Consider the following 57,671-nt stretch of genomic DNA (forward strand, 5'->3'; position numbering starts at 1 on the left):
GCGCGGCGCGCTGGCTCGGGGTCGACCTCGAGCCGGCCGCCAATGCGGCCGGTGGGCCGCGCATCAGCACGGCGGGCAGCAAGGTCTCGGCCTGGGTGATTCCGACCAACGAGGAGTTGATGATCGCGCGCCATACGAGAGCAGTCGTGCGCAAGGAAGCAGTGAGGGCGGCGGCATGAAAACGGTCAGCCTGGAGGACTCGGTCGCCATGATACCGGACGGGGCCAGCCTCATGATCGGCGGCTTCATGGGCGTCGGCACGCCGCAGCGGGTGGTCGACGAACTGGCGCGCCAGGGCAAGCGCGAGCTGACCGTGATCGCGAACGACACCGCCACCCCAGGCCGTGGCATTGGCAAGCTGGTCACGGCCGGGGCCGTGCGCAAGGCGATCGTCAGCCATATCGGACTCAACCCGGAAACCCAGCAAAAGATGATCGCCGGCGCCATCGAGGTCGAACTGGTGCCGCAGGGCACCCTGATCGAGCGCCTGCGCGCCGCCGGCTACGGGCTGGGCGGCGTCCTGACGCCGACCGGCGTCGGCACCGCGGTCGAAGAGGGCAAGCGCAAGATCGAGGTCGACGGCGCACCCTACCTGCTGGAGACGGCGCTCGGGGCCGATTTCGCCCTGGTCGAATCCTTCCTTGCCGATTACGAGGGCAACCTGGTCTACGCCCTGACCGCCCGCAATTTCAATCCCGTGATCGCGATGGCCGCCAACACCGTGATCGTCGATGCCGCCCATATCGTGCCGGTGGGGATGATTTCGCCCGACCATGTCGTGACGCCGGCGGTGCTGGTCGATTACCTCGTGGCCCACGCGTGAATGATGGAAGGTCGAACCATGGACGCGCCAACCCTGATCGCCAAACGCATCGCCCAGGAATTGCGCCCGGGGATGCTGGCGAACCTCGGCGTCGGCATTCCGACCCTGGTCGCCAACTACGTCCCGCGCGATATGCACATCTACTTTCAGTCCGAGAACGGCCTGGTCGGCACCGGGCCGATTCCACAGGAGGGCCTGGCCCAGGCCTATCTGACCGACGCCGCCGGCCAGCCGGTCACGGCCCTGCCTGGCGCCGCGACCTTCGACAGCGCGCTCTCGTTCGGCCTGATCCGCGGCGGGCACCTCGACCTCACGGTGCTGGGCGGCCTGCAGGTGGACCAGGGGGGCTTGCTGGCCAACTGGATGATTCCCGGGAAGATGGTGCCCGGCATGGGCGGCGCCATGGACCTGGTGACGGGCGCCAGGCGCGTCATCGTCGCCATGCAGCATACCGCCAAGGGCAAGCCGAAGATCGTGCGGCAATGCTCGCTGCCGCTGACGTCGACGCGCGCGATCGACCTCCTGGTGACCGAACTGGCCGTCATCGGCTTCGAAGGCGGACGCGCCACCTTGCTGGAAACGGCGCCCGGCGTCGGGGTGGAACAGGTGCTGGCCGCCACCGAGGCCGAGCTGATGGTGCCGGGCCAGGTGCCGCAGATGCGGATCGAGGGCATGAACTCAATCGAAGGAGCTTCGCCATGACGAATGAACGCCACCGCCCGATATTGGAGGGCAAGAAGGCCCTGGTCTCCGGGATCGCCAACGAGCATTCGATCGCTTACGGATGCGCCAAGGCATTCCGCGAGCTCGGCGCGGAACTCGCCATCACCTATACCGGCGAAAAGACCAGGACCTATGTCGAACCGCTCGCGCGCGAGCTCGGCGCGCCGGTCTTCATGCCGCTCGACGTGACCAGGCCGGAAGACATCCAGGCCGTGTTCGGCGAGATCGAACGGCAATGGGGCAAGCTCGACCTGTTCGTGCACTCGATCGCCTGGGCGCCGAAGGAAGACCTGCAGGGCGGCCTGCTCGACAGCAGCGCCGAGGGCTTCGGCCAGGCGATGGACATCTCGTGTCACTCCTTCGTACGCATGGCGCGCCAGGCGGCGCGCCTGATGAAGGACGGCGGCAGCATGTTCACGATGAGCTACTACGGCGCCAACAAGGTGGTCGCCAACTACAACCTGATGGGGCCGGTCAAAGCCGCGCTGGAAGCGTGCGCGCGCTATCTGGCCTATGAACTCGGGCCCAGGCATATCCGGGTGCACGCGATGTCGCCGGGGCCGCTCAAGACGCGTGCGGGCTCGGGCCTGAAGGACTTTGACCTGCTGCTCGCGCAGGCGGCCGAGCGCGCGCCGCTCGGGGAGCTGGTCGACATCATGGACGTCGGTTTCGCCTGCGCCTTCCTGGCCACGCCGTATGCCAGGCGGCTGTCCGGCGAAACCATGTATGTCGATGGCGGCGTGCACATCATGGCCTGAAAGGAGCTGCGATGGCTGACTTAGTGATGGGAAACGTGGAGGCGGGCACCAGCGACGAGGATATCAAGGCCTTCCTGGTCAAGTATGGGTTTCCGCCGTTCGACGAGATCGAACACCTGCCCGGCAACGGTTCGCGCCCCGCGGTGCTGTTGACGTTCCGGGATGCGCCGCCGGAAGCGCTGCGCGGCCTGCTGCCGCGCGTCCAGGACATGTTCTGGAACAACCGGAAGATCCACGTGCATATCGTCAACGAACGCTATAACCAGCAGTAACGAGGACCGGCGATGGGTTTGCTCGACAGGATCAGGCGCGAGGGCGATAACGCCACGGCGCAGGACAGGGAAAGCGTCAACGCGGCGATCGAACGCCTGCTGGCGCTGCATCCGCAGCTGGACCTGGCGCGCCACTGCCGCAAGCATCTCGCGCCCGCGGTGGCGGCCTCGTACGCCTATGTGCGCGCGCTGGTCGATGCCGTGCCGGCGGCGCGCGAGGCCAGCGCCGTCGCCTGGGATGGCGACCCCTATGTCCACGCCTGGTTCGCCGGACCCGACGACGTCGCATTGCGGATCAGCCGCTCGACCGACTTGCGGGCCTATTTCGCCGACAACGGCGACGCGCCGGAAGCGTATGCGGTGCTGGGGATGGAGCTGGTCGAACGCCACGTCCTGGGCGCCAGGCTAGAGGGTGAAACGATGCGCCGCGACGTGCCGCAGACCACGCTGAGTTTCGGCGACCACCAGGTCAGGATGTGCGGCCGCGTTGATGCCGAACTCAGGGATGAGATCGTGCGGCGCCTGCTGGACGAACTCGCGCTGGCGGGACTGGCGCGCACCGCCGCGGACAAGTCGCGCCGCGCCGCGCTCGAGCGCGAGCGTGCGCTGCTCAAGACGCGGCTGCAACTGCTCGAACGCCAGGGTCGCGGCATCCGCTCGGTGATCGGCGGCGACGTCGCGAGCGACCTTGGCGAGCTGGCGCGGCTGAAAGAGCGGGTCGAGGAAAACGCGCGCGACTTGGCCGGGCTGGGGCTGCGCGAAGACGCGCTGGAGCGCGAACTCGAGCAGGTGCGCGCGGTGTTCGCCCAGCCTGCACGGCATCTGTCGGTGTCGACCAGACGCTTGACCCTGGACCGGATGAACGTCGTGGTCGAGCCGGGCACGCCGACGGGCGCGCCAATGAGCGACCTCGAATTCCGGATCGCGCGCCTGCCGACGCTGCCACCGCGGGTGCGCGCATTCGCGCTGGTGCGCTTTGCGCGGACCAGCCTGCTACCGGAAAAAAGCGTGTTCGAGGAAGCCGAGCAACTGCTGGCGTCCGGACTCTGGTCCTGATGCCGGTTCACCAGGCAGCCTACAAGGAGCAGACATCATGGCTGGGGGCAAGGAAATACGCGACAAGATCAAGAGCGTGGAAAGCACCAGGAAGATCACCAAGGCGATGGAGATGGTCGCCACGTCCAAGATGCGCAAGGCGCAGGAACGGATGCGCGCCGCGCGTCCCTATGTGCGCAAGATCCGCAACATCACGGGTCATCTGGCCGAGGCGAGCCCCGAATACAGCCATCCTTTTCTCATCACGCACAGCGAGGGCAAGCGGGTCGGCTTCATCGTGGTCACGACCGACAAGGGCCTGTGCGGCGCCATGAACACCAATATCCTGCGCACCGTGACGCAGGCCATGCGCGAACACCAGGAACGCGGCATCGGCAGCGACCTGGTCGTCATCGGCAACCGGGGACTGTCCTTCATGAACCGCATCGGCGCCAGGGTGGTCGCGCATGCCGTGCAACTGGGCGACACCCCGCACCTCGAACGGCTGCTGGGCCCGGCCAAGGTGCTGCTCGACGCCTACCAGAACGCGCAGGTCGACGCGATTCACCTGTGCTACACGAAGTTCATCAATTCGATGAGCCAGCAAGCGGTCATCGAGCAGCTGGTGCCGCTGGTTCCGGAAAACGTGCGGGCCGAACGGGGCACGCATGGCTGGTACTACCTGTACGAGCCCGAACCGGCCCAGGTGATCGACGACCTGCTGATCCGTTATGTCGAGGCGCTGATCTACCAGGCCGTGGCCGAAAGCTTCGCGTCCGAGAATTCGGCGCGCAGGATGGCGATGAAGGCGGCCAGCGACAACGCGGCCAGCATCATCGACGACCTCAAGCTGGTCTACAACAAGACGCGCCAGGCGGCGATCACGAAGGAACTGTCCGAGATCGTCTCCGGCGCGGCGGCGGTCTGAGCGAGAACATCATGGCAACTCCTACGATCCACGTCAGCGTCGTCTCGGCCGAGGAAGGGGTGTTCGAGGGCGACGCGGAGTTCGTCGCGCTGCCCGGCGAAAGCGGCGAGCTCGGCATCTATCCCACGCATACGCCCCTGATGACACGGATCCGGCCGGGGGCGGTGCGCATCAAGGTGCCGGGGCAGGAGGACGAAGAACTGGTGTTCGTCGCCGGCGGCATCCTGGAAGTGCAGCCGTACGAGGTCACGGTGCTGGCGGACACCGCCATCCGCGGACGCGACCTGGACGAAGCCAGCGCGAACGAGGCGCGCAGGCAGGCCGAAGAGGCGCTGCGCAACCGGGACACCAAGATCGACTACGCCAAGGCGCAGTCGGAACTGGCGATCGCGATTGCGCAAATCCAGACCCTGTCGCGGCAAAAGAAACGGCGCTGAGATGCAGGACGACCCACCTGGCAGGGCGGGGCTGCCGGCCCTGGCACAACTGCGCGACGGCCGCACGGCCTTGCTGCGCGAGATCCGGACGCAGGACGAAGACGAACTGCGCGACGCCTTCCATCGGCTGTCGGCGGATTCGCGCTACGCGCGCTTCATGATGCCGGTGCGCGAGCCGTCGCCCGCCATGCTGGCGGCGGCGACGCGCCCACACCCGGACCATGACCTGGCGCTGGTCGCCATCAGCGGGGAGGGCGGGCCGGACCAGGACATCATCGCGGGCGCGCGCTATGTCGGCGCGCAGGGCGTTGATAGCTGCGAGTTCGCCGTCACCGTCGCCGACGACTGGCACGGACTCGGCCTGGCGCGGCGCCTGCTGGAGATACTCATCGCGCAGGCCACGGCGCGCGGATTGCGTTGCATGGAGGGGTATGTGCTTGCGGCCAACACGCCGATGCGGCGGTTGGCCGGGCGCCTGGGCTTCGTCGACCGGCAATGCGACGATGACGGCACCCTGCGGGTGGTCAGGCTGGACCTGGCCGGCGGCGTCGCCGAGGCAGGATAGAGGGCGCGGGTCAGCGCGCCGGGGTGCGGCGCTCGCTGGTCAGGAAGCGCTCCAGCGTCTGCTGCATCTGCATCGAAATGCTGCAAAAGCTGCAGCCGATCTGCACCTGCTCGCCGAGCAGGAAGGTGCGGAACGGGCGCATCAGGCGCACTTCGAGGTCGGCCGTGATGACCAGCGCCGGCCCGAGTTCGAGCCGCACGCCGATCAGTTTCTTGCCCACGTGGAGGCCGAAACACTGTTCGGGCGTGGCGCGCATGCCGACGCCGCCCTGGGAAAAATCGTAGAGCGGCAGTTCGTACTGGCGGCCCGACAGGCCGAAGCTGGCGCTGTAGTTGGCGCCGACCGGCGTCTCGACCCGGCGCGCCGAGCGCCGGTTCAGCACCAGGCAGTGTTCGGGGAAGGTCGCCGGCACCAGGTGCGGCTGGCCGGGCAGGCTGTCCCAGTCGCTTTCGAGTTCGAATTGCAGCTTGGCGTTGCCGCCGATCGCGCTGACAAAGGTGGCGTGGTGGGTCATCGGCAATTCACTGCCAGTGAAATCCAGCACGAAGTGTGGCAACTCCGGATCGACCGACTCGATCCGCACCAGGATCGGCTCCTGGATGCCGGAATAGACGGTCACCGGATCGCCGCTGAGCGACAGGGCGGTCAAGGCTTCGCCGATGTCGAAAGGATCCGACATCTGGTGTGGCGCGGCATTGCCGGGAATGCGGCTCAAGAGGTCGGAAGACTTTGGCGGGCCCTTGCGGGCAATGGCGACGGCATCGGAGACGTTCACGGCGGGGTCCTGGACGTGATTGTAAAATGCTGCTGCACGGAAGTATAACGCTCTTTGCAATCTTGTTGCAATCCGGAAATCAATCGTGCAGCATTGGCATCGATCAAATTTCCAGGTTATCGATGAGGCGGGTGGCGCCCAGCTTGGCCGCCGCCAGCACCACGAGCGGCTCGCCGCGCTCCAGGTCGGCAGCTTCCGGCGCCTGCAGGTCGATGCGCTTGCGCACCGAGACATAGTCCGGTTTCCAGCCGCGGCCGGCCAGGGCCGCCATCGCGCGCGCTTCCACGGCTTCGACGTCGCGCTCGCCGCCGCGGATGGTGTCGGCCACCGTGTTCAGGTGCTGGTACAGCACCGGGGCTTCGGCCCGCTCGTCGCTCGAGAGGTAGCCGTTGCGCGAGGACAGGGCCAGGCCGTCCTCGGCGCGGAAAGTCTCGGCGCCGATGATTTCGGTCGGCAGCGCGAACTGGCGCGCCATATTACGAACGATCATCAATTGCTGGTAATCCTTCTTGCCGAAAACGGCCACGCGCGGCTGCACGCAGGAGAACAGCTTGGTCACGACGGTGCACACGCCCTCGAAGAAGCCGGGGCGGAACTCGCCTTCCAGCGTATTGCCCAGGCCTTCCGGCGGACGCACGCGGTATTCCTGCGGCTCCGGATACAAATCCTTCTCGGTCGGCGCGAACAGCACGTAGACGCCTTCTTTTTCCAGCTTGGCCACGTCTTCCTGGAAGGTGCGCGGGTATTTGTCGAAATCCTCGTTCGGGCCGAATTGCAGGCGGTTGACGAAGATCGAGGCGACCACCGGGTCGCCGTGACGGCGCGCCAGGCGCATCAGCGACAGGTGGCCTTCGTGCAGATTGCCCATTGTCGGCACGAAGGCGGTGCGCAGCTGGCCGCGCAACTGGTCGCGCAATTCGTCAATGGAAGAAATGATTTTCATGGTGAACGGATGAGAATAAACCGGCATCAAGCCGGCGAATAGGCGAGGCGCACGTAGATCGGTGCAAAGGGCTCGGCCTGGGTAATTTCGATCAGTGTTTCTTTCGCCAGTTCGAGCATGGCGACAAAATGGACGACCACGATCGGAACCGTATGCTGGCCCGCGAACAGGTCGCCGAACTCGACGAAGCGCTGCGATTGCAGGGTGCGCAGGATGGCCGACATATGCTCGCGCACCGACAATTCCTGGCGCCCGATCCGGTGGTGCTGGGTCAGCTTGGCGCGACGCAGCACGTCGAGCCATGCGCGCTGCAAGTCCCAGGGATCGACGTCGGGCAGGGCGGTGTTCAGGCCTTGTTCCACGAACAGCTGCGGGCGCACGAAGTCCCGGCCTTCTTGCGGCACATTGCCAAGCGCAACGGCCGCGGACTTGATCTGCTCGTAGTCCAGCAGACGGCGCACCAGTTCGGCGCGCGGGTCGCCGACGTCCTCGACCAGGTCGTCCTGGCGCTTCGGCAGCAGCATGCGGGATTTGATCTCGATCAGCATCGCGGCCATCAACAGGTATTCCGCCGCCAACTCGAGGTTGCTCTTGCGGATCTGTTCCACGTATTCCAGGTATTGCAGGGTCACCTGCGCCATCGGGATGTCGAGGATGTTGAAGTTCTGCTTGCGGATCAGGTACAGCAGCAGGTCGAGCGGACCTTCGAAGGCGTCGAGGAAGATCTCGAGCGCGTCGGGCGGGATGTACAGGTCGTTGGGCAGGCGCGTCAGCGGTTCGCCATACAGGCGCGCGATCGCGGCGTCTTCCGGCGAGGATGGCGCGGCATGCTGGTCATCCACGGCGGCTTCCAGAGGGATATCCTCCCCCTCGGCCGCCCCCTGGGGCATCATGCGCGCGCTCCTGGCCTCAGACCTTGGTCTGGTACGGGTAGGCCTGCTGGCGCAGGCGCGATTCCTGGATGCGGGCCTGCTCGTCGAGCGAGACCGGCTCCTTGTCCCACAGCAGGGCGCGGCCGGCGACCTGGCCCGCGTCCAGGTGCGGATTCTGCTTCTTCAGCTCCGAGATGAACTTGGTGTGCTCGGATTCGTACATCACGTGTTTTTTCGAGAAGATCATGGTTCGCTTAAGATAAATGACGGCTGGTTGCCGGCGACGGGCAGATTCTTCTGCCACCCGCCGCCGGCGTCAAGTCTTACTTGTGCAACTCGTTCAGCTGGCGGGCGATGATGTCGTGGTTGAGCCACAGTACCGGCGCGATTTTTTCCGACGCGCCATGGAACATCAACGGACCGGCGCCTTCCAGCACCAGGCTCGACAGGTGATCGGTGATCAGCGCCTTCTTGTCCTTGTGCAGGCCGGTGATGGCTTCCGAGGTGCCGATCATGACGTCGGCCAGCTCCGGGGTGTTGTCCATCGGCCAGGCTTCGAAGTTGCGGAAGGTGGCGCTGGTCGCATCGTTATTGTACCCCTCGATGGTGTCGAGCAACTGTTGCAGCGAGGTGCCTTCGCCCAGCAGCTCTTCACAGATGCGCCACTGCTCGTCGGCCCAGGCGCCGCCGCCTTCCTTCTTCAGCGCGCGCAGCAGCGGGAACAGCGACAGCTCGACGCCGACGAAGATGTCGGACGAGTTGGTGCGGATCTCCGGGCAGTTGAACACGGTCGCGAAGGTGCCGTTCTTCCAGGCCGCTTCGGCGATCGATTCCAGGCGCATCTTGGCGTAGCCCTGGGTGTAGTTGGTGTAGGTCTGCCACTGGTACTCGTCGCCAATCAGGATCTCGGTGCCGTGGTAGCCGTAGGCGGTGTAGCGCACTTCGCCGCCAGCCTGGGTCACGCGCTCACGAATGGCTGCGGACGCATCGATCAGGTACTTGAGCGTGTTGGCCGAGACTTCGTCGAAGTTCATCAGGATCAGCTTGCCCAAGTCGCTGTCGAGCAGGGCGCGCGACGACATGAAGCGCTCGCCGCGGCCTTTGTAGATGCGGTTGGCGATGGCCAGGAAGGCCTTGATCTTCGGGATGCCGCCGGCCATCGTGTGGGCGAAGAAGACGTTGGCGCCTTCCGGCACCAGCTTGTCGATCTCCGCCATCACGGTCGCGGCCGAGCCGGTGAAGCGGGCCACACCGGCGGCGCGGCAGCGCTCGATGCGTTCCCAGTCCAGCTTTTCTTCCTGCCAGTTCTTCAGGGTGATACCGGACAGCATTTCGGTCGGGTTCTGTTCGCCTTCCGGGGCGTCCATGTCGAAGCCGGCCATCAGCGGCACATTGATGATGCGGCCGCCCAGTTTCTCTTCCGCCTCGGCCAGTTCTTCGTCGTTCAGGGCGCGCAGGGCGCCGCTGTCGTCGCGGCGACCCACGGTGACGCCGACGATGGTCATGCCGGCGGCGCGCGCCTGGTCGATCAGGCCGTTCACATAGCCGCGGCCGAACAGTTCGCCGAACAGGACGAAGACGTCGCCCTTACGGAACACATTGGCTTCTGGGATATGGCGGAGAGGAGTCAAATCGGTCATATTATTAGCTACCTATCAAAAGAGTTTGTGGCGGCGTTTTGTCATATTTAAAACATGGCATTGTACACACACGCCACAAGCTCGGGAATGCTTCCCGAGGCTTGCATGAGGCCGCTCTACGACCAGCCGTGCCGGTGGTAGAGCGGCCTCATGCCTTAACAATTCAGCGGATACGCATGCCCGGCGTCGCGCCCGGCATCGGGTCCAGCAGGTACAGGCCCGGGTTCGTTTTCTCGTCGGCGCTCGAGGCGCACAGTACCATGCCTTCCGAGACGCCGAATTTCATCTTGCGCGGCGCCAGGTTGGCGACCAGCACGGTCAGCTTGCCGATCAGGTCTTCCGGCTGGTAGGCCGACTTGATGCCCGAGAACACATTGCGGTGACGGCCTTCGCCCACGTCCAGGGTCAGGCGCAGCAGCTTGCTCGAGCCCTCCACATGTTCGCAGTTGACGATCTTGGCCACGCGCAGGTCGATCTTGGTGAAGTCGTCGATCGAGATTTCCGGGGCCAGGGCTTCGATGTCGCTGTCGCCGGCCGACTCGGCCTGCGGTGCTTGCGTTGCCTCAGCCTTCGGCGCCAGTGCAGGAACCGCGGCAGGCGCAGGCTTGTCGAACAGGTTCTCGACCATCTTGGCATCGACGCGCTGCATCAGGTGCGCATAGGCGCCGATGGTGCGGCCGAGCATGGTTTCGTAGACGGCGGCGCCATGGGTGTCGGCCCAGCTCAGTTCTGCATCGCCCAGGAATTCCGTCACGCGCGCCGCCACGTTCGGCAGCACCGGCGCCAGCATGATGGTCAGCTGGCGGAACAGGATGAGCGCCGTGGTGCACACGTCGTGCAATTCCGCGGTTTTGGTTTCATCCTTGGCCAGCAGCCAGGGCTTGTGCTCGTCGACGTACTGGTTGATGACGTCGGCGATTTCCATGATCTCGCGCAGGGCGCGGCCATATTCGCGCGCCTCGAAGGCGGCGGCGATGCTGGTCTGGCGCTCGGCGCCGTCCGCCATCAGGGCCTTGCAGATGGTGTCGCGGGCGGTCTGCGACAGACTGTCGGCCAGCTTGCCGTCGAAGCGCTTGGCGACGAAGCCGGCGCAGCGGCTGGCGATATTGACATATTTGCCGATCAGGTCGCTGTTCACGCGGGCCACGAAGTCGTCGCCATTGAAGTCCAGGTCTTCGACCTTGGCGTTGAGCTTAAAGGCCAGGTAGTAGCGCAGCCACTCCGGGTTCATGCCCAGCTCCAGGTAGCGCAGCGGCGAAATGCCGGTGCCGCGCGACTTGGACATCTTTTCGTTATTGACGGTCAGGTGGCCGTGCACCGCGACCTTCAGCTTGTCGATGATCGGGTGGCCCGAGAAATTCAGCATGGCCGGCCAGAACAGCAGGTGGAACGAGACGATGTCCTTGCCGATGAAGTGCAGCTGTTCGGCGTCGGGGTCGTTCAGGAAGGCGTCGAAGTCCTTGCCTTGCTTCTCGAAATAGTTCTTCAGGCTGGCCAGGTAGCCGACCGGCGCGTCCAGCCACACGTAGAAGAATTTACCCGGCGCATCCGGAATCGGAATGCCGAAGTAGGGCGCGTCGCGCGAGATGTCCCAGTCGGCCAGCTTCTCGCCTTCTTCGCCCAGCCATTCCGACACCTTGTTGACCATCTCGGGCTGCAGGCGGCCCGGGGTGTTCAGCCATTCCTTCAGGAACTGGAAGCAGCGCGGGTCGGACAGCTTGAAGAAATATTGCTCGGACGGCTTCAGCACCGGGGTCGAGCCGGTGAACACCGAGAACGGGTTGATCAGTTCGGTCGGCTGGTAGGCGGCGCCGCACACTTCGCAGTTGTCGCCGTACTGGTCTTTCGCATGGCAGACCGGGCACTCGCCCTTGATGTTGCGGTCGGCCAGGAACATGCCCTTGGCGGTGTCGTAGAAGCGGTCGACGGTCTTGGTGACGATCAGGCCGGCGTCGCGGAGCTTGCGGTAGATGCCCTGCGACAGTTCGACGTTTTCCGGCGAATCGGTCGAATACCAGTTGTCGAAGGCGATATGGAAGCCGTTCAGGTATTGCGGGCGGCCGGCGGCGATCTTGGCCACGAATTCCTGCGGCGTGATGCCTTCCTTCTCGGCCGCGATCATGATCGGCGTGCCGTGGGTGTCGTCGGCGCAGACGAAATGCACCTCGCGTTGCGTGCCATTGTCGCGCTGCATTCGCTGGAAGCGCACCCAGATGTCGGCCTGGATGTATTCCATCATGTGGCCGATATGGAAGGCAGCATTGGCGTAGGGCAGTGCGGTGGTGACGAACAGCTTGCGGGTCATGGTGTCGAAACGCTCGGGTTATATGAAAAGAAGCATTTTACCAGTGGATGGCCCTGCGCGCTCAGGGGGTATTGCCCGGTTTTGCGTCCATCGGCCCAGCAAGCAGGCCGTTTTGCGCTACACTTCGCCCCAATATCATCCGGAGAGCACCATGAGCATCACTGAGAACGACGTCAAGACCGCTTTGTCGGAAGTCATCGATCCTAACACCCAAAAAGATTTTGTCACGACCAAGTCGGTCAAGAACATCAAGATCGAAGGCGGCCAGGTCACCTTCGAGCTGGAGCTGGGCTACCCGGCCGCCAGCCAGGTCGAAATGTTGCGCGGCATGGCCGCCGCCGCCGTGCTGGAACTGCCCGGCGTCGAAGGCGTCGCCATCCGCGCCTACAGCAAGATCGTGTCGCACACCGTACAGCGCGGCATGAAGGTCATGCCGAACGTCAAGAACATCATCGCCGTCGCCTCGGGCAAGGGTGGTGTTGGCAAATCGACCACGGCCGTCAACCTGGCCCTGGCCCTGGCCGCCGAGGGCGCCAGCGTCGGCATGCTCGACGCCGACATCTACGGCCCGTCGCAGCCGATGATGCTGGGCGTGTCCGGCCGTCCGGTCAGCCACGACAACAAGAGCATGGAGCCGCTCGAGAACCACGGCATCCAGGTGTCGTCGGTCGGCTTCATGATCGATCCGGACGAGCCGATGGTATGGCGCGGCCCGATGGCCAGCGGCGCCCTGCAGCAGTTGCTCGAGCAAACCAACTGGCGCGACCTGGATTACCTGATCGTCGACATGCCGCCGGGCACCGGCGACATCCAGCTGACGCTGTCGCAAAAAGTGCCGGTCACCGGCGCCGTGATCGTCACCACCCCGCAAGACATCGCCCTGCTCGACGCGCGCAAGGGCCTCAAGATGTTCGAGAAGGTCGGCATCCCGATCCTGGGCGTGGTCGAGAACATGAGCACCCACACCTGCTCCAACTGCGGCCACACCGAAGCGATCTTCGGCCATGGCGGCGGCGAAAAGATGTGCGCCGACTTCGGCATCGATTTCCTGGGCGCGCTGCCGCTGACCATGGCGATCCGCGAACAGGCCGACGCCGGCCGTCCGACCGTGGTCGCCGATCCGGAGGGCCAGGTCGCTGCCGTCTACAAGCAGATCGCGCGCAAGGTCGCGGTCAAGATCGCCGAAAAGGCAAAGGACATGAGCAGCAAGTTCCCGAGCATCGTCGTCAAGAACGACTGACGCGAGTCGGGGCGCCAGCCCCGCTCCACTCCCTCCCGCCGACGCGCGCCAGCACCTTGTTGTTGGCGCGCGTCATTCATTCCGCATCCCGAAACTGCGCCGATCGGTCAGCATTTTCCTGCTAACTATCTGTTTGAAAATAAAGTCGTTAGGAAATTCCCTACCTACACTCTGACCTTGAGCGACCACCGCACGGGTGTGCAAACGGGTATTGGGAATCACATGGACGACGACAGCACACAGCGGTGGAGCGGGCGCTACCTGGGCGTCGCGCACCGCTTCATCCCCGCCGCGCTGCAGCAGGACGCGGCCCAGGCGGCGCGCGCCGGCAACGTGGTGAATGCGGCGGTAATGGCCGGCACCGCCGGGCCGCTGTACGCGCTCGCCTACTGGCTGCTGGGCCTGGAGACGGCCGCGGTCGAGATCCTGCTGTGCTGCGCGGTGATGCTGTCGGCGCCGCCGGTGTTGCGCCTGACCGGCAGCGCGGTGGCGGCGCGCGAAGTGTTCCTGTGCGCGCTGTTCTTCAATTTCAGCTGGCTCAGCTGGCACCTGGGCGGCATCGTCTCGCCCACCGTCAGCTGGCTGATCACGGGGCCGGTGGTGGCCATGTTCCTGGGTGGGAAGCGGTGCGCCGGCTTCTGGCTGGCCATGAGCTGCGCCAGCGCCACCCTGATCTACCTGCTGGAGGCCAACGGCCTGGCCCAGCCGCTGACGCCGCGGACCGACATGCCGCTGCTGCACCTGGTGTGCGACCTCGGCCTGTACGTCGTGGTGCTGGTGTTCGTGCTGCTGTTCGAGCTGACCAAGAACGACGGCTTTTCGCGCCTGCGCCAGGCCCTGGCCACGATCAATGAGCTGGCGATCCGCGATGAGCTGACCGGCATCCATAACCGCCGCTTCCTGCTCGACCTCGTGGAAAAGGAAAAGGAGCGCGCCGACCGCAATGGCAGCGAGTTCTGCCTCTGCCTGTTCGACATCGATTTCTTCAAGCGCATCAACGACACCTATGGCCACGCGGCCGGCGACGCCGTGCTGCGCGACTTCGCCCGCACGGTGCAGGAGCAGCTGCGCGCGCTCGACGCCTTCGGGCGCTATGGCGGAGAAGAGTTCCTGCTGATGCTGCCCGAGACGCCGGCCGCGAGCGCGATCGCGCTGGCCGAACGGGTGCGCGGCGCGGTCGAAGGCCTGCGCTGCCTTGACGCGGAGCGCACCATCACGCTGACGGTGTCGGCCGGCGTGGCCGAGTACCGGCTGGGCGAGAAGGTGGCGCAAACCATCGTGCGCGCCGACCAGGCCCTGTACCTGGCCAAGTCGGGCGGCCGCAACCGGGTGCTGTGCCATGGCGAGGATGGGCCGGCCGAAGTGGCGAAAAGCCTGGGCGCGCCGGTCACCGACGCCCGTGCGCCGCTGGACGGCGCCGACGGCTTCCAGCGCGACCAGCTGACGGGCCTCTTGAACCGGCGCCTGCTGCGCGACCGCCTGCGCCATGCGATGGACCGCGCGCGCCGTAACGGCCGCCTGGTGGCGCTGCTCCTGCTGAACATCAACCGCTTCAAGGAAGTCAACGACGCGCTCGGCTACGAGGCCGGCGACATCCTGCTGCACCAGGCCGGCGGCGCGATCCGGCGCTGCCTGCGCGACTGCGACACGGTGGCGCGCTGGGGCGGCGACGAATTCGTGGCGCTGCTGGAAGACCTGGGCAGCCAGGCCGACGCCCAGCTGGTGGCCGACAAGATCCTCGACCGCTTCACGGCGCCGCTGTCGGTCGCGGGACACGATTGCTACGTGACGCTGGCGGTCGGGATCGCCCTCTATCCGGCGCCGGACTGCGACGTCGACGCGCTGCTCAAGCGCGCCGACATCGCGATGCGCAGCGCCAAGGGCTGGGGCCAGAACATCGTGCGCTTCTATGCGGGCAGCGGCGGCGCCGCCGCCGCCGGCGCGCTGGCGCCGCCGCAGAGCGAGCGCCTGGCGCTGAAGAACGGCCTGCGCGACGCCCTGGCCCAGGGCCAGCTGTTCATCGAATACCAGCCGCAGGTCGAGCTGCGCGAGCGGCGCGTGATCGGGGTCGAGGCGCTGGTGCGCTGGCAGCATCCGGTGTACGGCCGGATCGACCCGGGCCGCTTCATCCCGCTGGCCGAGGAGACCGGGATGATCGTCCCGATCGGCGAGTGGGTGCTGCGCTGCGCCTGCCTGCAGAACCGCGCCTGGCACGCCGCCGGCCTGCCGGAGATAAAGACCGCGGTCAACCTGTCGGCGCGCCAGCTGCGCGAGCCGGGCCTGGCCGGGCGCATGCTGGCCATCCTGGCCGAGACCGGAATGCCGCCCGCCTGCCTCGATCTCGAGATCACCGAAGGCATCCTGATCGAGGACCTGGCGGCCAATTGCGCCGTGGTGAGCCAGTTGCGGCGCGCCGGCGTGCTGGTCTCGATCGACGATTTCGGCACCGGCTATTCGAGCCTGAACTACCTGTGCGAGCTGCCGGTGGACATCCTCAAGATGGATGGCCTGTTCGTGCGCCGCCTGGGCGCCGCCAGCGGCCGCGCGCGCGCCTACGCCGTCGCCGACAGCATCGTGGCGATGGCGCACCGCCTTGGCCTTTCCGTGATCGCCGAGTCGGTCGAGACGACGGAGCAGCTGGGCGACCTGTGCGCGATGGGCGTCGACGCCGCCCAGGGTTACCTGTTCGACCGACCGCTGGCGCCCGGGCTGGTGGCGGCGCTGCTGGGGCGCCAGCAGCGCGAGTGCGCCGACGGCACGCTCGCGCCAACCCGCATTCTTGAATCCGTAGCTGGAGGACGCCGTGCAGAATGAATCGATTCCCTTCGACCCGGTGCGCGACCCGGCGGCCCTGGGCGCTTCCGGCGCCCTGGACGGCAACGTCGCCCAGTACGCCCAGCCGCGCGGGCGTGACCTGCTGCGCCGCGGCGGCGCGCTCGACGCCTGGGTGCAGCTGCGCGCCCGCCACGGCGTCTGGCCCTACGGCAGGGTGCTGATCGGCGCGCCCGGTCCGCTGGCGAGCGTGGCCGACGATGGCGCCTCGCCCGCGCGCGGCATCAATTTCGCGTCCCAGGACTACCTGTCGCTGGCCGCCCATCCGGCGGTGCACGAGGCGGCGCGGCGCGCGCTGCACGACGCCGGGCCGCACAGCGCCGGCTCGGCCGTCTTGCTGGGCAATACCCGCCATTCGCAGGCGCTGGAAAGCGCGCTCGGCGAGCTGCTGGGCCTGGACCAGCTGGTGCTGTTCCCGACCGGCTGGGCGGCGGCCTTCGGCGTGATCACGGCCCTGGTGCACTCGTTCGACCACGTGGTGATCGACGCCCTGGCCCACGCCTCGCTGCGCCAGGGCGCGGCCTGCGCCACCCGCAACGTGCTGGTGCACCGCCACCTCGACTGCGACCACGTGCGCGAGCTGCTGGCGCGGATCCGCGCGCTGGACGCGGTCAATGGCATCCTGGTGGTGACCGAGGGCCTGTTCAGCATGGACGCGGACAGCCCCGACCTGCCATTGCTGCAGCACCTGTGCCGCGAATACGGCGCGACCCTGCTGGTCGACGTGGCGCATGACCTGGGCGCGCTGGGGCCGGGCGGCGGCGGGGTGGTGGCCAGCCAGCGCATGCAGGGACGGATCGACATCGTGATGGGCAGCTTTTCCAAGACCTTCGCCACCAACGGCGGCTTCGTCGCCTGCGCCAGCCAGGGGGCGCGGCGCCAGTTGCAGCTGTACGCCGGGCCGCACATGTTCTCGAACGCGCTGTCGCCGATGCAGGCGGCGGTGGCGTTGGAAAGCCTGCGCATCGTCGCCTCGAGCGAGGGCGACGGGCTGCGCGCCGACCTGTTGCGCAACGCGGTCGAGCTGCGCGCGCTGCTGGCCTGTTCTGGCCTGCATTGCCTGGGCGAGCCGTCGCCGATCGTGCCGGTGTGGACCGGCCTGGAAAGCGCGGCGCGCGTGGCCGGCATGCTGCTGGCGCGCGATTCGGTGTTCGTCAACCCGGTCGAGTTTCCCGGCGTGCCGCTCGGCGCGGCGCGGCTGCGGCTGCAGCTGATGGCCCAGCACACGCCGGCCCAGCTGCGCCGCGGCGCCAGCCTGGTCGCCAATGCCTGCGGCCGCGCCGGCGCCGGCGCCTTCGTCGGCAAGTCGCCGCGCGAGGCCTACCAGGAGCGCTATCGTGGCTGAGAGCGAGCCGCTGCAGGCGGCTTTCGTCCTGCGCCAGCTGGAACGCCATGCGCGCAGCGCGCCCGACCACGTCGCCTTCACCTTCCTGCGCGAGGACGGGCGCGAGGAATCCCTCAGCAATGGCGAGCTGGCCGCGCGCGTCGAGGCGCTGGCCGGGGTGCTGGCGCGCGAGGCCGCGCCGGGCGAACGGGCGTTGCTGCTGTATCCGCCCGGCCTGGCCTTCGTGACCGCGTTCTTCGCCTGCCTGCGCGCCGGCCTGGTGGCGGTGCCGGCCCCGCTGCCGCGCCGCAACGGCGGCGAGCGGCATCTGCGCGCGTTGCTGGTCGACGCCGATCCGGCGCTGGCGCTGGCCCTGCGCGAGGCCGCGCCCGGGCTGGCCTTCGTGATGGATGGCGGGCGTACGCGCCTGCTGTGCACCGATACGCTGCAAGGAGCGCCGACGCAGTTGCCCCTGGCTGGGCCCGATGCGCTGGCCTTCATCCAGTACACCTCCGGCTCCACCATGGCGCCGCGCGGCGTCGAGGTGGGACATGCCAGCCTGGCGGCCAACGTCGCCATGATCCGCGCCGCTTTCGGCTTCGACGCCGACAGCGTCATGGTGAGCTGGTTGCCGCCGTTCCACGACATGGGCCTGGTGGGCAGCATCGTCACGCCGGCCAGCGTGGGCTTTCGCTCGGTCCTGATGGCGCCCGCGACCTTCCTGCGCCAGCCGCAGCGCTGGCTGGAGGCGATCCACGCCTACCGCGCCACCTGCGCCGGCGCGCCCGATTTCGCCTGGGACCTGTGCGCGCGCCGCGCCACCCAGGAAGACAAGGCCCGGCTCGACCTGTCCTGCCTGACGGTGGCCTACAACGGCGCCGAGCCGGTGCGCGCGGCCACCGTGCGCCGCCTGTTCGCGGCCTTCGCCGAGTGCGGCTTGCGTCCCGGCGCGATTTTCCCCTGCTACGGCCTGGCCGAGCACACCCTGCTGGCGGCGGGCGGTCCGCGCGGGCAGGCGCCGCGCACCTTCGCCCTCAGCCAGTCGCGGCTCGAGGCGGGCCAGGTGCGCGAGGCCGACCGCAACGACCCCGATGCGCGCGAACTGGTGAGCTGCGGCCCGCCGGCGCCGGGCGTGGACCTGCTGGCGGTCGATCCGGACAGCTGCCGTCCGGCGGGCCCTGGCCGGGTCGGTGAGATCTGGCTGGCCGGACCCGCGGTGGCGCGCGGCTACCGCAACGCGCCTTTCGTGGCGCAGGCCGCTTTCGAGGCCAGGCTGGCGGACGGCGCCGGACCCTGGCTGCGCACCGGCGACCTGGGCTTTGTGCGCGACGGCGAGCTGTACATCACCGGGCGCCTGAAGGACCTGGTGATCGTCAACGGCCGCAATATCTATCCGCAGGACGTCGAGATGCTGGTGGAAGAGGTGGCCGGTTTCCTGGAGCCGAACCGCTGCGCGGTGTTCGGGGTCGACGACGGCGGCCAGGAACGGCTGGCGATCGTGCTCGAGGCCGACCGCCGCCTGGTGCGCATCGCCCGGCGCGGGCGCGGCGACGCCGCCAGCCTGGCCCAGCTCGACGCGCTGGTCGGACGCATCCGCAGCGCGGTGGCCAGCCGCTTCGGCACCACGGTCGAACTGCTGGCGCTGGTGCGGCCCGGATCCTTCCCGCGCACCAGCAGCGGCAAGGTGCAGCGCGCGCTGTGTCGCGCGCTGGCCGCGCGCGAGGAACTGGACGTGGTATACGCGGCGCGGTATCCGGAGCGCGAACTCCATCCGCGCCGTCGCAGCAGCGACGGGCGCGACCCGAGCGCGGCCGAGCAGAGCCGGCGCACGGCGGGCGAGATGCGCGACTGGCTGCGGCGCTGGGCGCCGCGCCGGCTCGACTCGCGCCTGATGGACGAGCGCCGCACGATGCCGCCGCACGTCCTGCTCGACCTGGGCAATCACGGCTTTCTCGGCATGCAGGCGCCGCTCGCGCTGGGCGGCAAGGCACTGGCGACCGGCGACCTGCTGCGCCTGATGGAGCAGCTGGCCGCGATCGACCTGACCCTGGCGACGGCGGTCGGGGTGCACAACGGCCTGGGGCTGCGGCCGGTGCTGCGCTTCGCGCCCGAGCGCCTGCGCGCGGCGGTGGCGCCGCACCTGGCCGGCGGGCGCCAGCTGGCCGCGTTCGCGCTGACCGAGCCGGCGGCTGGCGCCAATCCGCTGGCGATGCGCACCCGCGCCCAGCGCTGCCCAGGAGGCTGGCGCCTGAATGGCGACAAGCACCTGATCGGCCTGGCCAACTGGGCCGGCTGGATCACGGTGGTGGCGCGCGCGCTGGACGAGCAGGGGATGGCGCTGGGAACGGTCGCGCTGCTGCTGCCGGACGACGCGCCGGGACTGCGCCAGGACGCCGAGGCGCTGACCATGGGCATGCGCGCCATGGTCCAGAACGCGCTGCGCTTCGACGACGTGTTCGTGCCCGACACCCACGTGCTGGGCCAGCCGGGCGCCGGCATGGAGGTGGCGCGCGACGCGATGGCCTTCGCCCGGCTCGGCATCGGCGCGCTGTGCGTGGGCGGCATGAAGCGCTGCGCCCAGCTGATGCTGCGCTACGCCAGCCGGCGCGAGGTGGCGGGCGGGCGCCTGCTCGAGCATCCGGTGACCCTGGCGCGGCTGGACGGCCTGACAAGCGCGATCGACGCGCTCGAGGCGCTGGTGCGCGCGCTCGGCGCCTACGACGATCGGGGCGGCGTTCATGGGGCCCAGGGCGCCCGCGGCGGCCTGCCGCAGGAAGCCTGCATGGCCTGCAAGTGCGTGGCCTCGGAGCTGCTGTGGGAGGCGGCCGACATGCTGATGCAGCTGCTGGGCGGGCGCGGCTACCTGGAGCCGAGCCTGGCGCCGCTCCTGATGCGCGACGCGCGCGTGATGCGCATCCTGGAAGGGCCGACCGAGGCGCTGTACGTGCACCTGGGCGCCGGCGCGCTGGACGGCGGCTGCCTGGCGTTCGCCGCCGACGTGCTGGACGGGGCGGACGTGGTGCGGCAGGCGCGCGCGGCGCTGCTGGAGGCCGGCGCGACCTGCCCAGGCTATGCGGCCGGCGAACTGTGCGCATGGACCCTGCTGGTGGCAGCCTGCGGCGACGGCCCGGCGGCCCCCTGGGCGCGGCGCCGCTGGTCGGCGTTGCGGGCGCAGCTCAAGCACGGCGCGCCGGCGGCGCCAGCGACCCTGGCGGCGCGCATCGCCGCCTATGCCGACGCGATCGGCACGCCGGACCAGGAGGCGGCGGGGGAGGGCCGTGAGCGCGATCCGCTGCTGGAACCCGGCTGGGGGCCCGGCGCCGGGGAGGCGGCCGCGCGCGCGTCTGTTCCCGCGCCGGCAAAAATGGAGGCGTCGGCGCCGGCGCCGGCCGGCCTGGAGGACACCCGGGCGCTGGTGCGGCGCTGCCTGCTGTACGGGCTGGACGGCGGCGTCGAGACGCTGGGCGACGACCAGCCCTTCGCCGAGGTGGGACTGGATTCGCTGTCGGCGATGCCGGTGGCCCTGGAGCTCGAGCGCCAGACCGGGATGACGATCAATGCCGAGCTGTTGTATGAATACCAGACGGTGGCGCAGCTGGCCGCCTATCTGGATGCCAGGCGGGCGGCGGGGACGGCGCAGGAAGGGGCGGCGGGCGGCTGACCGATGCAGCCGCGCGCAGGGCGACGGGGTAAAATACGCTCTTTTACCTGATTGCTTTCTGCCATGACCGTTCGCACCCGATTCGCTCCCAGCCCGACCGGCTACCTCCACCTGGGCGGCGCGCGCACCGCGCTGTATTCCTGGGCCTATGCCCGCCACTTCGGCGGCACCTTCATCCTGCGCATCGAGGACACCGACCTCGAACGGTCGACGCCGGAAGCGGTGCAGGCGATCCTGGACGGCATGAAGTGGCTGGGCCTGGAGCACGACGAAGGCCCGTTCTACCAGATGCAGCGCATGGACCGCTATCGCGAGGTGGTCAAGGGCATGCTGGACGCCGGCACCGCCTATCTGTGCTACTGCTCGCCGGAAGAAGTCGAGGCGATGCGCGAGCGCATGCGCGCGGCCGGCGAAAAGCCGCGCTACGACGGCACCTGGCGTCCGGAGCCGGGCAAGACCCTGCCCGCCGTGCCTGAAGGCGTCAAGCCGGTGGTGCGCTTCAAGAACCCGCTCGACGGCGAAGTGACCTGGACGGACGTGGTCAAAGGGCCGATCACGATCGGCAACAAGGAGCTGGACGACCTGGTCATCGCGCGTCCGGACGGCACGCCGACCTATAACTTCTGCGTCGCGGTCGACGACTGGGACATGCAGATCACCCACGTGCTGCGCGGCGACGACCACGTCAACAACACCCCGCGCCAGATCAACATCCTGCGCGCGCTCGGCGCCGAGCTGCCGCAGTACGGCCACCTGCCGATGATCCTGGGCGCCGACGGCCAGAAGCTGTCCAAGCGCCACGGCGCGGTGAGCGTGATGGAATATCCGGAGCAGGGCTATCTGCCGGAAGCAATGCTGAACTATCTGGCGCGCCTGGGCTGGAGCCACGGCGACGACGAGATCTTCTCGATGCAGCAGTTCACCGAGTGGTTCAACCTGGAACACCTGACCGCATCGGCGGCCCAGTTCAACCCCGAAAAGCTGGGCTGGCTGAACAACCACTATATCAAGCAGACCGACAACGAGCGCCTGGCGCAGCTGGCGCTGCCGAAGCTGGAGCGCGACGGCGCGCGCTTCGATGGCGCCCCGGCGCTGCCGACCGTGCTGGGCCTGATGAAGGAGCGCGTCAACACGATCAACGAGCTGGCCGATGCGGCGATGCTGTTCTACCGCGATCCGCAGCCGGATCCTGAATTGCTGGCCCTGCACCTGACCGACGCCGTGCGCGCCGCCCTAGCTACCTTCGCCGAGCGCTCTGCCACCGTCGAGTGGAACAAGGCGGCGCTGGCGGCCATGCTCAAGGAAGTGCTGGCCGCCCACAGCCTCAAGATGCCGCAACTGGCCATGCCGCTGCGCCTGCTGTTGACGGGCCAGCTGCAGACGCCGGCGATCGATGCGGTGCTGGAACTGTTCGGGCGTGACGTCGTGCTGGCGCGCGTGCAGAAGGGCCTGTAATACATCGCGTGTCCGGGACGCACTGTAGGGTGGACGGGTTCCCCGTCCACGCGGTGATGGTTGGCAGCCAGGTCATCCGGCGCGATAGCGGCGCCGATAGCGATCACCGCGTCGGCGGAAAGACCCGCTGACCCACCGCAAGAAAAGACGTTGAATGGCGCCGAACACAAACGCTAAAAACGGACTTTGCGAAATGCAAGGTCGTCCTATATAATGCTCGCACTTCAGCGCTGCGGGGGTATAGCTCAGCTGGGAGAGCGCTTGCATGGCATGCAAGAGGTCAGCGGTTCGATCCCGCTTACCTCCACCAACTCTGAAGTGGCAGTAAGGTAGTAGGGCAGTAAAAGCAGTAAGCGGTTGTTCCCGGTCCCTATCGTCTAGAGGCCTAGGACATCACCCTTTCACGGTGAGTACCGGGGTTCGAATCCCCGTGGGGACGCCAGGCAACTGGCAAGAATGACCGGACGAAGGCAGCGCAAGCGGCACTAGTCGAAGCAGTAACAGTGTAGTAAAATGTTGTTTTCTCGTAGGGGGTATAGCTCAGCTGGGAGAGCGCTTGCATGGCATGCAAGAGGTCAGCGGTTCGATCCCGCTTACCTCCACCACGATGGAAAACAGCAGTTCGCAGTATCGGAAGTTACTAGGGTCCCTATCGTCTAGAGGCCTAGGACATCACCCTTTCACGGTGAGTACCGGGGTTCGAATCCCCGTGGGGACGCCAAGAATTTGGCAGTGCGCCGCGCCAGCGGCGGCGCGCGGTAAAGGTAGTCGGTAGTTTAAGTTTTGTGCAGTTTTAGGTCCCCATCGTCTAGAGGCCTAGGACATCACCCTTTCACGGTGAGTACCGGGGTTCGAATCCCCGTGGGGACGCCAGCTTAAAACCGGAGTAGACCAACGCGCATGCGCGGAGAGGTGCTCCGGTTTTTCTATTGTGCCGGCAGAAGTGCGCCCGCATGGGCGGCGTGGTAGTAAAGTAGCAGCAGTACAGTTTTAGGTCCCCATCGTCTAGAGGCCTAGGACATCACCCTTTCACGGTGAGTACCGGGGTTCGAATCCCCGTGGGGACGCCAATACAGAAAGCCGGAGCCGGCCGCGACAGCGGGGCTCCGGTTTTTCTTTTGCGGCCTGCGTGCGGCGATGTGGATGCCGTCCCAGGGCCGCCTTCCCGACGGCCGTCAGCGTCTGGGCAGCGTCACCACCCCGCCAGCCGCACTCCCCCGAATGGATATTGCATCGCTCCCGCCTGGCCCGCGCCGCCGAGGCCGGGCACTCCCATCCCCAGGCGTGCGCCATCGCCTGGCGGCGCCGCGAACATCCCGGCGGGAATGCCGAAGCCGGCGGCCGCACTCTGCCACGCCATGCCCGGTTGCGCCACGGGCAGGCCCAGCGCCACCAGCGCGTCCGGCAAACCATAACCTATCCTGGTTGGGTCGCTGAGGGTCACGGGGCGCGCGCTCATCCGCAAGACCTGGAACAGGCGCTCGACCCGTTCCGGCGAGCGCGGCAGCGACATGGACTGGAACTCGGGACGGTGCGCCAGCACCAGGGCCGCAAGGCCGGTGACGTGGGGCGCCGCCATCGAGGTGCCGTCCCAGGCCGCGAAGTTATTGGGCGGAACCGACGACACCACGGCCACGCCTGGCGCGCAGACGTCGACCTGCGGCCCGAAGCAGCTGAACTTGGCCGTAAAGTAACCCTGCATATCGCTGTCCGGGCCGATGGTTTCGGCATGGTAGCTATCGGGCGGGAATTCGCCGATCTTGCCGATCGCCGCCACCGCCAGCACATGCGGCGACGACGCCGGGTACTGGACGGCCGCGGCCGAGTTGCCGGCCGCGGCGATGCAGGCGACGCCGGCCTGCTTGGCGCGCACGATTTGCCGCTCCAGCGCTTCGGACGGCGATCCGCCGCCCAGGCTCATGTTGACGACGTCGATCCCCTGTTCGATGCAGTACTCGAGTGCGTCGATCAACTGGCTGACCTGGCCGCCGGGGAACAGCTTGCAGACGTGGATCTCGGCCTCGGGCGCGAAGCCGCGTATGCCCCAGGCCGGATCGGCGGCGGCGATCACCCCGGCGCAGTGCGAGCCGTGCCCGAGCGTGTCGACGTTCCAGGTGGAGCGGTCGACGTTCTTGTTGACGACGTCGAAGCCGGCATGGATCTGGTTGAGGTTGCCATGCGTGGTGGCGGCGCCGGAGTCGATGACGGCGATCTTGATGCCGCGGCCGCGGAATTGCTGGGGCACCTGGTCGAGACGCATGGCGCGGGCGCCCCAGCCCATGGCGCTCTGCTGCGGCAAGCCCCTCAGCGCCGCCCAATCGGCCAGCGGGCGCAGCATGACGACGTTCGGTTCGTCCAGGCTCAGGTCGGGGTCGCGCTGGTAGAGGCTCCAGTAATCGGTGCGCGGCTTGACGTACAGGCCGCTGATCGTGTGCGCGTCTTCGCCATACAGGCGCAGATGGGCCACCCCGTCGGGGCCGGTTACCGCGGAGCTCGGCAGTGCTCCGCCGAACAGCGAGACTTCGACATCGGGCAGCGGGGCGCCGTCCTTGCCGACCACGGCGAGCAGCAGCTCGGCCTGCGGTCCCTGGTAGGGCGTCAGCGAACTGACGAGGTCGGGGCGGCGCAGCATGGGGTCGAGCAGTTCCAGGTGCTGGTCGCGCTCGACCAGCAGCTGGCCCTGGCCGCGCTGGAGCAGTTCGCCCGCCTTCTGGTCGGTCATGCGCGCCACCACCACGCCGTCGGCCGGTTCGCCCATGGCGGCCGGGCCGAAGCCGGCCGGCGCCATGCCGCCGCGGGTGGTGATGGTGTCGACCACGTCGATGTCGGGCAGGGCATGCAGGGCCTGCTGGACGGCCGACAGGCCCAGCGGCGCGACCCAGCTGCTGGCGCCGAAGGCGCCGGTGAGCGCCGCGCGTGGCGCGACCAGGTATTTTTTCTTGCGCTCGGCGACCGGTCGGCCGCGTGCGATGGCCGAGGCGCCATTGATGGCGCCCGCCGTGGTGCGTTTGGCTCCTGCGCCGTCAGGAGTCGGGTTGGGCGTCTCCTGGGCTTCGCCGGCGGAGCCTTTCGTATGTTTTGGCATGGGATGTCCTTTGCCCGGGGCCGCTCAGTCGGAGAGCGAGAGCGGCTGGTCCGGTTCGATCGTTAACTGGTGGAGAGTCTGTTGCCGCAGCCGTTCGGCGGTCGGCGCGTCGGTCTCGACGACGGCCGTGTGCGGCGGCCCGGAAGAGGGGCCGATAATGTCGACCAATTGCACGCCTGGTTCGGCGCCAAGGGTCGCGAGAAACGTCGCGAGCGCGTTGTCATCGTTGGCGGCGCGCACAATGTAGCGGCCGAGCGTAGGAGGCAGGGATGCCGGCATGGAGAGGCTCCTGAATGCCGGTCTGCCGCTGGCGCATGCCCGCGGCAGACAGGCGCACATCGTTAGGCAATAAGCGTTATGCGTTGCGCATCAAGCGTTCGGCGCCGGGTTCAGTGCACGGTTTGCTGGCCGCCGTAAGGCATCTGCTGGCCGCCATACGGCATTTGCTGGCCACCGAACTGCTGCCCCAGCGGTTGCTGGCCGAACTGCTGCTGGCCGAACTGTTGCTGGCTGTAGGGATCGACCCCGAGCGGCACGTAGCGGCCCAGCTGGCTGGCGACGTTGCCGATCGCGGCGCCCAGGCCCTGGTTGCCGAGCTGCTCGCCGATGAAGCCGCCGACCGGACGAGCGTATTGGGTGATGGCATTGCTGAGCCAGCCTTGCGGGGCGATCTGGCCACCTTGCTGGCCGCCTTGCTGGGCGACTTGCTGTTGCAGCACCGCTTGCTGCTGCTGGACTTGCTGCAGCGTTTGCTGCAGTTGCTGTTGCAGCACTTGCAGCTGCTGCAGCTGGACCAGTGGCGACGACGCTTGCTGGCCTTGTTGCTGGCCTTGGGCGTCAGCCCCGAACGGCACATAGCGCCCGAAGCTGGAGCCTTCGCTGATGATGTTCCCCAGGGTGCGGTTACCGGTCAGGTTGCCGATGAGGGAGCCGGCCGGCTTGCCGATCGTGCTGATCAGGTTGCCGAAGAAGCCGCCTTGCGGGGTCAACTGGCCTTGTTGCTGTTGCATCTGCTGCATCTGCTGCAATTGCTGGAGCTGCTGCAGCTCTTGCAGTTGTTGCGGGTCCAGTTGCGCGCCGAGGCCGCCCGACGGATCGGCCGACAACGGCGAAAAGCGACCCAGGAAGCCGCCGGCCGTCTCGCCGATGCGGCCGCCCAGGCCCGCATTGTTGAACAGGCCGCCGATGCCGCGGCCGATCATGCCGCCCAGTGGCGCGCCGAACATGCTGCCCAGCGATTGCGGCGCAAACTGTTGTGGTCCGAACTGTTGTGGGTAGCCTGCTTGTTGATACTCGTTCATGGTAACTCCTCCAGGTAGTCGGCCGTATCGCGGCAGGCAGGAAGCGGGTTGGCGCCTGCCACGATCGGCCGTGTTCACATTGTTCGCGCCACCGCAATACCGATGGAGCGAGGCGAAGGGCAGGAAGGGCTGCCATCGAGGCCGCCTTCCCTGCAGGTAGGCGTTCGACCGGGCGTCGATGGCGAAGTTTTTGCCTTCTGGAGATCGAGGCGCACTTCGGTTTTGGTCATTGCGATAACGCAGACGCGTGCCAGAAACTCCACAGTTTCTTCGCGGATTGCACTGTGCTCATGGATATTTTGTCGGATGGCGTTAGAATGGCGGCCCCTGCCACCGCGGCCTGACCGGCACACTGTTTACCCATGTTCCAGAATTCTTGCGCGCCGTCGCTGGCCATCTTTTGCAAGGTCGTCGACAACTACGGCGACATCGGCATCTGCTGGCGCCTGGCGCGCCAGTTGCGCCATGAGCACGGGGTGGCGGTCACGCTGTGGGTGGACGACCTGGCGAGCTTTCGCCGCATCTGTCCGCAAGTCGATCCGGGCGCCGCGGCGCAGGCGCTGCAGGGCGTCGCCGTACGCCACTGGCGCGGCCAGGACGGCGTGTATGGCGTCGGCGACATCCCCGACGTCGTGATCGAGTTCTTCGGCTGCGAGCTGCCGCCGGCCTGGGTCGAGGCGATGGCGGCGCGCACGCCGCGTCCGGTATGGATCAACTACGAAGGCTTGACGGCCGAGGAGTGGGTCGAGGGCTGCCACCGGTTGCCGTCGATGCATCCACGGCTGAAGCTGACCAAGCACTTCTACTTCCCCGGCTTTAACGAGCGCACCGGCGGCCTGCTGTGCGAGGCCGGCCTCGACGCGCGCCGCCGCGCCTTCCAGCGGGATCCGGCCCAGGCCGCCGCCTTCCTGGCGCGCTTCGGGGTGGGGGCAGGGGAGGCGGCCCGGCGCAAGGTGTCGCTGTTCTGCTATCCCGAGGCGCCGGTGGACGGCTTGTTCGAGGCCTGGCGCGAGGCGGCGCAGCCGACGCTGTGCCTGGTGCCGGAAGGCGTGGCGCGGGGGCAGGTCGAGGCTTTCCTCGGCGGCGCGGCGGTGGCCGGCGCGGGCGCCACCCGCGGCGCCCTGACGGTGAAGGTGCTGCCCTTCGTGCCGCAGGACGACTACGACCTGCTGCTGTGGTCGTGCGACCTGAACTTCGTGCGCGGCGAGGATTCCTGGGTGCGCGCCCAGTGGGCGGGGCGCCCCTTCGTCTGGCACATCTACCCGCAGGACGAGCAGCTGCACCACAAGAAGCTGCGCGCCTTCTTGCAGGCGTATGCGCCGGCGCTGCCGGCGCTGGACGCTTTCATGCTCGGCTGGAACGGGGCGCGCGAGGTCGGTGACTGGCGGGGCGCCTGGGCCGCGCTGGAAGCCGAGCTGCCGCGTATCGCGCAGCAGGCCGAAGCCTGGCGCGACCAGGTCACCGCCCATGGCGATTTGGCGACGAAGCTGCTCGATTTCGTGCGCGAGCTGGGGCAGGCACCTGAAAACCGAGTATAATGCCCGGTTAGTTTCTAACGGATTCCGACGATCAAACGCAGGTTCCGAGGCGCTCAGTCACCAGCCCGCGATGATTTAATGCAACTATCTTTTTACGTAAAATACCTATGAAACCCGCAAAAGAAATTCGTGTTGGTAACATCATCATGGTTGATGAGAAGCCATTCATCGTGCTGCGTTCCGACGTCAACGGCTCGAGCCGCACCGGCTTCACCTACAAGTGGAAGATGAAGAATCTTCTGACCAACGCTCCGCTGGAAAACGTGTTCCGCGGCGACGACAAGTTCGACGTGGTCGTGCTGGACAAGAAGCCGGTCACCTACTCGTACTTCGCCGACCCGCTGTACGTCTTCATGGACGAAGAGTACAACCAGTACGAAATCGAAGAAGAGAACCTGGGCGACGCGCTGCACTACCTGAAAGACGGTATGGAATGCGAAGCCGTGTTCTACGACGGCAAGGCCATCTCGGTCGAACTGCCGACCATCATCGCACGCCAGATCGTGTACTCGGAGCCAGCCGTCAAGGGCAACACCTCGGGCAACGTCCTGAAGGAAGCCAAGCTGGAAAACGCGATCGAAGCCCACCAGCACACCATCATGGTGCCGCTGTTCGTGAGCCAGGACGACACGATCGAAATCGACACCCGTACCAACGAGTACAAGAAAGTCGTGCGTAACTAAGCACCGGCTGTTCAAGAAAAAACGCTGCCTCGGCAGCGTTTTTTTTCGTCCATGCGGGCCAGCGACGCGCGCTGGCCTGCCGCCCTCAACGCCGCAGCTGCGACAGGTCGCGCACCGCGCCGCGGTCGGCCGAGGTCGTCAGCGCCGCATACGCCTGCAGCGCCTGCGACACGTAGCGCTCGCGGTCGACCGGTTGCCACGCATCCTGGCCGCGCGCCTCCATCGCCGCGCGTCGGTGCGCCAGCTCTTCGGCCGTCACGCGCAGGTCGATCGTGCGCGCCGGGATGTCGATGTCGATCAGGTCGCCTTCTTCCACCAGCCCGATGGCGCCGCCTTCCGCCGCTTCCGGCGAGGCGTGGCCGATCACCAGGCCCGACGAGCCGCCCGAGAAGCGTCCGTCGGTGAACAACGCGCAGGCCTTGCCCAGGCCCTTCGACTTGATGTACGAGGTCGGGTACAGCATCTCCTGCATGCCCGGTCCGCCTTTCGGGCCTTCGTAGCGGATGATGACCACGTCGCCCGCATGCACCGTGTCGCCCAGGATCGCTTCCACCGCCGCGTCCTGGCTCTCGAACACGCGCGCCCTGCCCGAGAACTTCAGGATGCTTTCGTCCACGCCGGCGGTCTTGACGATGCAGCCCTTCTCCGCGATGTTGCCGTACAGGACCGCCAGGCCGCCATCCTGCGAGTAGGCGTGCGCGCGGTCGCGGATGCAGCCGCTGGTGCGGTCGAGGTCGTTCTGTTCGTAGCGTTCCGATTGCGAGAACGCCACCTGGGTCGGCACGCCGCCCGGCGCCGCGCGGAACCAGCGGTGCACGTCGGGATCGTCGCTGCGCTTGATGTCGTATTTCTCGATCGCGGCGCCGATGCTGGGGCTGTGCACGGTCGGCAGCGAGGTGTCGAGCAGGCCCGCGCGCGCCAGTTCGCCCAGGATCGCGGTGATGCCGCCGGCGCGATGGACGTCCTCGATGTGGAATTTATCGGTCATCGGCGCGACCTTGCACAGGCAGGGCACCTGGCGCGAGATGCGGTCGATGTCGGCCATCGTGAACTCGACTTGCGCCTCGTGCGCGGCGGCCAGCAGGTGCAGCACGGTATTGGTCGAGCCGCCCATCGAGACGTCGAGCGCCATCGCGTTCTCGAACGCGGCCTTGGTGGCGATCGAGCGCGGCAGCACCGAATAATCGTCGCCCTCGTAATGGCGTTTCGCGAGTTCCACGATCAGGCGCCCGGCGCGCAGGAACAGCTCCTTGCGGTCGGCATGGGTGGCGACGATGGTGCCGTTGCCCGGCAGGGACAGCCCGAGCGCCTCGGTGAGGCAGTTCATCGAGTTGGCGGTGAACATGCCGGAACACGAGCCGCAGGTCGGGCAGGCCGAGCGTTCCACTTCCGCCACCTCGGCGTCGGACACGCTGGCGTCGCCGGCCTTGATCATGGCGTCGATCAGGTCGAGCTTGATCACCTTGCGGTCGTTGTTGACGACCTTGACCACCTTGCCGGCTTCCATCGGGCCGCCCGAGACGAACACGGTCGGGATGTTCAGGCGCATCGCCGCCATCAGCATGCCGGGCGTGATCTTGTCGCAGTTCGAGATGCATACCATGGCGTCGGCGCAGTGGGCATTGACCATGTACTCGACCGAGTCGGCGATCAGGTCGCGCGAGGGCAGCGAGTACAGCATGCCGCCATGGCCCATGGCGATGCCGTCGTCGACCGCGATCGTGTTGAATTCCTTGGCCACGCCGCCGGATGCTTCGATTTCGCGCGCGACCAGCTGGCCCAGGTCTTTCAGGTGCACGTGGCCGGGCACGAACTGGGTGAAGGAATTGACGACGGCGATGATCGGTTTCTCGAAGTCGCCGTCCTTCATGCCGGTGGCGCGCCACAGGGCGCGGGCTCCGGCCATATTGCGGCCCTGGGTGGTGGTGCGAGAACGGTAAGTCGGCATGGGGTGCTCCTGCGATGCAAAAAACAATGATGGCATCAGGGTGAAGGGTGGCGCTGGATTTGTCCAATATATGATCGTCTAGGCTGTAAGTGGTTCTGCGTATCACACAACCGCTACGAACCCGACCATCATGCTGCTATGCTATTGCTTTGTTATACATGGAGTGGCGGGGCATGGAGCGCAGGGATTTTGTACGACTGGGTTTGGCGGCCGCGGCGGCGGGAACATCTGGCGTGACACTGGCGGCGCCCGCGCAAAAGCCGCCCGCGTCAAAATTCGCACCCGATCCGATGCTCGAAGCCGGCGTGCAGCGCCAGCAGCAGGCCATGCGCGCCGGCAAGCTGACGGCGCACGGCCTCGCCACGCGTTACCTGGCGCGTATCGAGGCCGTCGACCGCGCCGGTCCGCGCCTGCGTTCGGTGATCGAGCTGAACCCCGACGCCCTCGCCATCGCCCGCGAGCGCGACCGTGAGCGCAAGGCCGGCAAGCTGCGCGGCCCGCTGCACGGCATCCCGGTGCTCTTGAAGGACAACATCGCCACCGGCGACAAGATGAGCACCACCGCCGGATCGCTGGCGCTGGACGGCGTGCGCGCCGTACGCGACGCCCACCTGGTCGCGCGGCTGCGCACTGCCGGCGCCGTCATCCTCGGCAAGACCAATCTGTCGGAATGGGCGAACATGCGCTCGGTGCGCTCGACCAGCGGCTGGAGCGCGCGCGGCGGCCAGACCCGCAACCCGTATGCGCTCGACCGCAACACCAGCGGTTCCAGTTCCGGCTCGGCGGCGGCGATGGCGGCCAGCCTGGCCACGCTGGCGGTGGGCACCGAGACCGACGGCTCGATCGTCTCGCCCAGTTCCAGCTGCGGCATCGTCGGCATCAAGCCGACGCTGGGCCTGGTCAGCCGCGCCGGCATCATCCCGATCGCGCACTCGCAGGACACGGCCGGCCCGATGACGCGCAGCGTGGCCGACGCCGCCTTCCTGCTGGGCGCGCTGGCCGGTCCCGATCCGCAGGACGGCGTCACCGCCAAGGCGCCGCGCGTCAACTATGCGAGCTTCCTGCGCAAGGACGGCCTGCGCGGCAAGCGCCTGGGCGTGGCGCGCGACTTCTTCGGCGCCAACGACGGCGTGAACGCGCTGATCGAGAAAGAGCTGAGCCTGCTGCGCGAGCAGGGCGCGATCCTGGAAGACGTCACGATCCCCAACAGCGACAAGTACGGCGAGACCGAGCTGACGGTGCTGCTGCACGAGTTCCGGCCCGACCTCGAGGCCTGGCTGGCGGCCTATGCGCCGCACGCGCCGGTCAAGACCATGGCCGACATCATCGAGTTCAACCTGCGCAACGCCAGGCGCGAGATGCCGCATTTCGGCCAGGAACACCTGATCGCGGCCCAGTCGAAGGGCGGCCTGGAGGCGCGCGACTACGTGAAGGCGCTGGCCAACAACCGGCGCTATGCGCGCGACAAGGGACTGGAGCAGGTGCTGCGCGACCGCAAGCTCGACGCCCTGGTGGCCCCGACCGGCGGACCGGCCTGGCTCACCGACTACATCAACGGCGACCATTACGGCGCCAGCTTTTCGTCGCCGGCGGCGGTGGCCGGCTATCCGCACGTCACGGTGCCGGCCGGCCTGCTGCACGGGCTGCCGGTCGGCCTGTCCTTCGTCGGCAAGGCCTGGAGCGAGCCGGCGCTGATCGCCATGGCCTATGCCTACGAACAGGCCGGCCGGCGCCGTCGCGCGCCGACCTATGCGGCGCACATCAGGGTGTAGCGCTTAGCGCCTGGCCGCCTGCTGCGCCTGCGCGAACACGGGGCCCCATTGCGGGTGCCCATGCTCGCCGGGACCGAGATCGAAGGATGGGTCGAGCCTGAAGGCGCGGTCGAACGTCTGGCGGCACAGCGCCTGGCGGCCCGTCACGCAATAGCTGAAGGCGGTGTATTTGAGGGCGGTCAGCCGCTCGCGCTGGCCGGCGCCGTTCATGTCGCCGCCGTTCAGGCGCCGGATCGCGCCGTCGTAGTCGCCCTTGTCATACATGGCGATGCCTTCGCGCAGCGCGACGTCGTCGCGCCTGGACGCCGGCGTGGCGGGCCGGTTCGCCTGCTGCGCGCGCTGGGCGCGCGGCTTGCCCCCGTCAGCGCGGGGATGCGGCCGTGCTTTCTCCTGGCCGCCGAACATGGGGCCGAGCTGGGCGCAGCCCGCCAACGTGGCTGCGGTCAGCGCCAGCGCGGCCAGCGCGGCGGTCCGGCTCATGGTGACGATGCTCACTGTGCTCTCTCCTCGGTGAAATCAAGTTCGATCGTGCCCGCCTGGCCTTCCACCGAGTGCACGGTGACGGTGTGTTCCGGGAAGCTCGGGTTGACGATGCGGATCGTATGCTCGCCCGGCGGCAGCGTGATGCGCCTGAGCGGCGGGCTGGCGCCGCGCTCGACGTCGTCGACGACGATCGTGCCCCAGGGCTTGACCGCCAGGGTATACGTGGTGCCGGCGACCGCCGCCTCGGGCGGCGTGCCCTTGGGCGCCAGCTGGACCGCGGTGGGCGGCACCGCCGCGTCGGGCGCGGGCGGCGGGGCGAGCGGCGCGCCGGACGCCGTTTCGTCGATCACCGGGCCTTCCAGCCGGGCCTCGGGCGCAGGCGGCAGCGTCACCAGCGGCGCCTCGGAAGCGTTGTGGGGGTCTTCGAGGGCGGGCGGCACGGACAGGGCCAGCGCATCGCTGGAATCGGCCTGGCGCAGCAGCGCGAACAGGGCGAGCACGGCCCCGACGACGACCAGCGCGACGATGCCGATGAGCAGCCAGCGCCGCGGGCGCTGGGTGGCGGCAGGGGACGCGGCCGGATCGGGCGCGGAGCGGGTCCGGGGCACATGGACCGGCGCAGGCGGTGGCGCAGGAGGTGGCACGAAAGAGGGCGCGGGCGCGATGGTTTGCTCCACGGCGGGCTCCAAGGCAGGCGCTGCCGGCGGCGCCGGCGCGGCCTCGTCTTCACCGGGCGGCAGCGGCGCGGCGTCGTCGAACGGTGGTGGCGGCGGTGGCGCGAGCACCACGATGCCCAGCAGTTCGCGCATCTGTTCGATGGTGCGCGGCCGCGCGGCCGGGTCGGGCGCCAGGCAGCGGTCGATGGCCTCGATGAAGGACTCGCTGTACTCGCCGAGCGGGCGGCCGCGCAGCGGCGTGGTGGGCGCGAGGTCGAGCGTGACGGCGTAGTGGACCACGGCCGCCAGGTCGTGCACGTCGCGCGCCTCGATCTCGGGCAGCGCATCGGGATCCGGTTCTTCGTCCGAGCTGGGCAACAGCATGGGATCGCCCGAATCGAGGATGAGCAGGGTGTCGGGCGTGATCACGCGGTGCGGCATGCGCATGCCGTATTGCACCTCGAGCGATTGCAGCACCTGGCGCACGATACGGCGGCACCAGGCTTCGCTGACCATCTCGTGATTGTGCTCGACGATTTCGCGGACGGTACGGCCGTCGAGTTGCTGTGCTGCGGTGTCGGGACTCATCATGGCATCGTGGCGGACGCTGGAACGGCGTCCGGTGAATGTTTATTTGTTGCAAATGATGCCAGATTTGCGCCGGGAATGGCGCTGCCCCGCTCAACCGTGCGCGCCAGTTACAAATGCAGGCGCGGGGCGGCGCTTCAGACTTCCACGAAGCGCATCTTGAACCAGCGCCCCTTGATGGCGCCGAAGCCGGGGCCGGGCGCGGCGCCTTCGCCCAGGCGCGCGACCGCGGCCGCCGCCACGCTGCGTTCCAGCGCCACATAGCTGCTGAACTCGCCGATGCTGATCTTGCCGACCTGTTCGCGCGTCAGGCCGGCGTCGCCCGTGAGAGCGCCCAGCAGGTCGCCCGGGCGCAGCTTGGCCTTCTTGCCGCCGGCCACGCACAGCGTGACCATCGGCGCCGGCGCGGCCGGTTCCTGGTGTTCGCCCAGGGCGTCGAGGCTTTCCCAGATCGCTTCCTGGTGTTGATACTCCTCGATCAGGCGCACCCATTTCTTTTCGTTCGGCGCCACCAGCGTGTGCGCCATGCCGCTCGCCCCGGCGCGGCCGGTGCGGCCGACCCGGTGCACGTGGACCTCGGGGTCGCGCGAGACGTCGACGTTGATCACGGTGTCGAGGTCGGCGATGTCGAGGCCGCGCGCGGCGACGTCGGTGGCGACCAGCACCGAGCAGCTGCGGTTACTGAACAGCACCAGGATCTCGTCGCGTTCCTGCTGTTCCAGTTCGCCGTACAGCGCCAGCGCCGAGAAGCCCTGGGCCTGGAGGCTGTCGGCCAGTTCGCGGCAGCGCGCCTTGGTATTGCAGAAGGCGAGGGCCGACACCGGGCGCTGCGCCTTGAGCAGGCGGCCGACCGCCTCCTCGCGGCCTTCGAAGCCGATTTCGTAGAAGCGCTGGTCGATCGCCTCCAGGCTGTGCTGGCCCTCGACCTTCACTTCGAGCGGATCGCGCAGAAAACCGGCGGTGGCGAAGCGGATGTCGTCCGGGTAGGTGGCCGAGAACAGCAGGGTCTGGCGATGGACCGGCGTGGCCGAGACGATGCCCGCGATCTCGTCATAGAAACCCATGTCGGTCATGCGGTCGGCTTCGTCGAGCACCAGGGTCTGCACCTTCGACAGGTCGAGCGTGGCGCGGCCGAGGTGGTCGCGGATGCGGCCCGGGGTGCCGACCACGATGTGGGCGCCATGCTCGAGCGAGGCGATCTGCGGACGCATCGACACGCCGCCGGTCAGGGTCAGGATCTTGACGTTGCCGACGCCGCGCGCCAGGCGCCGCAATTCGCCCGCGACCTGGTCGGCCAGTTCGCGCGTCGGGCACAGCACCAGGCCCTGCACCGCGAACCAGGCCGGATTGAGCTTGTTCAGGATGCCGATGCCGAAGGCCGCGGTCTTGCCGCTGCCGGTCTTGGCCTGGGCGATCAGGTCGCGTCCCGCCAGCACCGACGGCAGGGTCTCGGCCTGCACTTGCGTCATGTGGTGGTAGCCGAGTGTGGCCAGGTTGGCGAGGAAACGCGGTTCGAGGGACAGCGAGGTGAACGAGTCGGATTGCATGGCTAAGCCTCCAGCCGGCAGGGCCGGGCTATTCGGGATCGGGCGCCCAGACCGGCAGGCCGGTCAGGTCGAGTTTGTCGTCGCGCTTCCAGACGGGCAGGCCGGTGGTGTCGGTTTCTTCGAGCAGGTGAAGCTGCTCTTGCTTGAGCGCGATGCGGCGCGGACGAGGACCGGTGCGTTTGGGCGTCGATTGTTGCTCGGGATTGGAGCCAGCCAGCGGAACGAGCGGCGCGGCCGGCTCGAAGCCGGGCAGGTCGAACGTTGCGTTGTCTTTCTTGTCTCTCATCCTCTGCCCTCTGCATTTTTCTGCCGCAGAAAACAAAAGCCCGGCTCGTTGAGTCGGGCTTCGTATTGAATTTGGTTGCGGGGACAGGATTTGAACCTGTGACCTTCGGGTTATGAGCCCGACGAGCTGCCAGACTGCTCCACCCCGCGTCTGAGAACGATAGTATAGCGCCTTCAACCGGTATTTGCAATGCGGGTCTGCCAAACGGCCCCGCAGCTCAGCCGGCGCTGCGCAGGCGCCACAGCGACGTGACTTCCTTCGATCGCGCCGCATGCAGCGGATCATCCGGATCGTTTGCACGCGCGTGCACCGGGCGCGTATCGTGGCGCGCCGCGACTTCCAGCCCCGCGTCCGCGATCCAGCCCAGCAGTTGCTCGCGGCTGCGCAGGCCCAGGTGTTCGGCGAAATCCGACATGATCAGCCAGCCTTCGCCGCCGGGTTCCAGGTGCGCGTTCAGTCCGCCCAGGAAGCCGCGCAGCATGCGGCTGTCCGGATCGTAGATCGCGTATTCGATCGCCGAACTCGGCTTGCCGGGCAGCCAGGGCGGATTGCAGACCACCAGCGGCGCGCGGCCTTGCGGGAACAGGTCGGCCTGGACCACCTCGACCTGCGTGGCCAGGCCCAGCCGCGCGACGTTCTCGCGCGCGCAGCCGAGGGCGCGCGCGTCCATGTCGGTGGCGACCACCCGCAGGCCGCGCCGCGCCAGCACGGCGGACAGCACGCCGGTGCCGGCGCCGATGTCGAACGCCGTTTTCGCGCCAGCAGGCAGCGGCGCCTGCGCCACCAGCTCGACGTATTCGCCGCGCACCGGCGAAAACACGCCATACCAGGGGTGGATGCGGTCGTCGAGCGCGGGAATCATGACGCCCTTGCGGCGCCACTCGTGGGCGCCGATCACGCCCAGCAGTTCGCGCAGCGACGCAATATATGGTTCAGGCGATTGGCCATAGGCTTCCAGGCAGGCCAGGCGCGCATCCGGCGCGCGCCGGAGCGGGATGCCGTGGTCGGCCTCGAACGGGATCAACAGCATCGCCAATGTGCGCGCGCGCTGGAGCTGGCTCAGGCGGTGGCGGTGGAAGGCTTCCGTCGGCGTGGCCGGCGCCCTGGGCTTGGCGCGGCGGCCGCGTTCGCCCTTGTGCTCGATGCGGCGCACCAGCGCCTGCAGCAGCTGGCGCGCATTCTGGAAGTCGCCGCGCCAGAGCAGGGCGGTGCCGTCCAGCGCGAGGCGGTAGGCGGCGTCGGCGCTCATGGTGTCGTCGGCCGGCACCACCTTCCTGGGCGCCGGCCAGCCGCTCTCGGAGCGCCACAGCGCCGAGCGCGTCTCGCCGCCTTCCATCCATTCGATGCGCGTCGTCATATCAGTGATGGTGGTGCCAGTTGCCGTCGGTCGATTCCAGGTAGGACTTCACCGCGTCCGGGCTGCCGGTCGCGTGGCGCTTGACTTCGCCGCAGTCGCAGATGCCCTGGTAGGGCTGGATGTGCGAGCAGGCGGACACTTTCTGAAGGAAGACTTTGACCGGCTTAGTGCACTTGGCGCACTTGAAGGTCAGGATGCGGGCGGGCTTCATGGTTGGATGACGGTGTGAATGAAAAGAGCGGCATTTTACACCCGTCGCCAGGCCGTCCCCGGTGGCGAGGCGGGAATTGACAAGAAAGAATCGCCAAACCTATACTCGAATGATCGCGCTAACACTGAATGTTATAAATTGTTATTACAAACCGCGATGCACATAATAAACTGGAGACAAGGTTAGCTCATGACACTGACAATGAAGCTGTTCAGGCGCGTCCTCGCGCCACTGACGGCACTATGCGCGGTGCTGGCCGCGCCCTCGGCCTGGGCGCTGGGCGAGCGCCAGTTCGTCCGCTTCGACGCGAACGCACAAGCCGTGGTGCTGGCGGACCAGGGCCGCGCCGCGCCCTTGCTGGTCGATCCCAACGACGATGCGGGCGTACGGCGCGCCGTCGCCGACCTGCAGGGCGATATCGCGCTGGTGTCCGGCGCCAAACCCGTCCTCACTAACAATCCCGGCAGCGCGCTAGATAACGTGGTCATCGTCGGCACCCTCGGCCAAAGCGCCCTGGTCGACCGCCTCGCCGCCGAGGGCAAGATCGACGCCGCCGCCATCCGCGGCAAATGGGAGGGTTTCCTGATCCAGGCCGTCGCCAACCCGATGCCGGGCGTGGCGCGCGCGCTGGTGGTGGCCGGCAGCGACCGGCGCGGCGCCATCTTCGGCGTCTACACCCTGTCGGAGCAGATCGGCGTCTCGCCGTGGAAGTGGTGGGCCGACGTGGTTCCGGCGCGCCGGGCGACGCTGTCCGTTGCGCAGGGCACCAAGGTGAGCGACGCTCCCGTGGTGCAGTACCGCGGCATCTTCCTGAACGACGAGGCGCCCGCGCTGACCAACTGGGCCAAGGAAAAATACGGCGGCTTCAACCACCGCTTTTATGAGAAGGTGTTCGAGCTGATCCTGCGCATGCGCGGCAACTACCTGTGGCCGGCGATGTGGCCGCCCACGGCCTTCTATGCCGACGATCCGGAAAACGGCCGCCTGGCCCACGAGATGGGCATCATCATGGGCACCTCGCACCATGAGCCGATGATGCGCGCGCACGACGAGTGGGCCCGCTTCGGCAAGGGGCCGTGGGACTACGGCAAGAACGCCGATGTGCTGCAGGCGTTCTGGAAGCAGGGCCTGCGCAACTCGCACGGCCAGGACCGCGTGATCACGCTGGGCATGCGCGGCGACGGCGACGAGCCGATGTCCGAGGAAGACAACGTCGACCTGCTGCAGAAGATCGTGCGCGACCAGCGCGCGCTGATCGAGCAGGATACCGGCAAGCCGGCAAGCGAGGTGCCGCAGGTGTGGGCGCTGTACAAGGAAGTGCAGGGCTATTACGAGAAGGGCATGCGCGTGCCGGACGACGTGCTGCTGCTCTGGTGCGACGACAACTGGGCCAATATCCGCCGCCTGCCGACGCCGGAGGAACGCGCGCGTCCGGGCGGGGCCGGCGTCTACTACCACTTCGACTACGTGGGCGGCCCGCGCTCGTATAAATGGCTGAACGTGACGCCGATCCCGAAGATCTGGGAACAGATGCACCTGGCCTGGCAGTATGACGCCAAGCGCATGTGGATCGTCAACGTCGGCGACCTCAAGCCCATGGAAGTGCCGATCGAGTTCTTCCTGACCTATGCCTGGAATCCCGCGGCCTGGCCGGCCGAGCGCCTGCCGGAATACCTGCGCCTGTGGGCCACGCGCGAGTTCGGCGCCGAGCACGCGGTGGAAATCGCCGAGCTGGTCGAGGGGTACACCCGCTTCAATGGCCGCCGCAAGCCCGAGCAGCTCGAGCCGGGCACCTACAGCGTGCTGCACTACGACGAAGCCGGCCGCATCGCGCGCGACTACGCGGCGCTGGCCGAGCGCGCGAGCAAGGTGGCGGCCAGGCTGCGCCCCGAGCAGCGTGACGCCTTCTTCCAGCTGGTGCAATATCCGGTCGCGGCGTCCAGCAATATGAACCAGCTGTACGTGGCGGCCGGCCTCAATCACCATTACGCCACCCAGTTCCGCGCCACCACCAACGACATGGCCGAGCGCGTGCAGGCGTTGTACAAGAACGACGTCGAACTGGCGCGCCAGTACCATGCGCTCCAGGGCGGCAAGTGGAACCACCTGATGTCGCAGACCCGCTTCGGCTACGTCAACTGGGAACAGCCGCGCGCCAATGTGCTGCCGGCGGTGCATCGCATCGACGTGCCGGCCGGCGCGAATATGTCGGTGGCGGTCGAGGGCAGCGCCAAGGCCTGGGGCGCCTATGGCCTCAAGGCGCTGGACTTGCCGACCTTCGATCCCTACGCCAGAAAATCGCACTACCTCGACATCTTCAACCGCGGCAGCGCGCCGTTCGAATACCGCATTGAATCCAATCAACCCTGGGTGGTGGTGAGCCAGGCGAGCGGCAAGGTGACGGGCGAGCAGCGCGTGACCGTCGATGTACGCTGGGACAAGGTGCCGGCCAAGCCGCAGCCGGCCGTGCTGACGATTACGGGGCCGAACGATACGCGCGTGCTGGTCAATGTGCCGCTGCGCCTTGCAGACATCCCCAAAGGCGCCAAGGGCTTTGTCGAGACCGATGGCGTGGTGTCGATCGAGGCCGCCAACTACACCCGTGCGCTGGCGCCCGAGGGCCGCAGCTGGCTCAGGATTCCTGGCCATGGCCGCACCGACGCCGGGGTGACGACGATGCCGGTGACCGCTGCGGCGCTGGACGTGAAGCAGGGCATGCGTCTCGAGTACGACGTCAACACGGTCAGCAGCGGGAGGGTAGAAGTGCAGGTGACGCTGGCGCCGACCCTCAAGTTCCAGCCGGGCGCCGGTTTCCGCTACGCCGTGTCGATCGACGACGAGGCGCCGCAGATCGTCAATGTGCATGTGGACGAGTCGGAAAAATTCTGGGAAAAGATCGTGTCGGATGGGGCGGCGGTGTTCACGACGGAACACCAGCTGGCCAAGCCGGGCAAGCATGTACTGAAGTTCTGGGCGCTCGATCCGGGCCTGGTGGTGCAGAAGCTGGTGCTCGATGCGGGCGGACTGAAGCCGAGCTACCTGGGGCCGCAGCAAAGCCCGCGCCTGTAAGAGTCGGGAAGCGTTAACTGAAAAGGGCAGTCCGCATGACGCGGACTGCCCTTTTTGACGTGCTGATACCGGAGGATCAGGCTTTACGCATCGGCATCGCGCGCAGCGAAGCGGCGATCGCCTCGCGCATCGGCTTGGCGCGCAACTGGCTGTCGTACGGCGTCGGACGCTGCGCCAGGCCGTCCGGGCGCTTCGCGTCGGCCCAGACCTGCAGCCAGTTCACGTGGTCCGCCATGCCCCACAACAGGAAATCGCGGCAGGTCGGATAGCTCAGGGTCACGTCGAGATAGTCGCGCGCCAGCGCCGCAGTGGCCGCGTCGCGCTTGGCGACATCGGCCGGGAAGGCCTTGTCGTTGACGTCGAACTCGGTGATCAGGAGGTCCAGCCCCATGCCGGTGACCTCGTCCAGGAACTTGCGCCATTCGCGCAGCACCGCCGCGTTGGCGGGGCCGGACATGGCGTCGCCCGCGCTGATATGGCTTTGCAGGCCGAGGGCGTGGATCGGGGCGCCGCGTTTTTTCAGTTCCGCCAGCAGTTTCAGCACGCCGGCGCGGTGCTTGGCGTCGTCGCCGAGGCCGGGGCCCATGAAGTCGTTGTACACCAGCTGCGCCTTCGGCGCGTGCTCGTGGGCCTGGCGGAAGGCGAATTCGATCTGCTCGACCGCGCCCATGCGCCTGGTGAACACATTCTGTATCAAGCTGCCGTCCTTCGGCGACACCGCCTCGTTGACGACGTCGTGGCTGATGACGTCCTGCCCCATGTGCGTGCAGACGGTCTTGATGTGCTCGCGCAGGATCGCCTCGGCGTGGCCGACCGGCTTGGATTTCAGCTCCAGCGCATTCACCCAGGCGGGCAGCCATTTCGGATCCTGCCAGATCAGGGTGTGGCCGCGCACCGCCATGCCTTCCTTGCGCGCCCAGGCGAACATCTCGTCGGCCGGTCCCCATTGATAGGGGCCTGGTTTCGGCTGCAGGGCCTGCCACTTGGTCTCGTTCTCGGCGACGATCATATTGCACTCGCGCGCCATCAGGGCGCGGTAGGCCGGGTCGCGGAAGCTCTTGCGGGTGTCCTGGTCTTCCAGCATGCCCATGGCATTACCGAAGCGCATGCCCTTGGCCTTGGCCAGGTCCTTGAGGGCGGGGCCGGCGTCCTGCGCGGCCAGTACGTGGGGGGCGAGCATGGCGCCGGCCGCCGTGCCAAGCAGTTTCAGGGTATCGCGTCGCGATGTCATCGGGTGGTGTCTCCTTTATCGTGTTTGTCGGTATCCGCTCACGCCTGGCGATAGGGCGAGATGGTGACGATCTTGCCGTCGTCGTCGTAATGCAGCTCGGTCACCTTCACCGAACGCAGGTGGGTGACGCCGCCGGAAAGGCTGCTGTCGTGATAGAAGAGATACGAGCGGCCTTCGAACTCGCAGATCGAGTGGTGCGTGGTCCAGCCGATCACCGGGGTCATGATCTGGCCCGCATAGGTGAAGGGGCCGTAGGGGCTGTCGCCGATTGCGTAGCACAGCAGGTGGGTGTCGCCGGTCGAATAAGAGAAGTAGTACTTGCCGTCGTGCTTGTGCAGCCACGGGGCCTCGAAGAAGCGGCGATCGTGGTCGCCGGCCAGCAGCTCCTTGCCGTCGGCGTCGAGGATGCGCACGGGGCGCGGCTCCTCGCTCAGCTCCAGCATGTCGCCGCGCAGGCGCGCCACGCGCGGCTGCAGGGCCGGCTCGTGCGCCGCCGGTTCTTCATGGTCAGGGCTGTAGAGGTTGTCGCGGTACTTCTGCAGCTGGCCGCCCCAGATGCCGCCGAAATAGAGATAGAACTCGCCGTCGTCGTCGCCGAACACGGCCGGGTCGATCGAATAGCTGCCGGCGATCGGCTGCGGTTGCGCCGTGAACGGGCCGACAGGACTGTCGCTGACCGCGACGCCGATCTGGAAGATGCCGTCGGGCCGCTTGGCCGGGAAGTACAGGTAATACTTGCCGTCCTTGCGCGCGCAGTCGGGCGCCCACATCTGGCGCGCCGCCCATGGCACGTCGCGCACGTGCAGGGCCACGCCGTGGTCGACCGCTTCGGCGCCCGGGTGGTCCATCGAGACGACGTGATAGTCCTCCATCGCGAAATGGGCGCCGTCGTCGTTGAACGGCACGCCGGCCTCGATGTCGTGCGACGGGTAGATGTAGATGCGGCCGTCGAACACGTGGGCCGACGGATCGGCGATGTAGATGTGCTCGAGCAGCGGCTGGGAAATGGCGCGCTCTGTCAAGGCTTGCACGCGGTCTTTGTCGATAATTTCAGGCATGGCTATGGTCTGGTTCGGGTTCAGATGAAAATCATTGCTGGGCGGCGAGTGCGCGGCGTTCGCCGAGTTCGCGCTCGATCTGCAGCTCGGTGGTTTTGCGGATGTCGTAGGCCGCGAGGCAGCACACGGCCAGCAGGAAGGGGATGGCGGCGTACACGCTGACCGACAGGCGCACGCCATCGGCCACCTGGCCCGGCTGGACGGCCAGGGCGGCGTCGTAGCCATAGGCCGACAGCAGGGCCGCCACCAGCGCTCCGCCGATGGAGAGGCCCGCCTTGAGGCCGAAGATCATGGCCGAGAACAGCAGGGCGGTGGCGCGGCGGTTGTTCTTCCATTCCGAGTAGTCGGCGACGTCGGCGATCATCGCCCACAGCAATGGGATCGTGATGCCGTAGAAGAAGCCGTACAGGATCTGGGCGCCGAACACCAGGCCGATCGAGCCCGGGCCGATCCAGTAGTAGCTGAGGCGGAAGATCGCTGCCAGCAGCAGCGCGGCGCCGAACACGTCGCGCTTACCGAAGCGGTCGGCCAGCGGCTTCGAGAAGCCGATCCCGACGATCATCAGGATGATGCCGACCGCGTTGAACAGGGAAAAGCCCGAGGTGGCGGCGTCTTCCGGCCAGTGGAAGGCGGTCAGGCCCATGCCGGTGAGTACCGCGTTGAGGCCGTCGATGAAGCCCAGGAAGCCGACGTCGCTCAGAAAAGCCGCCAGCGCCGCCTCCTCCAGGTAGTTGCGGAAGTAGAAGATGTACATGCCGCCCTTGAGCGACAAGGTGATGAACACCAGGATGGTCAGCACCAGCATCACCACCCAAGGGCGGTTGCGCAGCAGGTCGGCCACGTCCTGCCTGATGCTCGAGCGCTGGCTTGGCGCGGGCACGATGCGTTCGCGGGTGGTGAAGAAGGTGATCAGGAAGCAGACGGTGCCGGCCACCGCGAAGAACATCATCACGGTCTGGAAGCCGGCCACCTTGTCGCCCGCGCCCAGGATCAGCACCAGCGGCAGCAGCAGCACCTGGATCACCAGCTGCGCGACCAGCACCGCGACGAAGCGATACGACGACAGGCTGTTGCGGTCGGCCATGCTGCCGGTCAGCACGCCGCTCAGGGCCGAATAGGGCAGGTTGTTGGCCGAGTACACCAGCATCAAGAGGATGTAGGTCAGCAGCGCGTAGATGTACTTGCCGCGCTCGCCCAGGTCGGGCGTGCTGAAGGCGAGGATCGCCACCAGGCCGAACGGCACCGAGGTCCACAGGATCCAGGGACGGAACTTGCCCCAGCGGGTCGAAGTGCGGTCGGCGATGATGCCCATCAGCGGGTTGAAGCAGGCGCCGACCAGGCCGCCCATGAAGATGATGCTGGCCGCGGCGTTGGGTGAGATCTGATAGACGTCGGTGTAGAAGAAGGCGAGGAAGGTGAGCAGGGTCTGGAAGATCAGGTTGGCCGCCAGATCGCCCAGTGCATAGCCGATTTTTTCAGTTGTCTCCAGCGTCGGCTGCGCCTTGATAATTGTAGTCATTGTCTTGCCAATCTATATGTTGAAAAGCAATTGCGGCCCTCAACCGTCAGGCACGCGGCAAGCGCGTTCATGACGGTCGGGCCACGCATGTATCACGTCAACCTCGCAAAAAGTTAGCGCAATCATTGTTTTCGATTGTGGATGAGATGCTAACGCCCGTCAACCGCTTTATTGCCCGGCCGCATATCAGATATAAGCCTGGGAGTGGCGGTAAATACGGCGCTGCGTGTTAGAATGAGGACGTTAAAGTTCGCGCAAACATCGCAAGGTCTTCCAGGGATTCTCCGCATGCCTAATTCCACGATCGGACTCGTCAATCCAGCGGAGCTCAAGCGCGGCCCCAATATGGCCGACGTGGCGAAGCTTGCCGGGGTGTCGCCGATGACGGTGTCGCGGGTCATGAGCGGCAAGGCGACCGTGCGGGCCAGTACGCGCAAGAAGGTGACGGCCGCCGCCGCGGCCCTGAACTACGCGCCGCACCCCGAGGCGCGGCTGTTGGCCGGATCGCGGCCGATCCGCATCGGCTTCCTGTACAGCATGCCGAGCGTGCGCAGCGGCGCCTATCTCACCGAGGTCTTGCTGGGATTGCTGAACAAGGTCAGCCTGAACAACGTCCAGCTGCTGGTCGAGAAGTGCGCCGACGGCGAACAGATCGCCGAGCAGACCCAGCGCCTGATCGATAACCAGATGGACGGCATCATCCTGCCGCCGCCGCTGGTCGACAATGCCGAGATCGTGGCGCGCATCGTCGACGCCGGCATTCCGCTGGCCCTGATCGCCTGCGGCCAGCCCGATGCGCGGGCCAGCGCGATCGGCATCGACGATCGCCAGGCCGCCTACGAAATGACGCGCCACCTGATCGAACTGGGCCACCAGCGGATCGGCTTCATCAGCGGACATCCCTACCAGTCGGCGAGCAGCGCCCGGCTGCAAGGCTACCAGGCCGCCATCGAGGAATTCGGCGCCGACCCCGCGCCCGAGCTGGTGGCGCAGGGGATGTTCAACTATCGCTCGGGGCTCGACGCCGCCGAGATCCTGCTGGCGCTGCCCGACCGGCCGACGGCGATCTTCGCCAGCAACGACGACATGGCCGCCGCCACGGTCGCGGTAGCCCATCGCCTGGGGCTCGACGTGCCGGGCGACATCACGGTGGTCGGCTTCGACGATACCGCGCTGTCGACCACGATCTGGCCGGCGCTCACCACCGTGCGCCAGCCGACCATGGACATGGCAGAGGCGGCGATCGAATGCATCGTCCGGCGCGTGACGAACGAGCGCACCGGCCTGGCCGCGGGTCCCGAGCACATCAAGACCGATTTCACGCTGGTGCGGCGCCAGTCCGACGCGGCGCCGCGGATCCGGCCGCCGGTGCGCATCGTCGCCTGAAACTTCCGTCTACCACTGGTTTGTTTGCGCTATCATTGGCGTTACAGATTTGGTAGTCCTGCGTCCCGCGGGTCATGCCATCACCGGAGACCACATTGAATACTTTTCGTCGAGGCCGCCTGGCCATCGCCGTCCTGGCCACGCTTGGCCTGGGCGCCTGCACACTGCCACCTTCTGTTACTGATAGCGGCTCCCGCCACTGGGTGGCCAGCTGGGGCACATCCCAGATGTCTTACGGCCAGGCCGAAGCCATGCCGGCCGAGTTGTGGAAGGACGGCACCGTGCGCCAGGTCGTGCGCCTGTCGCTGGGTGGCAGCCAGGTCCGGGTCAGAATCAGCAATGCCTACGGCAGCGAGATGCTGGTCGTGAACGAGGCGAGCATCGCGCGCGCCGTGCGGCCCGGTTCATCCGAGGTGGTGGCGGGTTCGCTCCAGGGCCTGCGCTTCAACGGCAGTACCTCGGTGCGCATACCGGCGGGCGCCGAGTATGTCAGCGATCCGGTCGACCTGGCGGCGGCGAGCGGCCTCGATATCGCGGTCACTATGCACATGGCGAATGCGGCCGGGCAGCAGACTGGCCATGCCGGCGCGCGTACCACGACTTACCTGGCCCCGGGCCGCCAGACCATGGCCGCGAGTCTCCCGGACGCCAAGACCGTCACGCGCTGGCACCAGCTGGCCGACGTCGAAGTCAGCGCCGCGCCGCCCGCGCGGGCCGTGGTCGTGATCGGCGATTCGATCACCGACGGCTATGGCGCCACGACGGACGCCAACAACCGCTGGACCGATCACCTGGTGCGGCGCATCGCGCAGGACGGCAAGCGACAGCTCGCCGTGATCAATGCCGGCATCGGCGGCGGCCGCCTGCTGCGCGAGGGCCTGGGCCCGAGCCTCGTCACGCGTTTCGAGCGCGACGTCCTGGCCAGGAATGGCGTGAGCCATGCGGTCGTCTTCATCGGCGTCAACGATATCGGGGTGCTGCGCCGCTCGAAAGAGGACACGCCGCAGGCGATCGAGGCGATGCTGGGCGACTTCAAGCAAGCCCACTTGCAGATGATCGCGCGCGCCCACGCCAGGGGGATCTGCGTGATCGGCGCGACCATCACGCCCTTCATGGGCAGCGGCTACTATGCGCCGGCGCAGCACAACGAGGCGCTGCGCCAGGCGGTCAACGACTGGGTGCGAACCGAAAAGGCATTCGACGGCGTGCTCGATTTCGACGGGGTGCTGCGCGACCCTGCGCGGCCATCCTACCTGGCCAAGGCCTACGACAGCGGCGACGGCCTGCATCCGTCGCATGCGGGTTATGCCGCGCTGGCAGCGGCGGTGCCGCTGCAGCAGTTCGACAATTGCGCCTACAGCCGGCTGCGGTAGGGCCGCTCGTGGTATTCGAAATAATCGAAGTCGGCATGCAGCGCGGTGCCGGCCATGTCCTGGCAGGCCATGCCGACGAAGGCGCCCGTGAAATTGGGCTGGCCGGGCGCGCTGGCCTCGTCCGACAGGATGCTGGCGTCGAACTGCTGCGGTAGCCACTGCCAGGGGCCGTCGTCGACGCGATAGCCGAACACCAGGCGCTCCTCGTCCACTTCGACCCGCAGTTCGACCGGCACGCCGGCGGGCAGGGCGAGCGGCGCGGTGAAGCTGTCCGCCTGCAGGTGGTTGGGCAGGCTGCTCATCACGCGCAGGTGCTTGCCGATCTCGTCGTCGTGCGTGATGTACAGGTAGTGGAATTTAGAGGCGCCGTAGTAGCAGACCAGGCCCGCCTGCTGCTGGAAGTGTTCCGGCTCGAACTCGACCAGCGTGGACGCGCTGAAGCAGTGGGCCTGCTGCCGGCGCGCCACCAGCGCCTGGCGGAAGGTGCTGCCCAGGCTTTCGCGCCCATACAGGCGCAGGTGGCCGGGCCGCGCCGTGAGGCTGAACAGTTCTTCCGGATACGGCGTGCGCAGCCACTGGAAATCGATCGGCAGCACCAAGGCGTCGAAGTCGCTTCGTTCGGGCGCGGCGTCGAAACGGTGTTCGGGCAGGCCGGGCGCCGGCACGTCCAGCTGCGGCATGCCCTCGCCATCGAGCGTGCGCAGCCAGCCATCGTCGCCCCATACCACTTGCTGGATCGCGGTCTCGCGTCCCAGGGTGCAGGCGCCACGGTTGCGCAGCGGCCGGCCGCACAGGTAGACCATATACGTGCGGCCGTCCGGCGTGTCGACCAGGTCGGCGTGCCCTGCGCGCTGCAGCGCGGCGTCGGGCCGCGCACGGGTGGTCAGGACGTTCACGTCCGGGTGCAGCTCGTACGGTCCGCGCAAGTCGCGCGAGCGCGCCATCGTCACGCCATGGTTCCAGCCGGTGCCGCCTTCGGCGGTGAGCAGGTAGTAATAACCGTTGCGGCGGTACAGGTGCGGCGCCTCGGTCAGGCCGTGTTCGGTCCCGGCGAAGATATTGGTGCGCGTGCCGACGAGGCGCCGCTCCAGGGCCGAATATTCCTGCAGCACGATGCCGGCGAAGCGCTTGCCGCCGGGACGGTGGTCCCATAGCTGGTTCAGCAGGTACTTGCGCCCGTCGTCGTCGTGGAACAGCGACGGATCGAAGCCGCTGCTGTTCAGGTGGACCGGATCGGACCACGGGCCGTCGATGCTGGGGCTGGTGACCAGGTAGTTATGAAAATCGCGCAGCGAGGCGCTGCCGCCGGCGCCGCCGGTCGAGGTGCGGCCATAGCGCTTGACGTCGGTGTAGATCAGCCAGAACAGGCCATCGGCATACGTCAGGCACGGCGCCCACACGCCGCAGGAATCGGGCGCGCCGCGCATGTCGAGCTGGCTGGCGCGGGTCAGCGGCCGTCTGGCCAGGCGCCAGTTCACCAGGTCGCGCGAGTGGTGGATCTGTACCCCCGGGTACCACTCGAAGGTGGAGGTCGCGATGTAGTAGTCGTCGCCGACCCGCACGATGGACGGGTCGGGATTGAATCCGCGCAGGATCGGGTTGTGGATCATGGTTTTTGCATCGAAATGGGTTGGGGCTCGAAGGTGGGATCCCGTACCAGCGTCCACAGCAGCACCGCCGCGACCAGGTCGAGCACCGCCAGGCTGACGAAGAAGGGCGTGTAGCCGACGCTGGCCAGCAGGGTGCCGATCAGCAGTGAGAAGATCAGTAGGCCCAGGTTGCCGAAGGTGCCGCACATGCCGGCCACGGTGGCGACCTCGTTGCGCCGGAACAGGTCGGACGACATGGTGATGACGGTGACCGACAGCGTCTGGTGGGCAAAGCCCGCGAGGCTGAGCAGGGCGATCGCGGCATAGGCATCGTCGACGTAGCCGACGAAGGCCACGCCCATCATCATGATGGCGCCGAGGGTGAACGCGCCGCGCCGGGCATTGATCAGGCGTACCCCGCGCTTTTGCAGGGCCAGCACCACCACCGGACCGAACATGCAGCCCAGGTCGGCCGCGAGGAAGGGCAGCCAGGCGAACATGGCGATGTCCTTCAGCTCGAAGCCGCGCACCGTGGTCAGGTACAGCGGCACCCAGAACGCCAGCGTGCCCCAGGCCGGATCGGCCAGGAAGCGCGGCAGGGCGATGCCCCAGAAATTGCGTTGCTTGAGGATGCTGAGCACCGACGGCTTGGTGCCGTCGCCGGCCAAGTGGTCTTCCTGGCCGGCGGCGATGTGCGCCGCCTCGGCCTCGGACAGACGGCGGTGGCGCTTCGGCGCGTCGTACAGCAGCAGCCAGGCGCACACCCACACCAGGCCCAGCGCGCCCGTGATCACGAAGGCCGATTGCCAGTTGTAGTGCAGGATGGCCCACACGACCAGCGGCGGGGCCAGCATCGAGCCGAACGAGGCGCCGATATTGAAGACGCCGCCCGCCAGGCCGCGCTCCTTGGCCGGGAACCATTCGGACACCGCCTTCATGCCGGCCGGGTTGGCCGAGCCTTCGGCGAAGCCGAGCAGGCCGCGCAGGATGGCCAGGGTCTGCCAGTTGGTGGCCATGCCGTGCGCCATGCAGATCAGCGACCAGGCGGTGGCGAAGATCGCGAAGCCATATTTGAGGCCGATCACGTCGAGCACGTAGCCGCACAGCGGCTGCAGCATGATCGCGCCCTGGAAGGCGGCCGTGATGTACGAATACTCCCTGGCCGTGATCTCCAGCTCCGCCAGCAGGGTGGGCGCGGCCACGGCCAGCGAGCTGCGGGTCAGGTAGTTGACCACCGCGCCCAGCATGATCAGGCCGATCATCCACCAGCGCAGCCCGCGGATGGCGCCGCCGCGGGTCCGGCCAAGGATTGCTGGGATCATGGATTGACCATGCTGGGGCGCTTCGGATCGTAGGTCCATTCCGGCACCAGGTAGCGCATCGCCATCGCATCGTCGCGCGCGCCGCCGGCCACCTTCTTGTAGAGTTCATGCGCCCGGTCGATCTGCTCCATGTCCGGCTCGATGCCCAGGCCCGGACGCTCCGGCACCGCCACCTGGCCGCCGACGATCTGCAGCGGCTCGGTCGTCAGGCGTTCGCGGCCCTCCTGCCAGATCCAGTGGGTGTCGATCGCCGTGATCGTGCCCGGCGCCGCCGCCGCGCAATGGGTGAACATCGCCAGCGACACGTCGAAGTGGTTGTTCGAGTGCGAGCCCCAGGTCAGGCCCCAGTCGTGGCACAGCTGCGCCAGGCGCACCGAACCCTGCATGGTCCAGAAGTGCGGGTCGGCCAGCGGGATGTCCACCGCGCCCAGCAGGTGCGAATGGGCCATCTGGCGCCAGTCGGTGGCGACCATATTGGTGGCGGTGCGGATGCCCGTGGCACGCTTGAACTCGGCCATGATCTCGCGTCCCGAATAGCCGCCCTCGGGGCCGCATGGGTCTTCGGCATACGCCAGCAGGTGGCCCTGGCCGCGGCAGGCGTCGATCGCCTCCCGCAGCGACCAGGCGCCGTTGGGGTCGAGCGTCACGCCGGCCTCGGGAAAGCGGCGCTTGATCGCGGCGACGGCTTCCATCTCTTCTTCGGCGCGCATCACGCCGCCCTTGAGCTTGAAGTCCCTGAAGCCATACTGCTCGACCGCCGCCGCGGCCATGTCGCCGATCGATTCGGCGGTCAGCGCTTCCTGGTTGCGCACCCGGTACCAGCCGTCGCGGCCCGCGTCATCGTCGTAACCGAGGTCGGTGCGGCCACGGTCGCCGATATAGAACAGATAGGCCAGCATCGGCACATGGCTGCGCTGCTGGCCGTCGCCCAGCAGCTCGCACAGCGGCAGACCCATGAACTGGCCGAGCAGGTCGAGCAGGGCCGCCTCCACCGCCGTCACCACGTTCTCGAGACGCAGGTTGATCTCGTGCGGCTGCTTCATCACCGCCGCCTCGGCGCTGGAGGTGACCTGGTGGCTGACGCCCGAGATGACGGCGCGCAGCCGGTTCAGGGTGCGGCGGTGGTGGCCGATCTCGGTGCCTTCGACCAGCGGCGCCAGCTTTTGCAGGGCCAGCAGGATGCCGTTGGAGCCGGGCACCTCGCCCATGCCGGTGCGGCCGGCGTTGTCCTTCAACAGCACCAGGATGCGGGTGAAGTAGGGCGCATGGGCGCCGCACAGGTTGAGCAGCATGCTGTCGCGGCCGGCGACCGGGATCACCCGCATTTCCACGATGGTCGGGGTGGCGGCGCGTTGAATCGGGTTCATCTCTTCTCCAGAAGTCATTCGGCAAACAGGGTGAATCGCTCAAATTCCCGGGGCATACGGGAAGCGGATCGACTTGTAGTGGTCGAGTGAGTGCGCTGGCTTGCGCACGCCGGCCGGCAACGGCAGCCCGGACACGTCCTGGAAATAGGCGAGGCTGGCGTCGCGCCACCATTGCGCTTCGACGTGCTGCTGGGCCAGGCGCTGCGCGGTATCGGCGAAGCGCTGGGCGTCGACGAAGGGTTTCAGGCGCTGCCACTCGGCCTGCATCGCGGCGGCTTCGGCTACGCCGCGGTCGTAGTGCGCCACCAGCTCTTCCCACAGGGTGCGGCCGGACGGCATCCGGTAATCCCATGGCAGGCGGTGGAACCAGAGCAGCAGTTCGGGCGGCGTCGTTTTCGGATCGGCGAAGCGGCGCGCCACCTCGGGCGCATACTGGGCCACGGCATTGCTGCCCTTCGCGGTGCGGTCGAAGCCGATGCCATCGCGGCCGGCGCGGTGGTAATAGATCGGGTTCCAGTCGGCGCGTTCCAGGTCGTCGACCCAGGGCGCCGGACCATGGTGGTGGCTGCTGCCCATCACGTGGTTGAGGCCGAGCGGCGTCATGTAGTCGACCACCGCTTCGCGCGAGCGCATCATCATGTTCACGACCGGGTCCAGCAGGCGCGCGTCCGGGCTGAAGGTCTGGGCCGCCCACTCGCGCGCGATGGCGCGGCTGTCCAGGCCCTGGTCCCAGGCCATGCGGCCATACACATACCAGTTGGCCTGGTCGAAGATCGAACCGCTCCAGCTGCGGCTGCTGCCGATGTTGGCGACGCCTGCAATTCCACCTACCTTGCCGCCGACGCGGCCCTGCTTGCCCTGGATGGTGTCGGCCACCGTGAGCTTGCGTCCGCCAATGCGGGTATCGAATTCCAGCGTCTCCTGGAACATCGGGCCGAGATAGGCCAGGTGGGTGGCGAAGCCCAGGTACTCCTTGGTGATCTGGAATTCCATGATCAGCGGCGTCTTCGGCATCGCGCCGAACATCGGGTGGGCCGGCTCGCGCGGCTGGAAGTCGATCGCGCCGTTCTTCACCTGCACCAGCACGTTGTCGTCGAACTTGCCGTCCAGCGGCAGGAACTGGTCATAGGCCTCGACCGCGCGGTCATGCAGCTTGCCGGCTTTCGATTCCTCGGGCGAGGCGTACACGAAGGCGCGCCACATCACGATGCCTTTGTGCGGGGCCACGGCGCGCGCCAGCATGTTGGCGCCGTCGGCGTGGTGGCGGCGATAGTCCTGCGGACCCGGCTGGCCTTCCGAATTGGCCTTGACCAGGAAGCCGCCGAAATCGGGAATGGTGCGGTAGATTTCGTCGGCCTTGTTCTTCCACCAGGCGGCGACTTCGGGGTCGAGCGGATCGGCCGTCCTGGTTTGCTTCATCTCGAGCGGCGTCGACCAGCGCACCGACAGGTAGACCCGGATGCCGTAGGGGCGCAGCACGTCGGCGATGGCGGCGGCCTTGGCGATGAAGGGGGCGCCGAGCACCTCGGCCTTGGAGTTCACGTTGTTCAGGACGGCCCCGTTGATGCCCAGCGAGGCATTGGCGCGCGCATAGTCGGTATAGCGCGGATCGACGATGTGCGGGAGTTCCCACCAGTTCCAGATCGACTCGCCGGCATAGCCGCGCTCCACGCTGCGATCGAGGTTGTCCCAATGGTTCAGCACGCGCAGGGGCAGGGTGGGGCTGGAGGCCAGCGCGATCTGGTCGGCGCGGGCGCCCGTCTGCAGCTGGCGCAGCCAGGCGAAGCTGCCGTACAGCAGGCCGATGTCGGTATTGGCCGCAACCAGGGTGACAGCGACGCCATCCAGCCTGGCGCGCCGCACCAGGTAGCCTTCGTCGCCGAGCTTGCGCAACTGCTCGCGCACGGCGGATGCGGCATCCAGGCCGGCCGGCAGGTCGGCGCCGCGCGCCAGCACGATGGTATCGGGGCGCGCCTTGTCGACGACGCCAGGCGCCTTGCCCAGCAGTCCCTGCAGGCCACGTTGCAGCTCGGCGCGCGCCGCGCCCTTGGTCGGGCTGTCGGCGCCGAGCATCAGGATCGAGTCGGCGACGTGCGCGCGCTGGGCGGCGGGGAGGGGTTGATAGCGCAACCACAGTTGATAGCCATCCTCTGCGGCGGCATGGGTCGGGATGCATAACAGCATGCCGAGAAGAAACGCGGCCCAGAGCCGCCCGAAGAGTCGGTGCATTCGCTTGTCTCCATGTTTTTATAGACCCGGAATGTTTGTTTTGTATCATCCGGCTTCGGGAATGTTAGCGCGAACCTTTTCGATTTGAAAGCATTTTGTTTCGCCGGCCACGGTGCAGAGGCGGCAGCCGGCGCATCAACAGCCGGCTCGCCAGGCGCGTTTGATAGGCCTAACATTCGCGCTTTCGCCACGCCAGGAATATTTTGTTGACAATCATTATTTTTGACCAGTAGACTGCGATGGTTGCGATAACATTGGTGTTAATAGAGATGTTCGTAACATGTGCTTGAAGTAGAAAAATAACGAGGAGATAAGCATGCAACAGCGAGACGTCACCGCACGTCCGGCCATGCCTTCTGGCGGCCGCACCAGTCACTCATCCATTCCAGTCGCGTGGCCGGGTTCGCCCGCCCCGCGCCCTGCGCATTCCTTCGTGTCGAACAGCATGACCTGCCGCTAGCGCGCCAGGGAAGAAAGTCCTGTTTGCCGCGACAAGGCAGTTTGCCTACCCATAAGACAACCGCAGAAGGTTGCTTGCCAAGAAGTACATAGAAGTAAAAAAAACCATCAGGAGACATTGAATGACTCGTAATGCTAAGCAGCAGGGTGTAGCTCGCCGGCGCCAGTGGGCGCTCGGCCTGACCGTCATGGCGGGCCTGGTTCACCAGGCGTACGCGCAGGACACCACCGCCACCACCACCGACGCCAATGCGCAAGCCAATGTGAACGTCGTCAAAGTGACCGGCTACCGCGGCAGCCTGCTGGCGTCCGCGCGCGACAAGAAGGAAGCCGTCGGCTTCCAGGACACCATCAGTTCGGAAGACATGGGTAAATTCCCGGACAAGAACATCGCGGAATCGCTCAGCCGCATTCCCGGCGTCCAGATTTCGCGCGACGTCACGGGCGAAGGCATGAACGTCCAGATCCGCGGCCTGGGCTCCAGCTTCACCAAGGTCCTGTTGAACAACGCGCAGATCGCCGTGGCGTCGTCCGGACCGATCGACGGCGCCAGCACCAACCGCGAGATCGACCTCGACCTGCTTCCGACCGAGCTGTTCACCAAGCTGACCGTCAGCAAGAGCCCGAACGCCTCGCAGCTCGAGGGCGGCGCCGCCGGCGTCGTCAACCTGCGCAGCGCGCGGCCGTTCGACAAGGAAGGCGCCTACGTCGTGTACAACGCGACCGCGCAGAAGCAGGAAATCGCGAACGACGTCGGCGCACGCGGCTCGCTGCTGGCCAGCAAGACCTGGGGCGACAAGTTCGGTATCCTCGGCGGCGTGTACTACAACCGCCAGAAGGCCCGCACCACCGGCTACGAGACGGTCGGCCTGACCAATGCCAACCTGTCGGCTGCGCAGAACGGCCTGCCGTCGCGTAACAATACCGGCGGCGGCAACTGGACGATTCCCGGCACCGTGCCCGTCGGCGCGGGCGCGGGCCTCGTTCCCGGCACGCCGATCAACCAGGGCTTCCTGGAGGCCAACAACCCGGGCACCAGCATCACCGCGATCGACAACGCGCTGGTCCCGCGCCTCGGCCGCTACATGGAATACTACGGCGACCGCGACAAGGCCTCGGCCATCATCAGCGCCGAGTATCGTCCTACCGAGAACCTGCACTTCTACGTCGACACGCTGTACAGCGAAAAGGACGACGACATGCAGCGCATCGGCTACACCTGGGCCATGCGCAACGAGTTCGCCATTCCGCTCAATATGACCGTGGACCGCGCCGATTGCAGCGCCGGTTGCACGGCGACGGGCGGCACCTTCGCCAATGCGCGCTATTTCATCGAATACGGCCCGCGCCGCGACAAGACCACGCTCAAGGGCATCAACCCGGGGATGACCTGGCAGATCGCGCCAACCCTGAAGCTCGAGGCGCAGGCCAACGCGACCGAGTCGGACTTCACGCACGAAGCGCCGACCGTCATGCCGATCACCGCGGCGGGCAGCGGACTGGTGGCTACCTATGACGCCACCAATGGCGGGGTGCCCAGCATCACGTTCAACAACGATGTGAACAACCCGGCGAATCTTGGCTGGGCAGGTGGCCGCGTCAATATCCAGAACGAGCTGCGCGAAACCAGCACCAAGGGCTTCCACACCGACCTGACCTGGGGCGACAACAAGCTGAACCTGAAGCTCGGCTACGCCTACGACGACATCGACCGCCGCATCCGCGGCCAGGACAACTCGGCCGCCTGGCAGGCCGCGGTGTGCGGCAACAATCCAAGCGTGTTCCTGCAAGGCCCCAACGGCGCGCCGGCCTGCGACGGCGCCAACACGCCTGGCGCGAGCGCAGCGGCGCTCTATCCCGGCTTCGGCACCGGCTACACCGCGGGCCGCACCGACCAGCTGGTCTACCAGGGTTCGCTGATCCCGGCCGACAAGCTGGCAAGCTACCTGGTGCCTGGCGAATACGGCCGCCTGGTCGTCGACTGGGACCGCTTCAGGAAGGATTCGAACTACGACTACTACAACTCGACGGCGCCGGATTCGACCAGTTCGTCGACCGGGGCGAGCGCGGGCTACATGCGCGAGAAGACCTCGGGCTTCTATACCGAGATCAATGGGTCGACCCTGCTCGCCAACATGCCGTTCCGGTATAACGCCGGCGTGCGGTATGTGCGCACCAAGCAGGAGGTCGGCTCCCTGAATTCGTTCAGCGATCCACGCAACGCCAACATCACGCTGAATGGCGCCAAGTACCCGAACGCGACCGAGTGGCAGTATGTGAACAACACCTACAACAACACGCTGCCATCCGGCACCGCCGCCCTGACGGTCGCCAACAACGTCATCGTGCGCGCCGCGGCATCGAAGAGCATGACGCGCGCCAATCCGAATTCGCTGCGCCCCGGCATCAACTTCAGCTCGGTGTCGGCCGACGTCGGCACGATCGGCAGCCCCGAACTGCAGCCCTACATCTCGAAGAACCTGGACTTCGGCGTCGACTGGTACACCGGCGGCGAAGGCTATGTGAGCCTGACCGTGTTCCAGAAGAAGCTCAAGGGCTTCACGGTGATCGAGAACCGTACCTTGCCGTTCAGCGCGCTGGAGCAGTATGGCGTCACCTATAACAACCTGATCCCGAACGCCCAGGCGGCGATCGACGCGCGCGGCGGCCCGGGCGCGGCGACCGTGGTGATGAGCCAGGAACGCAATGCCGGCGGCATCCTGCGGATTCGCGGCCTGGAAATCGGCTGGGTCCAGCCACTCGACAGGTTCTTGCCGATCAAGGGCTTCGGCTTCAGCGAAACCGCGACCCTGATCAACCAGTCGGCCAGCGGCGAGGGCACCAACGGCTTCGTGGCGCTGAACGTGCCGCGCAAGAGCAACAACTTCGGCATCTACTACGAGAACCACGGCTTCATGGCCCGTTTCTCGCACACCTACCGCGAAGGCAGCCAGGCGGCCAGCGGCGGCCAGAACGGCATCGCGGCGGCTGCGCTGTATGGCCGCGCGTACAAGCAGGCCGACTTC

Annotated in this window: 44 protein-coding genes and 7 tRNA genes (2 of these 51 cut by a window edge); 27 read left to right on the forward strand and 24 right to left on the reverse strand. The window is 67.2% G+C overall.

All coding sequences use genetic code 11. The features are described 5' to 3' along the window. The 9 genes in view from LO55_RS15390 to LO55_RS15430 are tightly spaced (at most 37 nt apart) and all read left to right on the forward strand, a layout consistent with a single transcriptional unit that may run on beyond the window. Positions 1 to 179, forward strand: the 3' portion of a protein-coding gene (locus tag LO55_RS15390; protein WP_071362126.1) for an acetate/propionate family kinase. Its footprint begins 1,024 nt before the window's first position; only the last 179 of its 1,203 coding nucleotides appear in the window; its start codon lies off the left edge, out of view; it ends in the stop codon at positions 177 to 179. Continuing rightward, the gene (locus LO55_RS15395; RefSeq protein ID WP_071362127.1) at positions 176 to 823 is read left to right on the forward strand and encodes a 3-oxoacid CoA-transferase subunit A; all 648 of its coding nucleotides are present in this window, start codon (positions 176 to 178) and stop codon (positions 821 to 823) included. Before LO55_RS15390 ends, LO55_RS15395 begins: the two co-directional genes overlap by 4 nt. A gap of 18 nt (positions 824 to 841) precedes the next feature. Then, positions 842 to 1,525 (forward strand): 3-oxoacid CoA-transferase subunit B, encoded by a 684-nt coding sequence (locus tag LO55_RS15400; protein ID WP_071362128.1) that lies wholly within the window; start codon positions 842 to 844, stop codon positions 1,523 to 1,525. Further along, on the forward strand, positions 1,522 to 2,304 hold the full coding sequence (gene fabI, locus LO55_RS15405) for an enoyl-ACP reductase FabI (RefSeq protein WP_071362129.1): 783 nt from the start codon (positions 1,522 to 1,524) through the stop codon (positions 2,302 to 2,304). Before LO55_RS15400 ends, fabI begins: the two co-directional genes overlap by 4 nt. Before the next feature lie 11 nt (positions 2,305 to 2,315). Next, a complete protein-coding gene (locus tag LO55_RS15410; protein WP_071362130.1) occupies positions 2,316 to 2,576 on the forward strand; it encodes a hypothetical protein in 261 nt (86 codons plus the stop codon). A gap of 12 nt (positions 2,577 to 2,588) precedes the next feature. Continuing rightward, complete coding sequence (locus LO55_RS15415) at positions 2,589 to 3,632, forward strand: hypothetical protein (RefSeq protein ID WP_071362131.1); 1,044 nt, start codon at positions 2,589 to 2,591, stop codon at positions 3,630 to 3,632. 37 nt (positions 3,633 to 3,669) lie between these two features. Further along, positions 3,670 to 4,539, forward strand: coding sequence for a F0F1 ATP synthase subunit gamma (gene atpG, locus LO55_RS15420; RefSeq protein WP_005666697.1), 870 nt, complete (start codon positions 3,670 to 3,672; stop codon positions 4,537 to 4,539). An 11-nt stretch (positions 4,540 to 4,550) separates the two neighbouring features. Beyond that, complete coding sequence (locus LO55_RS15425) at positions 4,551 to 4,976, forward strand: F0F1 ATP synthase subunit epsilon (protein WP_005666699.1); 426 nt, start codon at positions 4,551 to 4,553, stop codon at positions 4,974 to 4,976. Between the two features lies 1 nt (position 4,977). Continuing rightward, positions 4,978 to 5,541: a GNAT family N-acetyltransferase gene (locus LO55_RS15430; RefSeq protein ID WP_071362132.1), complete on the forward strand. Its 564-nt coding sequence runs from the start codon at positions 4,978 to 4,980 to the stop codon at positions 5,539 to 5,541. Between the two features lie 10 nt (positions 5,542 to 5,551). Here LO55_RS15430 and LO55_RS15435 read toward each other — a convergent pair whose 3' ends face one another. The 6 genes from LO55_RS15435 to metG form a co-directional block, all read right to left on the reverse strand. After that, positions 5,552 to 6,316 carry a flagellar brake protein gene (locus tag LO55_RS15435; protein WP_071362133.1) on the reverse strand — a complete coding sequence of 255 codons (765 nt, stop codon included), beginning with the start codon at positions 6,314 to 6,316 and terminating at the stop codon, positions 5,552 to 5,554. Positions 6,317 to 6,419: 103 nt separating this feature from the next. Then, a complete protein-coding gene (panC, locus tag LO55_RS15440) occupies positions 6,420 to 7,259 on the reverse strand; it encodes a pantoate--beta-alanine ligase (RefSeq protein WP_071362134.1) in 840 nt (279 codons plus the stop codon). Between the two features lie 26 nt (positions 7,260 to 7,285). Then, the gene (locus LO55_RS15445; protein ID WP_005666705.1) at positions 7,286 to 8,152 is read right to left on the reverse strand and encodes a segregation and condensation protein A; all 867 of its coding nucleotides are present in this window, start codon (positions 8,150 to 8,152) and stop codon (positions 7,286 to 7,288) included. Positions 8,153 to 8,168: 16 nt separating this feature from the next. Next, a complete protein-coding gene (locus tag LO55_RS15450) occupies positions 8,169 to 8,378 on the reverse strand; it encodes a DUF3460 family protein (protein ID WP_005666706.1) in 210 nt (69 codons plus the stop codon). Between the two features lie 76 nt (positions 8,379 to 8,454). After that, positions 8,455 to 9,771, reverse strand: coding sequence for an enoyl ACP reductase FabMG family protein (locus tag LO55_RS15455; protein WP_005666707.1), 1,317 nt, complete (start codon positions 9,769 to 9,771; stop codon positions 8,455 to 8,457). Positions 9,772 to 9,934: 163 nt separating this feature from the next. Further along, on the reverse strand, positions 9,935 to 12,076 hold the full coding sequence (metG, locus tag LO55_RS15460; protein ID WP_071362135.1) for a methionine--tRNA ligase: 2,142 nt from the start codon (positions 12,074 to 12,076) through the stop codon (positions 9,935 to 9,937). A gap of 151 nt (positions 12,077 to 12,227) precedes the next feature. Here metG and apbC point away from each other — a divergent pair, with 151 nt between their 5' ends. The 11 genes from apbC to LO55_RS15515 all read left to right on the forward strand — a co-directional run bounded on the left by apbC (position 12,228) and on the right by LO55_RS15515 (position 23,658). After that, a complete protein-coding gene (gene apbC / locus LO55_RS15465) occupies positions 12,228 to 13,316 on the forward strand; it encodes an iron-sulfur cluster carrier protein ApbC (RefSeq protein WP_005666710.1) in 1,089 nt (362 codons plus the stop codon). 222 nt (positions 13,317 to 13,538) lie between these two features. After that, positions 13,539 to 16,130: a bifunctional diguanylate cyclase/phosphodiesterase gene (locus LO55_RS15470; RefSeq protein WP_071362136.1), complete on the forward strand. Its 2,592-nt coding sequence runs from the start codon at positions 13,539 to 13,541 to the stop codon at positions 16,128 to 16,130. Further along, a complete protein-coding gene (locus LO55_RS15475; protein WP_005666716.1) occupies positions 16,120 to 17,493 on the forward strand; it encodes an aminotransferase class I/II-fold pyridoxal phosphate-dependent enzyme in 1,374 nt (457 codons plus the stop codon). The genes LO55_RS15470 and LO55_RS15475 overlap by 11 nt, the downstream gene beginning before the upstream one ends. After that, positions 17,486 to 21,133, forward strand: a complete 3,648-nt coding sequence (locus LO55_RS15480) for an AMP-binding protein (protein WP_071362137.1) — start codon at positions 17,486 to 17,488, stop codon at positions 21,131 to 21,133. Before LO55_RS15475 ends, LO55_RS15480 begins: the two co-directional genes overlap by 8 nt. Before the next feature lie 63 nt (positions 21,134 to 21,196). Continuing rightward, the gene (gene gltX / locus LO55_RS15485) at positions 21,197 to 22,588 is read left to right on the forward strand and encodes a glutamate--tRNA ligase (RefSeq protein WP_071362138.1); all 1,392 of its coding nucleotides are present in this window, start codon (positions 21,197 to 21,199) and stop codon (positions 22,586 to 22,588) included. A gap of 234 nt (positions 22,589 to 22,822) precedes the next feature. After that, positions 22,823 to 22,898 (forward strand) — tRNA-Ala (locus LO55_RS15490). Between the two features lie 56 nt (positions 22,899 to 22,954). Next, positions 22,955 to 23,030: transfer RNA gene (locus tag LO55_RS15495), tRNA-Glu, on the forward strand. Between the two features lie 87 nt (positions 23,031 to 23,117). Continuing rightward, a tRNA-Ala gene (locus tag LO55_RS15500) sits at positions 23,118 to 23,193 on the forward strand. Between the two features lie 40 nt (positions 23,194 to 23,233). After that, positions 23,234 to 23,309, forward strand: a tRNA-Glu gene (locus LO55_RS15505). 76 nt (positions 23,310 to 23,385) lie between these two features. After that, positions 23,386 to 23,461 (forward strand) — tRNA-Glu (locus LO55_RS15510). Positions 23,462 to 23,582: 121 nt separating this feature from the next. After that, positions 23,583 to 23,658, forward strand: a tRNA-Glu gene (locus tag LO55_RS15515). Positions 23,659 to 23,780: 122 nt separating this feature from the next. Here the strand turns inward: LO55_RS15515 and LO55_RS15520 are convergent. From LO55_RS15520 to LO55_RS15530, 3 genes are all read right to left on the reverse strand, one after another. Next, a complete protein-coding gene (locus LO55_RS15520) occupies positions 23,781 to 25,673 on the reverse strand; it encodes a S8 family serine peptidase (protein WP_071362139.1) in 1,893 nt (630 codons plus the stop codon). Positions 25,674 to 25,697: 24 nt separating this feature from the next. Beyond that, a complete protein-coding gene (locus LO55_RS15525) occupies positions 25,698 to 25,952 on the reverse strand; it encodes a hypothetical protein (RefSeq protein WP_005666724.1) in 255 nt (84 codons plus the stop codon). A 110-nt stretch (positions 25,953 to 26,062) separates the two neighbouring features. Beyond that, positions 26,063 to 26,974 carry a hypothetical protein gene (locus LO55_RS15530; protein ID WP_071362140.1) on the reverse strand — a complete coding sequence of 304 codons (912 nt, stop codon included), beginning with the start codon at positions 26,972 to 26,974 and terminating at the stop codon, positions 26,063 to 26,065. Between the two features lie 362 nt (positions 26,975 to 27,336). On the opposite strand from LO55_RS15530, the gene earP reads away from it, so the two are divergent. Beyond that, positions 27,337 to 28,512 (forward strand): elongation factor P maturation arginine rhamnosyltransferase EarP, encoded by a 1,176-nt coding sequence (gene earP / locus LO55_RS15535; protein ID WP_071362141.1) that lies wholly within the window; start codon positions 27,337 to 27,339, stop codon positions 28,510 to 28,512. 107 nt (positions 28,513 to 28,619) lie between these two features. Beyond that, positions 28,620 to 29,195 carry an elongation factor P gene (locus tag LO55_RS15540; protein WP_005666727.1) on the forward strand — a complete coding sequence of 192 codons (576 nt, stop codon included), beginning with the start codon at positions 28,620 to 28,622 and terminating at the stop codon, positions 29,193 to 29,195. A gap of 85 nt (positions 29,196 to 29,280) precedes the next feature. Here the strand turns inward: LO55_RS15540 and ilvD are convergent, their stop codons facing one another. Next, on the reverse strand, positions 29,281 to 31,143 hold the full coding sequence (gene ilvD, locus LO55_RS15545; protein WP_071362142.1) for a dihydroxy-acid dehydratase: 1,863 nt from the start codon (positions 31,141 to 31,143) through the stop codon (positions 29,281 to 29,283). 173 nt (positions 31,144 to 31,316) lie between these two features. On the opposite strand from ilvD, the gene LO55_RS15550 reads away from it, so the two are divergent. Next, entirely contained in the window at positions 31,317 to 32,915 is a 1,599-nt protein-coding gene (locus tag LO55_RS15550) for an amidase (RefSeq protein ID WP_071362143.1), read from the forward strand. Between the two features lie 3 nt (positions 32,916 to 32,918). Here the strand turns inward: LO55_RS15550 and LO55_RS15555 are convergent, their stop codons facing one another. The 7 genes from LO55_RS15555 to LO55_RS15585 all read right to left on the reverse strand — a co-directional run bounded on the left by LO55_RS15555 (position 32,919) and on the right by LO55_RS15585 (position 38,043). Further along, positions 32,919 to 33,410, reverse strand: a complete 492-nt coding sequence (locus LO55_RS15555) for a TssQ family T6SS-associated lipoprotein (protein WP_071362144.1) — start codon at positions 33,408 to 33,410, stop codon at positions 32,919 to 32,921. Further along, positions 33,407 to 34,645: a serine/threonine-protein kinase gene (locus LO55_RS15560; protein ID WP_071362145.1), complete on the reverse strand. Its 1,239-nt coding sequence runs from the start codon at positions 34,643 to 34,645 to the stop codon at positions 33,407 to 33,409. The genes LO55_RS15555 and LO55_RS15560 overlap by 4 nt, the downstream gene beginning before the upstream one ends. Before the next feature lie 134 nt (positions 34,646 to 34,779). Continuing rightward, complete coding sequence (gene dbpA, locus LO55_RS15565) at positions 34,780 to 36,189, reverse strand: ATP-dependent RNA helicase DbpA (RefSeq protein WP_005666736.1); 1,410 nt, start codon at positions 36,187 to 36,189, stop codon at positions 34,780 to 34,782. 28 nt (positions 36,190 to 36,217) lie between these two features. Beyond that, positions 36,218 to 36,475 (reverse strand): hypothetical protein, encoded by a 258-nt coding sequence (locus LO55_RS15570; RefSeq protein ID WP_005666738.1) that lies wholly within the window; start codon positions 36,473 to 36,475, stop codon positions 36,218 to 36,220. A gap of 72 nt (positions 36,476 to 36,547) precedes the next feature. Beyond that, positions 36,548 to 36,624 (reverse strand) — tRNA-Met (locus LO55_RS15575). 68 nt (positions 36,625 to 36,692) lie between these two features. Beyond that, complete coding sequence (locus tag LO55_RS15580; RefSeq protein ID WP_177185529.1) at positions 36,693 to 37,832, reverse strand: methyltransferase; 1,140 nt, start codon at positions 37,830 to 37,832, stop codon at positions 36,693 to 36,695. 1 nt (position 37,833) lies between these two features. Beyond that, positions 37,834 to 38,043, reverse strand: a complete 210-nt coding sequence (locus LO55_RS15585) for a hypothetical protein (RefSeq protein WP_005666742.1) — start codon at positions 38,041 to 38,043, stop codon at positions 37,834 to 37,836. 189 nt (positions 38,044 to 38,232) lie between these two features. Between LO55_RS15585 and LO55_RS15590 the strand changes: the two genes are divergently transcribed. Further along, positions 38,233 to 41,112 (forward strand): glycosyl hydrolase 115 family protein, encoded by a 2,880-nt coding sequence (locus tag LO55_RS15590; RefSeq protein WP_071362147.1) that lies wholly within the window; start codon positions 38,233 to 38,235, stop codon positions 41,110 to 41,112. A gap of 76 nt (positions 41,113 to 41,188) precedes the next feature. On the opposite strand, the gene LO55_RS15595 is transcribed toward LO55_RS15590, so the two are convergent. The 3 genes from LO55_RS15595 to LO55_RS15605 are packed head-to-tail and all read right to left on the reverse strand — an operon-like array spanning position 41,189 to position 44,920. Further along, the gene (locus LO55_RS15595) at positions 41,189 to 42,343 is read right to left on the reverse strand and encodes an endo-1,4-beta-xylanase (RefSeq protein WP_071362148.1); all 1,155 of its coding nucleotides are present in this window, start codon (positions 42,341 to 42,343) and stop codon (positions 41,189 to 41,191) included. 38 nt (positions 42,344 to 42,381) lie between these two features. Continuing rightward, positions 42,382 to 43,401: a glycoside hydrolase family 43 protein gene (locus tag LO55_RS15600; RefSeq protein WP_071362149.1), complete on the reverse strand. Its 1,020-nt coding sequence runs from the start codon at positions 43,399 to 43,401 to the stop codon at positions 42,382 to 42,384. Positions 43,402 to 43,432: 31 nt separating this feature from the next. Beyond that, positions 43,433 to 44,920, reverse strand: coding sequence for an MFS transporter (locus LO55_RS15605; RefSeq protein ID WP_071362150.1), 1,488 nt, complete (start codon positions 44,918 to 44,920; stop codon positions 43,433 to 43,435). Between the two features lie 288 nt (positions 44,921 to 45,208). On the opposite strand from LO55_RS15605, the gene LO55_RS15610 reads away from it, so the two are divergent. Beyond that, entirely contained in the window at positions 45,209 to 46,306 is a 1,098-nt protein-coding gene (locus tag LO55_RS15610; RefSeq protein WP_071362151.1) for a LacI family DNA-binding transcriptional regulator, read from the forward strand. Between the two features lie 95 nt (positions 46,307 to 46,401). Then, entirely contained in the window at positions 46,402 to 47,679 is a 1,278-nt protein-coding gene (locus tag LO55_RS15615; protein ID WP_071362152.1) for an SGNH/GDSL hydrolase family protein, read from the forward strand. Here the strand turns inward: LO55_RS15615 and LO55_RS15620 are convergent. The 4 genes from LO55_RS15620 to LO55_RS15635 are packed head-to-tail and all read right to left on the reverse strand — an operon-like array spanning position 47,661 to position 54,186. After that, complete coding sequence (locus LO55_RS15620; protein WP_071362153.1) at positions 47,661 to 49,289, reverse strand: glycoside hydrolase family 43 protein; 1,629 nt, start codon at positions 49,287 to 49,289, stop codon at positions 47,661 to 47,663. The two genes, LO55_RS15615 and LO55_RS15620, sit on opposite strands and share 19 nt — an antisense overlap. Then, complete coding sequence (locus LO55_RS15625) at positions 49,286 to 50,590, reverse strand: MFS transporter (RefSeq protein ID WP_071362154.1); 1,305 nt, start codon at positions 50,588 to 50,590, stop codon at positions 49,286 to 49,288. The genes LO55_RS15620 and LO55_RS15625 overlap by 4 nt, the downstream gene beginning before the upstream one ends. After that, positions 50,587 to 51,957 carry an enolase C-terminal domain-like protein gene (locus tag LO55_RS15630; RefSeq protein WP_071362155.1) on the reverse strand — a complete coding sequence of 457 codons (1,371 nt, stop codon included), beginning with the start codon at positions 51,955 to 51,957 and terminating at the stop codon, positions 50,587 to 50,589. The genes LO55_RS15625 and LO55_RS15630 overlap by 4 nt, the downstream gene beginning before the upstream one ends. Positions 51,958 to 51,996: 39 nt before the next feature. Further along, positions 51,997 to 54,186, reverse strand: coding sequence for an alpha-glucuronidase family glycosyl hydrolase (locus tag LO55_RS15635; RefSeq protein ID WP_083415343.1), 2,190 nt, complete (start codon positions 54,184 to 54,186; stop codon positions 51,997 to 51,999). Between the two features lie 581 nt (positions 54,187 to 54,767). Here LO55_RS15635 and LO55_RS15640 point away from each other — a divergent pair. Next, positions 54,768 to 57,671, forward strand: the 5' portion of a protein-coding gene (locus LO55_RS15640) for a TonB-dependent receptor (RefSeq protein ID WP_071362156.1). Its footprint extends 177 nt past the window's final position; the window shows 2,904 of its 3,081 coding nt (coding positions 1–2,904); its start codon is at positions 54,768 to 54,770; its stop codon lies off the right edge, out of view.

Origin of the sequence: Massilia timonae (assembly GCF_001866515.1) — a bacterium.
In the GTDB taxonomy this organism is placed as follows: Bacteria; Pseudomonadota; Gammaproteobacteria; order Burkholderiales; family Burkholderiaceae_D; genus Telluria; species Telluria timonae.

Excerpts from the sequence above, each read along its gene's own strand:
- LO55_RS15620 (WP_071362153.1), bottom strand. The coding sequence starts at position 49,289 with ATGATCCACAACCCGATCCTGCGCGGATTCAATCCCGACCCGTCCATC.
- atpG (WP_005666697.1), top strand. The coding sequence starts at position 3,670 with ATGGCTGGGGGCAAGGAAATACGCGACAAGATCAAGAGCGTGGAAAGC.
- apbC (WP_005666710.1), top strand. The coding sequence starts at position 12,228 with ATGAGCATCACTGAGAACGACGTCAAGACCGCTTTGTCGGAAGTCATC.
- LO55_RS15395 (WP_071362127.1), top strand. The coding sequence starts at position 176 with ATGAAAACGGTCAGCCTGGAGGACTCGGTCGCCATGATACCGGACGGG.
- fabI (WP_071362129.1), top strand. The coding sequence starts at position 1,522 with ATGACGAATGAACGCCACCGCCCGATATTGGAGGGCAAGAAGGCCCTG.
- metG (WP_071362135.1), bottom strand. The coding sequence starts at position 12,076 with ATGACCCGCAAGCTGTTCGTCACCACCGCACTGCCCTACGCCAATGCT.
- LO55_RS15400 (WP_071362128.1), top strand. The coding sequence starts at position 842 with ATGGACGCGCCAACCCTGATCGCCAAACGCATCGCCCAGGAATTGCGC.
- LO55_RS15625 (WP_071362154.1), bottom strand. The coding sequence starts at position 50,590 with ATGATCCCAGCAATCCTTGGCCGGACCCGCGGCGGCGCCATCCGCGGG.
- LO55_RS15635 (WP_083415343.1), bottom strand. The coding sequence starts at position 54,186 with ATGCACCGACTCTTCGGGCGGCTCTGGGCCGCGTTTCTTCTCGGCATG.
- LO55_RS15425 (WP_005666699.1), top strand. The coding sequence starts at position 4,551 with ATGGCAACTCCTACGATCCACGTCAGCGTCGTCTCGGCCGAGGAAGGG.
- LO55_RS15610 (WP_071362151.1), top strand. The coding sequence starts at position 45,209 with ATGCCTAATTCCACGATCGGACTCGTCAATCCAGCGGAGCTCAAGCGC.
- LO55_RS15455 (WP_005666707.1), bottom strand. The coding sequence starts at position 9,771 with ATGACCGATTTGACTCCTCTCCGCCATATCCCAGAAGCCAATGTGTTC.
- LO55_RS15630 (WP_071362155.1), bottom strand. The coding sequence starts at position 51,957 with ATGAACCCGATTCAACGCGCCGCCACCCCGACCATCGTGGAAATGCGG.
- LO55_RS15550 (WP_071362143.1), top strand. The coding sequence starts at position 31,317 with ATGGAGCGCAGGGATTTTGTACGACTGGGTTTGGCGGCCGCGGCGGCG.
- LO55_RS15470 (WP_071362136.1), top strand. The coding sequence starts at position 13,539 with ATGGACGACGACAGCACACAGCGGTGGAGCGGGCGCTACCTGGGCGTC.
- LO55_RS15570 (WP_005666738.1), bottom strand. The coding sequence starts at position 36,475 with ATGAGAGACAAGAAAGACAACGCAACGTTCGACCTGCCCGGCTTCGAG.
- LO55_RS15600 (WP_071362149.1), bottom strand. The coding sequence starts at position 43,401 with ATGCCTGAAATTATCGACAAAGACCGCGTGCAAGCCTTGACAGAGCGC.
- dbpA (WP_005666736.1), bottom strand. The coding sequence starts at position 36,189 with ATGCAATCCGACTCGTTCACCTCGCTGTCCCTCGAACCGCGTTTCCTC.
- LO55_RS15560 (WP_071362145.1), bottom strand. The coding sequence starts at position 34,645 with ATGATGAGTCCCGACACCGCAGCACAGCAACTCGACGGCCGTACCGTC.
- ilvD (WP_071362142.1), bottom strand. The coding sequence starts at position 31,143 with ATGCCGACTTACCGTTCTCGCACCACCACCCAGGGCCGCAATATGGCC.
- gltX (WP_071362138.1), top strand. The coding sequence starts at position 21,197 with ATGACCGTTCGCACCCGATTCGCTCCCAGCCCGACCGGCTACCTCCAC.
- LO55_RS15580 (WP_177185529.1), bottom strand. The coding sequence starts at position 37,832 with ATGACGACGCGCATCGAATGGATGGAAGGCGGCGAGACGCGCTCGGCG.
- LO55_RS15585 (WP_005666742.1), bottom strand. The coding sequence starts at position 38,043 with ATGAAGCCCGCCCGCATCCTGACCTTCAAGTGCGCCAAGTGCACTAAG.
- LO55_RS15415 (WP_071362131.1), top strand. The coding sequence starts at position 2,589 with ATGGGTTTGCTCGACAGGATCAGGCGCGAGGGCGATAACGCCACGGCG.
- LO55_RS15525 (WP_005666724.1), bottom strand. The coding sequence starts at position 25,952 with ATGCCGGCATCCCTGCCTCCTACGCTCGGCCGCTACATTGTGCGCGCC.
- LO55_RS15605 (WP_071362150.1), bottom strand. The coding sequence starts at position 44,920 with ATGACTACAATTATCAAGGCGCAGCCGACGCTGGAGACAACTGAAAAA.
- LO55_RS15590 (WP_071362147.1), top strand. The coding sequence starts at position 38,233 with ATGACACTGACAATGAAGCTGTTCAGGCGCGTCCTCGCGCCACTGACG.
- earP (WP_071362141.1), top strand. The coding sequence starts at position 27,337 with ATGTTCCAGAATTCTTGCGCGCCGTCGCTGGCCATCTTTTGCAAGGTC.
- LO55_RS15445 (WP_005666705.1), bottom strand. The coding sequence starts at position 8,152 with ATGATGCCCCAGGGGGCGGCCGAGGGGGAGGATATCCCTCTGGAAGCC.
- LO55_RS15540 (WP_005666727.1), top strand. The coding sequence starts at position 28,620 with ATGAAACCCGCAAAAGAAATTCGTGTTGGTAACATCATCATGGTTGAT.
- LO55_RS15450 (WP_005666706.1), bottom strand. The coding sequence starts at position 8,378 with ATGATCTTCTCGAAAAAACACGTGATGTACGAATCCGAGCACACCAAG.
- LO55_RS15410 (WP_071362130.1), top strand. The coding sequence starts at position 2,316 with ATGGCTGACTTAGTGATGGGAAACGTGGAGGCGGGCACCAGCGACGAG.
- LO55_RS15430 (WP_071362132.1), top strand. The coding sequence starts at position 4,978 with ATGCAGGACGACCCACCTGGCAGGGCGGGGCTGCCGGCCCTGGCACAA.
- LO55_RS15595 (WP_071362148.1), bottom strand. The coding sequence starts at position 42,343 with ATGACATCGCGACGCGATACCCTGAAACTGCTTGGCACGGCGGCCGGC.
- panC (WP_071362134.1), bottom strand. The coding sequence starts at position 7,259 with ATGAAAATCATTTCTTCCATTGACGAATTGCGCGACCAGTTGCGCGGC.
- LO55_RS15530 (WP_071362140.1), bottom strand. The coding sequence starts at position 26,974 with ATGAACGAGTATCAACAAGCAGGCTACCCACAACAGTTCGGACCACAA.
- LO55_RS15520 (WP_071362139.1), bottom strand. The coding sequence starts at position 25,673 with ATGCCAAAACATACGAAAGGCTCCGCCGGCGAAGCCCAGGAGACGCCC.